50 protein-coding genes and 3 pseudogenes (2 of these 53 running past the window's edge) are annotated in these 56,993 nt (G+C 62.9%); 34 read left to right on the top strand and 19 right to left on the bottom strand.

Annotated features, from left to right (window positions below; all coding sequences use genetic code 11):
* The 8 genes from tssH to C2H86_RS26820 form a co-directional block, all read right to left on the bottom strand.
* A protein-coding gene (gene tssH / locus C2H86_RS26855) for a type VI secretion system ATPase TssH (protein WP_159410663.1) crosses the window boundary here: on the bottom strand, positions 1-2,009 show its 5' portion. It extends 589 nt beyond the left edge of the window; 2,009 of the gene's 2,598 nt are visible here — the first part of the coding sequence; its start codon is at positions 2,007-2,009; the stop codon falls past the left edge of the window.
* A complete protein-coding gene (gene tssG / locus C2H86_RS26850; RefSeq protein ID WP_159410662.1) occupies positions 2,006-3,076 on the bottom strand; it encodes a type VI secretion system baseplate subunit TssG in 1,071 nt (356 codons plus the stop codon). The genes tssH and tssG overlap by 4 nt, the downstream gene beginning before the upstream one ends.
* On the bottom strand, positions 3,040-4,860 hold the full coding sequence (tssF, locus tag C2H86_RS26845; RefSeq protein WP_159410661.1) for a type VI secretion system baseplate subunit TssF: 1,821 nt from the start codon (positions 4,858-4,860) through the stop codon (positions 3,040-3,042). The genes tssG and tssF overlap by 37 nt, the downstream gene beginning before the upstream one ends.
* Positions 4,860-5,342 (bottom strand): type VI secretion system baseplate subunit TssE, encoded by a 483-nt coding sequence (gene tssE, locus C2H86_RS26840; protein WP_159410660.1) that lies wholly within the window; start codon positions 5,340-5,342, stop codon positions 4,860-4,862. The genes tssF and tssE overlap by 1 nt, the downstream gene beginning before the upstream one ends.
* 26 nt (positions 5,343-5,368) lie before the next feature.
* The gene (gene tssC, locus C2H86_RS26835) at positions 5,369-6,871 is read right to left on the bottom strand and encodes a type VI secretion system contractile sheath large subunit (RefSeq protein ID WP_060511716.1); all 1,503 of its coding nucleotides are present in this window, start codon (positions 6,869-6,871) and stop codon (positions 5,369-5,371) included.
* Between the two features lie 14 nt (positions 6,872-6,885).
* The gene (gene tssB / locus C2H86_RS26830) at positions 6,886-7,425 is read right to left on the bottom strand and encodes a type VI secretion system contractile sheath small subunit (RefSeq protein ID WP_028697264.1); all 540 of its coding nucleotides are present in this window, start codon (positions 7,423-7,425) and stop codon (positions 6,886-6,888) included.
* 64 nt (positions 7,426-7,489) lie between these two features.
* Positions 7,490-8,239: a hypothetical protein gene (locus tag C2H86_RS26825; RefSeq protein WP_159410659.1), complete on the bottom strand. Its 750-nt coding sequence runs from the start codon at positions 8,237-8,239 to the stop codon at positions 7,490-7,492.
* Between the two features lie 438 nt (positions 8,240-8,677).
* Complete coding sequence (locus C2H86_RS26820; RefSeq protein ID WP_159410658.1) at positions 8,678-9,247, bottom strand: hypothetical protein; 570 nt, start codon at positions 9,245-9,247, stop codon at positions 8,678-8,680.
* A gap of 139 nt (positions 9,248-9,386) precedes the next feature.
* Between C2H86_RS26820 and tri1 the strand changes: the two genes are divergently transcribed.
* On the top strand, positions 9,387-10,502 hold the full coding sequence (tri1, locus tag C2H86_RS26815; protein WP_159413011.1) for an ADP-ribosylarginine hydrolase Tri1: 1,116 nt from the start codon (positions 9,387-9,389) through the stop codon (positions 10,500-10,502).
* Positions 10,503-10,655: 153 nt separating this feature from the next.
* Here tri1 and C2H86_RS26810 read toward each other — a convergent pair whose 3' ends face one another.
* The 4 genes from C2H86_RS26810 to C2H86_RS26795 all read right to left on the bottom strand — a co-directional run bounded on the left by C2H86_RS26810 (position 10,656) and on the right by C2H86_RS26795 (position 13,196).
* Entirely contained in the window at positions 10,656-10,973 is a 318-nt protein-coding gene (locus tag C2H86_RS26810) for a hypothetical protein (protein ID WP_205524577.1), read from the bottom strand.
* A 60-nt stretch (positions 10,974-11,033) separates the two neighbouring features.
* Complete coding sequence (locus C2H86_RS26805) at positions 11,034-11,543, bottom strand: hypothetical protein (RefSeq protein ID WP_159413010.1); 510 nt, start codon at positions 11,541-11,543, stop codon at positions 11,034-11,036.
* Between the two features lie 76 nt (positions 11,544-11,619).
* Entirely contained in the window at positions 11,620-12,177 is a 558-nt protein-coding gene (locus tag C2H86_RS26800; protein ID WP_159410657.1) for a hypothetical protein, read from the bottom strand.
* Positions 12,178-12,179: 2 nt separating this feature from the next.
* On the bottom strand, positions 12,180-13,196 hold the full coding sequence (locus tag C2H86_RS26795) for a hypothetical protein (RefSeq protein ID WP_159410656.1): 1,017 nt from the start codon (positions 13,194-13,196) through the stop codon (positions 12,180-12,182).
* 267 nt (positions 13,197-13,463) lie between these two features.
* Here C2H86_RS26795 and tssI point away from each other — a divergent pair, with 267 nt between their 5' ends.
* From tssI to C2H86_RS26720, 15 genes and pseudogenes are all read left to right on the top strand, one after another.
* On the top strand, positions 13,464-15,302 hold the full coding sequence (gene tssI, locus C2H86_RS26790) for a type VI secretion system tip protein VgrG (RefSeq protein WP_159410655.1): 1,839 nt from the start codon (positions 13,464-13,466) through the stop codon (positions 15,300-15,302).
* A gap of 21 nt (positions 15,303-15,323) precedes the next feature.
* Positions 15,324-15,926: a DcrB-related protein gene (locus tag C2H86_RS26785; protein ID WP_159410654.1), complete on the top strand. Its 603-nt coding sequence runs from the start codon at positions 15,324-15,326 to the stop codon at positions 15,924-15,926.
* Positions 15,923-17,155, top strand: coding sequence for a PAAR domain-containing protein (locus C2H86_RS26780; protein ID WP_159410653.1), 1,233 nt, complete (start codon positions 15,923-15,925; stop codon positions 17,153-17,155). Before C2H86_RS26785 ends, C2H86_RS26780 begins: the two co-directional genes overlap by 4 nt.
* 11 nt (positions 17,156-17,166) lie before the next feature.
* The gene (locus C2H86_RS26775) at positions 17,167-17,853 is read left to right on the top strand and encodes a hypothetical protein (RefSeq protein ID WP_159410652.1); all 687 of its coding nucleotides are present in this window, start codon (positions 17,167-17,169) and stop codon (positions 17,851-17,853) included.
* A gap of 470 nt (positions 17,854-18,323) precedes the next feature.
* Positions 18,324-18,632: pseudogene (locus C2H86_RS28510) on the top strand (hypothetical protein); the annotation flags it as partial.
* 1 nt (position 18,633) lies between these two features.
* A pseudogene (locus C2H86_RS26765) lies at positions 18,634-18,858 on the top strand (HNH/ENDO VII family nuclease); the annotation flags it as partial.
* Between the two features lie 35 nt (positions 18,859-18,893).
* A complete protein-coding gene (locus tag C2H86_RS26760) occupies positions 18,894-19,286 on the top strand; it encodes a hypothetical protein (protein WP_159410650.1) in 393 nt (130 codons plus the stop codon).
* A gap of 142 nt (positions 19,287-19,428) precedes the next feature.
* The gene (locus C2H86_RS26755; RefSeq protein ID WP_159410649.1) at positions 19,429-20,604 is read left to right on the top strand and encodes a M20 aminoacylase family protein; all 1,176 of its coding nucleotides are present in this window, start codon (positions 19,429-19,431) and stop codon (positions 20,602-20,604) included.
* 83 nt (positions 20,605-20,687) lie between these two features.
* Positions 20,688-21,998 (top strand): citrate-proton symporter, encoded by a 1,311-nt coding sequence (locus C2H86_RS26750; RefSeq protein WP_159410648.1) that lies wholly within the window; start codon positions 20,688-20,690, stop codon positions 21,996-21,998.
* Positions 21,995-23,452, top strand: a complete 1,458-nt coding sequence (locus C2H86_RS26745; RefSeq protein ID WP_159410647.1) for an amidase — start codon at positions 21,995-21,997, stop codon at positions 23,450-23,452. Before C2H86_RS26750 ends, C2H86_RS26745 begins: the two co-directional genes overlap by 4 nt.
* Before the next feature lie 69 nt (positions 23,453-23,521).
* Positions 23,522-24,295, top strand: coding sequence for an IclR family transcriptional regulator (locus C2H86_RS26740; RefSeq protein WP_159410646.1), 774 nt, complete (start codon positions 23,522-23,524; stop codon positions 24,293-24,295).
* 190 nt (positions 24,296-24,485) lie between these two features.
* Complete coding sequence (locus C2H86_RS26735; RefSeq protein ID WP_159410645.1) at positions 24,486-25,142, top strand: ABC transporter ATP-binding protein; 657 nt, start codon at positions 24,486-24,488, stop codon at positions 25,140-25,142.
* The gene (locus tag C2H86_RS26730; RefSeq protein WP_159413009.1) at positions 25,142-27,589 is read left to right on the top strand and encodes an ABC transporter permease; all 2,448 of its coding nucleotides are present in this window, start codon (positions 25,142-25,144) and stop codon (positions 27,587-27,589) included. Before C2H86_RS26735 ends, C2H86_RS26730 begins: the two co-directional genes overlap by 1 nt.
* Positions 27,579-28,643: a lipocalin-like domain-containing protein gene (locus C2H86_RS26725; protein WP_159410644.1), complete on the top strand. Its 1,065-nt coding sequence runs from the start codon at positions 27,579-27,581 to the stop codon at positions 28,641-28,643. The genes C2H86_RS26730 and C2H86_RS26725 overlap by 11 nt, the downstream gene beginning before the upstream one ends.
* 106 nt (positions 28,644-28,749) lie before the next feature.
* Positions 28,750-29,125 (top strand): annotated as a pseudogene (locus C2H86_RS26720) (aromatic acid/H+ symport family MFS transporter); the annotation flags it as partial.
* A gap of 40 nt (positions 29,126-29,165) precedes the next feature.
* Here the strand turns inward: C2H86_RS26720 and C2H86_RS26715 are convergent.
* Both C2H86_RS26715 and C2H86_RS26710 read right to left on the bottom strand, forming a co-directional pair.
* Positions 29,166-30,161: an aldo/keto reductase gene (locus tag C2H86_RS26715; protein ID WP_159410643.1), complete on the bottom strand. Its 996-nt coding sequence runs from the start codon at positions 30,159-30,161 to the stop codon at positions 29,166-29,168.
* Between the two features lie 99 nt (positions 30,162-30,260).
* Positions 30,261-31,112 carry a LysR family transcriptional regulator gene (locus C2H86_RS26710; protein WP_159410642.1) on the bottom strand — a complete coding sequence of 284 codons (852 nt, stop codon included), beginning with the start codon at positions 31,110-31,112 and terminating at the stop codon, positions 30,261-30,263.
* Between the two features lie 90 nt (positions 31,113-31,202).
* On the opposite strand from C2H86_RS26710, the gene C2H86_RS26705 reads away from it, so the two are divergent.
* From C2H86_RS26705 to C2H86_RS26640, 14 genes are all read left to right on the top strand, one after another.
* Entirely contained in the window at positions 31,203-32,114 is a 912-nt protein-coding gene (locus tag C2H86_RS26705; RefSeq protein WP_159413008.1) for a LysR family transcriptional regulator, read from the top strand.
* Between the two features lie 98 nt (positions 32,115-32,212).
* Positions 32,213-33,133, top strand: coding sequence for a hydroxymethylglutaryl-CoA lyase (locus C2H86_RS26700; RefSeq protein ID WP_159410641.1), 921 nt, complete (start codon positions 32,213-32,215; stop codon positions 33,131-33,133).
* Positions 33,133-34,335, top strand: a complete 1,203-nt coding sequence (locus C2H86_RS26695) for a CaiB/BaiF CoA transferase family protein (RefSeq protein WP_159410640.1) — start codon at positions 33,133-33,135, stop codon at positions 34,333-34,335. Before C2H86_RS26700 ends, C2H86_RS26695 begins: the two co-directional genes overlap by 1 nt.
* On the top strand, positions 34,336-34,860 hold the full coding sequence (locus C2H86_RS26690) for a gamma carbonic anhydrase family protein (protein ID WP_159410639.1): 525 nt from the start codon (positions 34,336-34,338) through the stop codon (positions 34,858-34,860).
* Between the two features lie 67 nt (positions 34,861-34,927).
* Positions 34,928-36,244, top strand: a complete 1,317-nt coding sequence (locus C2H86_RS26685) for an MFS transporter (RefSeq protein WP_159410638.1) — start codon at positions 34,928-34,930, stop codon at positions 36,242-36,244.
* 41 nt (positions 36,245-36,285) lie between these two features.
* Entirely contained in the window at positions 36,286-37,569 is a 1,284-nt protein-coding gene (locus tag C2H86_RS26680; protein ID WP_159410637.1) for an OprD family porin, read from the top strand.
* Between the two features lie 251 nt (positions 37,570-37,820).
* Positions 37,821-38,555, top strand: a complete 735-nt coding sequence (locus tag C2H86_RS26675; protein WP_159410636.1) for a gluconate 2-dehydrogenase subunit 3 family protein — start codon at positions 37,821-37,823, stop codon at positions 38,553-38,555.
* A gap of 3 nt (positions 38,556-38,558) precedes the next feature.
* Positions 38,559-40,343 (top strand): GMC family oxidoreductase, encoded by a 1,785-nt coding sequence (locus C2H86_RS26670; RefSeq protein ID WP_159410635.1) that lies wholly within the window; start codon positions 38,559-38,561, stop codon positions 40,341-40,343.
* A gap of 12 nt (positions 40,344-40,355) precedes the next feature.
* Positions 40,356-41,594 (top strand): cytochrome c, encoded by a 1,239-nt coding sequence (locus C2H86_RS26665; RefSeq protein WP_159410634.1) that lies wholly within the window; start codon positions 40,356-40,358, stop codon positions 41,592-41,594.
* A 245-nt stretch (positions 41,595-41,839) separates the two neighbouring features.
* On the top strand, positions 41,840-42,829 hold the full coding sequence (locus C2H86_RS26660; protein ID WP_430738567.1) for a LacI family DNA-binding transcriptional regulator: 990 nt from the start codon (positions 41,840-41,842) through the stop codon (positions 42,827-42,829).
* Positions 42,830-42,895: 66 nt separating this feature from the next.
* The gene (locus C2H86_RS26655) at positions 42,896-43,675 is read left to right on the top strand and encodes a sugar phosphate isomerase/epimerase family protein (RefSeq protein ID WP_159410632.1); all 780 of its coding nucleotides are present in this window, start codon (positions 42,896-42,898) and stop codon (positions 43,673-43,675) included.
* Positions 43,668-44,618, top strand: coding sequence for a sugar kinase (locus tag C2H86_RS26650; RefSeq protein ID WP_159410631.1), 951 nt, complete (start codon positions 43,668-43,670; stop codon positions 44,616-44,618). Before C2H86_RS26655 ends, C2H86_RS26650 begins: the two co-directional genes overlap by 8 nt.
* A 63-nt stretch (positions 44,619-44,681) precedes the next feature.
* Positions 44,682-45,974 (top strand): MFS transporter, encoded by a 1,293-nt coding sequence (locus tag C2H86_RS26645; protein ID WP_159410630.1) that lies wholly within the window; start codon positions 44,682-44,684, stop codon positions 45,972-45,974.
* A gap of 9 nt (positions 45,975-45,983) precedes the next feature.
* Positions 45,984-46,949, top strand: coding sequence for a 2-hydroxyacid dehydrogenase (locus C2H86_RS26640; RefSeq protein WP_159410629.1), 966 nt, complete (start codon positions 45,984-45,986; stop codon positions 46,947-46,949).
* An 88-nt stretch (positions 46,950-47,037) separates the two neighbouring features.
* Here the strand turns inward: C2H86_RS26640 and cprA are convergent, their stop codons facing one another.
* The 5 genes from cprA to C2H86_RS26615 all read right to left on the bottom strand — a co-directional run bounded on the left by cprA (position 47,038) and on the right by C2H86_RS26615 (position 53,626).
* Positions 47,038-48,186 (bottom strand): cationic peptide resistance protein CprA, encoded by a 1,149-nt coding sequence (gene cprA, locus C2H86_RS26635; protein ID WP_159410628.1) that lies wholly within the window; start codon positions 48,184-48,186, stop codon positions 47,038-47,040.
* A gap of 294 nt (positions 48,187-48,480) precedes the next feature.
* On the bottom strand, positions 48,481-50,100 hold the full coding sequence (locus C2H86_RS26630; protein WP_159410627.1) for a BCCT family transporter: 1,620 nt from the start codon (positions 50,098-50,100) through the stop codon (positions 48,481-48,483).
* Positions 50,101-50,183: 83 nt separating this feature from the next.
* Positions 50,184-51,320: a hybrid-cluster NAD(P)-dependent oxidoreductase gene (locus tag C2H86_RS26625; RefSeq protein ID WP_159410626.1), complete on the bottom strand. Its 1,137-nt coding sequence runs from the start codon at positions 51,318-51,320 to the stop codon at positions 50,184-50,186.
* A 4-nt stretch (positions 51,321-51,324) separates the two neighbouring features.
* Positions 51,325-52,581: an aromatic ring-hydroxylating oxygenase subunit alpha gene (locus C2H86_RS26620; protein WP_159410625.1), complete on the bottom strand. Its 1,257-nt coding sequence runs from the start codon at positions 52,579-52,581 to the stop codon at positions 51,325-51,327.
* A gap of 115 nt (positions 52,582-52,696) precedes the next feature.
* Positions 52,697-53,626, bottom strand: coding sequence for a LysR substrate-binding domain-containing protein (locus C2H86_RS26615; RefSeq protein WP_159410624.1), 930 nt, complete (start codon positions 53,624-53,626; stop codon positions 52,697-52,699).
* Between the two features lie 316 nt (positions 53,627-53,942).
* On the opposite strand from C2H86_RS26615, the gene C2H86_RS26610 reads away from it, so the two are divergent.
* The 4 genes in view from C2H86_RS26610 to C2H86_RS26595 are tightly spaced (at most 58 nt apart) and all read left to right on the top strand, a layout consistent with a single transcriptional unit that may run on beyond the window.
* Entirely contained in the window at positions 53,943-54,821 is an 879-nt protein-coding gene (locus C2H86_RS26610; RefSeq protein ID WP_275898220.1) for a quaternary amine ABC transporter ATP-binding protein, read from the top strand.
* Between the two features lie 21 nt (positions 54,822-54,842).
* Positions 54,843-55,796, top strand: coding sequence for a glycine betaine/L-proline ABC transporter permease ProW (gene proW / locus C2H86_RS26605; protein ID WP_159410623.1), 954 nt, complete (start codon positions 54,843-54,845; stop codon positions 55,794-55,796).
* 58 nt (positions 55,797-55,854) lie between these two features.
* Positions 55,855-56,883: a glycine betaine/L-proline ABC transporter substrate-binding protein ProX gene (gene proX / locus C2H86_RS26600; RefSeq protein ID WP_159410622.1), complete on the top strand. Its 1,029-nt coding sequence runs from the start codon at positions 55,855-55,857 to the stop codon at positions 56,881-56,883.
* Positions 56,884-56,905: 22 nt separating this feature from the next.
* Positions 56,906-56,993 carry the 5' portion of a GlxA family transcriptional regulator gene (locus C2H86_RS26595; RefSeq protein WP_159410621.1) on the top strand. It continues 947 nt past the right edge of the window, so the window shows 88 of its 1,035 coding nt (coding positions 1-88); its start codon is at positions 56,906-56,908; its stop codon lies off the right edge, out of view.

The following is a 56,993-nucleotide window of genomic DNA, read 5'->3' as shown; positions in this document are numbered from 1 at the left end:
GGTTTGCGGCGCACGGCTTCGGTCAGCACGCCGCCTTCGCCGTAGCCGACGTAGCCGGGTGGCGAGCCCTTGAGGCTCGACACGGTGTGTGCCTCCTGGTACTCGGACATGTTGATGGTGATCAGGTTGCGCTCGCCGCCGTACAGGGTGTCGGCCAGGGCCAGCGCGGTTTCGGTCTTGCCGACGCCGCTGGGGCCGAGCAGCAGGAACACGCCGATCGGCTTGTTCGGGTCCTCCATGCGCGCGCGGGAAATCTTGATGCGCTTGCCGATCTCGTGCAGGGCGTGATCCTGGCCCAGCACCCGCTCGCCGAGCAGGGCCGGCAGGCGCTGCACGGTGTCGATCTCGTCACGCAGCATCTTGCCCAGCGGGATACCGGTCCAGCCGCTGATGACCTGGGCGATGGCGCCACTGTCGACCAAGGCGTGCACCAGTGGCTGGTCGCCTTGCACGCTGGCCAGTTCGCTGCGCAGGGCGTTGAGCTGGGCGGCATCGGCGTCGTTGGCGGCGTCCAGCGCCTTCAGTTGCTCGACCAGCGCCAGCTCTTGCTGCCACTGCTCGTTCAGTTGCTGTTCCTGTTGCTGCTCGGCCTGGAGGGCCGCCTGCAACTCACCAAGGCGGCGGGCGTGGTCGTGACCTTTGCCGGCTTCGTGGCCAAGCACGGTGATTTCTGCCTGCAGGTTGTCGATCTGCCGGCGGCAGTCTTCCAGGGCACCCGGCTGCGACGATTGCGCCAGGGCGATGCGTGCGCACGCGGTGTCGAGCACGCTGACGGCCTTGTCAGGCAGCTGGCGGCCGGTGATGTAGCGGTTGGACAGGCGCACTGCCTGTACCAGCGCTTCGTCCATCACCGCCACCTTGTGGTGCTCGCGCATCTTGCCGAGCAGGCCACGGAGCATGTGGATGGCCTTGTCTTCGTCAGGTTCTTCGACCTTGACCACCTGGAAGCGACGGGCGAGGGCGGCGTCCTTCTCGAAGTACTTCTTGTACTCGGCCCAGGTGGTGGCGGCTATGGTGCGCAGCTCGCCGCGGGCCAGGGCCGGCTTGAGCAGGTTGGCGGCATCGTTCTGCCCGGCCTGGCCGCCGGAGCCGATCAGGGTGTGGGCTTCGTCGATGAACAGGATGATCGGGTGCAGGCTGCGCTTGACCTCTTCGATCACGGCCTTGAGACGGTTCTCGAACTCGCCCTTGACCCCGGCACCGGCCTGCAGCAGGCCCAGGTCGAGGGTGTGCAGGGCAACGTCCTTGAGCACTGCAGGCACATCGCCCTGGGCGATGCGCAGGGCCAGGCCTTCGACCACGGCGGTCTTGCCGACGCCGGCTTCGCCGGTGAGGATCGGGTTGTTCTGGCGGCGACGGGTGAGGATGTCGACCATCTGCCGCACCTCGAACTCGCGGCCCAGCACCGGGTCGATGCGGCCTTCGCGGGCGCTCTGGGTGAGGTTGACGGTGTACTGGTCCAGCGCCGGTGTCTTGCCACCGGCCTTGGCATTGCCGGCCACCGGCGCTGCCGGGCTGGCCAGGGCGCTGGCCTGTTTCGACTCGGCGCTGCCTTCGACCAGCGCGGCGAGGTTCAGGCGCAGGTCGTCGGCGTTGATCTTCTCCAGCTCCGGTGCTGAAGCGACCACCACGCGGCGCAGTTCGGCATCGTCGAGCAGGGCCTGCAGCAGGTGGGCGCTGCGTACCTGGCCAACGCCGTATTCGATCGAGGCCAGCAGCCAGGCCTGTTCGATCATGCGGGTGATGTGCGGCGACAGTGCCGGGGTGCGGGTGTTGCCTTTCTTGAAGGTGCCCAGGGCGGTCACCAGCTGCGCCTGCAGGCGCTCGGCGACCACGTCGTAGTGGCGCAGGATCGGCGCGAGGTCGCTGTCGCTGTTGTCGAGCAGCTGCAGCAGCAGGTGCTCCACCTCGACGTCGTAGTGGTGCTCCGACAGGCACAGGGCCGCCGCGCTTTCAGTGGCCGTGCGGCTGGTTTCGTTGAGCTTGGCGAACAGAGACTTCAGGTTCACAAGGCGACCCCATCGTAAGGAATGTGGAAGACGGCGCAACGCGAAGGCTCCGCGTCACGGCCAGGGCGTTTGAGCCAGCCCAGCCAGCCCAGGGCGACATTGCCGCTGCGGCCCAGCTGGGCACGTGGTACCGCCTCGCGCTTGAGGCGTGGGGCAATTTCGAAATCCATCTCGGCACCTATATAGAAGCGCACCAGTTCGACCAGCTTGCGGTAGCACACGGTGCCCGGCTGGAAGCGCTGGTAATCGGCCAGGCTCAGCGGGCCCAGTTCGATGCGGATGCACGACTGATAGTCCCAGACCCGGTTGCCGGCGACCGCGCTTTGGCCCAGTTGCGCGTTCTTGCGCCCCAGCTGAGTGCATTGCTCGGGTTCCAGGTTGAGCCAGCGCCCGGCGAACTGCTTGACCTTGATCGGCAGCGAGAAATAGAAGCCGAGCATCACTTCAAGGTTGAGCGCGTTGCGCGGCTTCTGGCTGAGCAGCCCGGCGAAGTAGCTGAACAGCTCGCGGCGCAGCGCCGACGGGTGCTCTTCGAACCTGAGCTTTTGCGCACGCGGGCCCAGGCCGACCAGGTTGAGCAGGTAGCCATCGAAGCCCGAAGTGCCATTGCGCTCGTGCTCGATATGGAATTTGTACTTCTGCCAGGCCTCGTAGAACAGCGTGGTCATGCGGTGCGAGAAGATGTCGAGAAACGCATGGGCGGCATCGTCGCGGTACTGCACGTGGCGTTCGAGCAGCAGCTCGGTGTACGGGCGCGGCAGCACGCCCGACGGCCCGACCAGGCCCATGAAGGTGACTTGGACCTCCGACAGCGGCAAGCCGGCCGTGGAGACCTTGCCCTCGCGCTCGAAGTGCAGGTCACTGACCTCGCTGGCCGGAAACGCCAGCGACAGCTGAGTGCGAAAACGCAGCGGGTCTTCGTGCGGCCGGGTCGCCAGGTCCATGCGCCCGGTACGGCTGTAGTGCAGGCGGAGCAGGCGCACCAATTGGAAGAACTCGAATCGGTGCGGCTCGGCTCGGGCCTGATCGATCAGACCAGGGGCTGATCGCCAGTGCGTGCTGGCCATTGGACGATTCTCTTTTCTCGTTGTTGGGAGCGCAGGCTCAGTCGGGTGAAGCTGTTCATCGAGCAGTACTGGCCGAAGAAGTGGTCCAGCACCATGCCGAACAGGAACACGCCGCTGCCGGTGAACTGGCTTTCGTCGAGGGTCAGGGTGATGCCTACCCCGCGGACGAAGTTCGGCCGTGGGTGGCCAATGCGTGCCACCACCGGCTCGCTGCTGATGGCCTTGATGCCGTTGATCTGTTTGCGAATGGCCGAGACGTTGCGGTAGTTGTACAGCGACAGCAGTTCGAGCAGCACTTCGCGGCCCTGGCTGACCAGTGACAGGTGGTTCAGCGACAGGTGCGCGATCAGCCGCCAGATCAGGCCCTTGCCCAGTGGCACGCGCACGGTGGCGGTGGGCTTGCGCAGGCAGCGGATGTCCTTGATCACCGAGTTGGCCGGGATGTTGAACTCGCCGCGGTCGCCACCGAACGGCAGCATCAGCGGTACGTCGCGGTTGCTGCAGGTCAGGCCGATGCTGAGGGTGTCGCTGCTGCCGTCGATCAGTTCCAGGTCGCGGTCGACCACACGGATGCTCATGGCCGTGGCATCGCCCTGGTTGCGCCGGCGGGCGATCCAGAAGCTGGTGCGCGGGTCCTGCTCGCCACGCGGTTCGAAGAACGGCTGGCAAGTGGCGACCTGGTCGATGCCGCCGAGCTTGCGCACCCGCCGCACGCGGTCGATCGACACCACTTCGGCGGCATTGTGCAGCCGGGTGTCGGGGGTTACCGGGTATTCGTGCTGGGTGTGGGTCAGCTTGATCGGCTCGGCCTGTTGGCGGAACAGGTTGATGATTGGGGTGCAGTTGAGCTTGAAATTGTTGCGCCCGATGTTCTGGGTCAGCCGCGCCAGGCGCTCGCTGAGGTCGTAGCCGGAGAAGTAGAAGTTGATCTCGACCTGCTCGACGGCCTTGCCTTGCAGAATGCGCGCAAAGCCACTCAGGTCGAAGAACATGAATTTGTCGGGGAAGGTGAAGTACTCGTGCAGCAGGCGATAGCCCAGGAACGAGCGCTCGGAGTAGTCCACCAAACCTTCGTCGCGGGCATAGCCCACGGCTTTCAGGGCGGTGGTCGGCAGGGCGACTTCGCGGCTGCGGCCTTCGTCCTGGAAACTCAGGGTGGCTTTGGCCAGGTTGTTGAACAGCAGCTCGTACAGCTGCAGCATCAGCGTCGCTTCACCGTCGAGGAAGAACCGCAGGCTATCGATTTCCATCTGGCCGAACAGCACATCGTGTGTGGCTTGCAGGCGGATGCGCAGGCGTGCGACCAGGTCGGCGCTGTGGCCGTTGAAGGCCGAACGTTCCATTTCCGCGAACGACGCCTGTTGCACACTGATCGGCCACAGCTCCACCGGGTAGCAGGTGCGGAACTTGCACACTACACCTTCGACGGCATTGGCATGCATTTCGGTGTGGCGCGCCACGCGGTAGGCTTCGGTGACCTTCTCGTGCTTGCCCAGGCTCAGCTCGGCGATCGACATCGACGGGGTAGGGCGCAGGTAGTGCGGGTACAGCACCTCAAGGAAGGATTCGACGATTTCCGGAAACTCGTCATCGAGCTTCTTGTGCACCCGCGCAGACAGGAACGAGAACGCCTCGATCAGGCGCTCGGTGTGCGGGTCTTCGCAGTTATCGCCCTCGATCAGCAGCCGCGAAGCAATCTTCGGGTACTGCGCGGCAAACTCCTGGCCGAGGAAGCGCAGGTGCGACAGTTCCTTTTCGTAGTAGGGCAGCAGTTCGTCGAGCATCAGTTGAGGTTCTGCACTTTGTATTCCTGGGTGTTGACCTGCAGCACGGCGTCGAACGACACCTGGCGGCTGATGTCCTGCAGACGCAGCACGGCGTCCACGCGGAAGGTCAACATGCGGTGGCCGTTTTCCTGGGCCAGCAGTTGCACCCGCACCCGGCGAAAACGCCGGTCGCCGGTGCTGATCGCCCGCTCCAGCTGTTGCTGGATGAGCCGGCGATCATGGGGGTCGAGCACGCTGCGGCTGATGAAGTCGGGCATGCCGTATTCAAGGATGGAACCACCGAGCTGGCTGAAACCGCCGAGCTCCTCCGCAACCAGGGACTGGCGAGTGTTCACCAGCACCTCGAGGTCGCGGACAATGCTCGCCTTGTACTCGGCCAGCGAACAGGTGCGCTGGTCAGCCGCTTCGGCCGACTGGTACGGACGGTCGTCCAGCAGTCGGTCGAGCAGCGAGGGCAGCAGGCGGGCCTGGTTACTCATGTGTCATCCCTGTACACAGCGGCCGGTCAGCCGCGAGCGCCTTGCGGCAGTTCGGCGACCAGGCGCAGCGAGGCGGTCAGTTCGTCGAGCTGATAGTGCGGGCGCAGGTAGGTCACGGCCTTGTACACGCCTGGCTTGCCGGGCACTTCGAACACCTCGGCACGGGCTTCGCGCAGCGGGAACTTGGCCTTGGCCTCCTGGCTGGCGGTGTCGTCGAGCAGCACGTAGCTGGCCAGCCACTGGTTGAGGAAGCGCTCCACATCCATGCGCGAGGCGAAGCTGCCGATCTTGTCGCGCATGATCGCCTTCATGTAATGGGCGATACGCGAGGTGGCGAAGATGTACTGCAGCTGCGCCGACAGGCGTGCGTTGGCATTGGCGATGTCGGTGTTGTACTGCTTCTGCTTCTGCGCCGACTGGGTGCCGAAGAAGGCGGCGTAGTCGGTGCCCTTGCAGTGCACCAGAGGGATGAAGCCGAGGTCCGACAGCTCTTTTTCGCGGCGGTCGGTGATGGCGATTTCGGTCGGGCACTTGAGGGCGATTTCGCCGTCGTCGGTCTTGAAGGTGTGGGTCGGCAGGCCTTCGACCAGTCCGCCACCTTCGACGCCACGAATAGCCACACACCAGCCGTAGCGCGAGAAGGCATCGGTGACGCGAGTGCCGAGGGCGTAGGCGGCGTTCATCCACAGATACTTGTTGTGGTCGCGGCCGTCGACGCTTTCGACGAAGTTGAATTCTTCCACCGGGGTGGTATCCGGGCCATAGGGCAGGCGGCCGAGCACATGGGGCAGGGTGAGGCCGACGTAGCGCGAATCTTCCGAGGCGCGGAACGACTTCCACTTGGCGTATTCGACGGTGTCGAAGATCTTCGCCAGGTCACGCGGGCCGGACATCTCTGTGAACGAGTCCCAGCCGAACAGCTCTGGCGAGGCTGCCGAAATGAACGGCGCGTGCGCCGCGGCGGCGACGTGCGAGATCTCTTCGAGCAGGTACATGTCTTCGGGGCTGCGCTTGAACTCGTAGTCGCCGATCAGCATGCCGAACGGGGCGCCACCGAAGGTGCCGTACTCTTCTTCGTAGACCTTCTTGAACAGTGCGCTCTGGTCGAATTCGCTGGCGGCCTTGAGGTCGCGCACCAGGTCTTTCTTCGAGGCGTTGAGCAGGTGGATCTTCAGCGTGGTGCTGGTCTCGGTCTGGTCGACCTGGTACTTCAGGCCGCGCCAGGAGGCTTCCAGCTGCTGGAATTCACGGGCGTGCATGATCTCGTTCATCTGCTCGGAGAGCATCGAATCGATTTCGGCGATGCGTGCGTCGAGCACGGCGATCAGGTCCTTGCTCGGGGTCATCTCGCCCTCGAGCACCTGGTTCACCAGTTCGCCGATCAGGTCGCGGGTGCGGTTGCGCTCGGTGTCGGAGCGGGCCACGCGGCTTTGCGAAATGATGCTGTCGAGCAGCGAAGGCTGCGGGGCGAAGTTTTCCACTTCGACCAGGTCGCCGGCCTGTTGCGGTGCGGTTTGCTTGTCGGTCATGTTCGGGCTCCTGCTCAGGCGCGATCGTCGCTGGACGGGTCTTTCACTTCGGCTTCACGGCCGAATTCCTTGCCCAGGGTCTTGAGCTTTTCGGTGTTCTGCAGCACGTCCATCAGCAGCTCTTCGAGCTTGTCGTTGCCGCCCATCTTGTTGCGCAGGTCGGCCAGCTTGTTGCGCACTTCCAGCAGCTTGCGCAGCGGCTCGACCTGCTTGACCACGTTCTGTGGCTCGAAGTCTTCGAGGCTGTTGAAGTTCAGCTCGACGCCGAGCTGGGTGCCGTTCTTGGCCAGGGTGTTGTCGACGCGATAGGTCAGGCGCGGCTTGATGCCCTTGAGCACGCCGTTGAAGTTGTCGCGGTCGATGAACACGAACTTGCGGTCCTTGAGCTTGGGCAGCGGCTCCAGCGGATTGCCGGAGAAATCGCCCAGCACGCCAACGACAAAGGGCAGCTCCTTTTTCTCGATGGCATCACCGATGTCCACGTCGTAGGTGATATGGACCCGAGGCGCGCGAACGCGGTCGAGTTTGTGCTGGGTGCTTTCCTTCTTCGCCATCGTGTTCTCCAGTGCGAGCAATTCGCTGCGAATCATTGCGCGGCCCGTGACCGGGCCCTGCGCGTTACAGTCCTTCGATCGTCAGCAGCAGGCGCTGACGGATGTCGTCGTTCATTTCCAGGATGTTGTCGCGCCCCACCAGTTCTTCGAAGCTGGTGTTGCCGGCAATTTGCGTGCTGCTACGGATAACCGAATCGTCGGGAAGTTCCGAGCGTACCGGCGAGCTGATGACGCAGAACGGCAGGTCGCCAAAGCCCTTCAGGCGCTCGAAGCTCAGCCCGTAGCGCAGGCCTTCGAACAGCCGGCCCAGGCCCGGCGACTTGCTCAGGCAGTAGAACAGCACCAGGTAGTGCACCACGAAGCGGTACAGCTCGGCGCTACTGCGGTTGGGGTCTTTGATGACGTTGCGAAACTGCGCCAGGTCGAACGCGTGGAAGCCCACCACCCAGCGCGTCGGGCTGGTGATGCGGATGACCTGGCCGCTCTGCTCGAGGACCTTGTCGTATTCCAGCGGGAATAGTCCGGGGGTGGTGCTGATCAGGTTCAGCGGCACTTCCAGCTCGCTGACCAGTTGGAACGGCGCGGCCGAGCCGATGCGCTCGTAGAGTTCGATCAACGACTGGAAGTGGCCCTGGGTTTCGCGCCCGCTGCTGCGCTGGGCGCCTTGCAGGTACTCGCCGAACAGGGTTTGCGGACGGATCAGCGGTGCCACGGTGGCAAGGTAATCCGCCGCCTGCGCCTTCAGCGCATCGGAGATCGCCCGCGTCTGGCTACGCAGCTTGATCAGTGCTTCGACATCAAAAGTCTGTGTCATCGGTACATCGTCCATGAGCCTGCTTGATCGTCCTGAAACGCCAATGGCGTGGACCTGAAAATCGCGCCTCTCGGCTGCGGCAATTTGAGTGCTGGCACATGAATATCGTGTTGCCAGCAATGCCGAGTAGGGCACCCCGCTGGGGAAGAAGTTCCGGCGAGGGGCGCGATTTTTTCCCTGTTTTGTGATGCGGCGCAATGATGGCGCCATGCCATTGGCGGTGGGTTTCGAGTGCGGGAAATGGGGGTTTGGCCCCTAAAGTCAGGGGGCTGAAGTGCTAAGAGAACAGTAAAAACTGGCGTAAAAAGTTTTTTTAAAAAAGTGAAGTGGGTCTCATTTTTTTGCGTCATGCCGTTGGCATTCGACTTCCATCGCGGCGCGTTTCAATGATGGCAATGCGACGGAATATGGCGTGCCGAAGCGGTTTCGTGAGGGGTGTCAGAGCGGCTTTGCACCCACCATGCGACCCTCGATTCCCCACTCCCGCAGCCACCCTAGCAAGGCGTGCAATTCATCGGTGGCCTCGATCGACAGCGTGCCGTTTTCATACAGCACGGCATCGCTGAGCGTGCCCATGCCACAGGGCATTGCGAACACGCTCAAGCGAACCTGTTCGGGGTCGCTGTGCAGCCGTGAGTGGTAGCCCAGGAGCGTGTTGGCCCAGCTTGAGTAACCGCCATCGCGCAGCAGCAAGGTTGCTGCACGCGCCAGTACTGCGGAGATTTCCGTCAGATCCCAAGTGCACGGGTCAGCCGTGCCTCGCTGGGTGCCAGGTTGCATCATCAGGGCATGGTCCAGTTCGCGGCGGCGGCATCGGACGACCATGGGCAGTGCTGCCGATGGATCTTGTAGCCAGGCCGTGTATCGGGCCTTGTCGATACGGTAATACTCTTCGTAATCGGCCATTGCGTTGCTGACCGGGATCGACAGGTAGCACTGCTGTGAAGTCACTTCTATCCCTAGCGAAAAGCGGTGCTCGCGGCTGGTGTAGGTGTCGTTGAATTTCATGCTGGGAAGCGCCTTGGAGATGGACTCTAGCGGCCATCCAGGTGGCCTCGGCTTTGCGCCGGTACGAGTCGTTGCCAGTGAGCAGCAGGTTCAGCAGAATGTTCGCACGGATGAGCGCAACCCACAGCAAGGAATCAGCATGATCGACCTGAGAAGCCCGGATGCATCCCTGAGCGAATACGCCCAGCGCTACGTCAACCTGCTGCCTGAGTGGTCGCCGCAGTTGCAGCAGCGCATGGACTACACGTTGAAGTCCGATGCCCCCAGGCTGCCGCGTATCAAGCCAGCCTGGTTGGACGACAGGCCCTGCACGTTGTCACCGGAGCAAGCGTTGGACCGTGCGCAAGGCGCACTGTTGGGACTGGCGATTGGTGATGCGGTAGGCACGACCCCGGAGTTTCAGCGGCGCGATCACGGGCATGTCAGCGATATGGTCGGCGGTGGTCCTTTCCGCCTGGCGCCGGGTGAGTGGACCGACGATACCAGCATGGCGCTGTGCCTGGCGGACACCTACGCAAGCCAAGGCAAGTTCGATTTTGCGACCTTTGCTGACGCCATGGTGCGCTGGTACAGGCAGGGCGAAAACAGCGTCAATGGCCGCTGCTTCGACATCGGTAATGTCACCCGCCGAGCCCTGGAAGGCTGGGAGGCCCAAGGGCTTGAATGGATGGGCAATCTCGAGGCCTCGACAGCGGGCAATGGTTCGTTGATACGGCTCGCGCCTACGGCCATTTTCCGCCGCCACTCGCTGTCGGCGACCTGGTGGGAAAGCGTGACGCAGAGCAGCGTGACCCATGGCGCGATCGAGGTCTTGGAGTGCTGCAAGTTGTTCGGCGCGCAGTTGCATTTGGCGCTCAATGGCGCGGACAAGGAAGAGGCGCTGTCGCCGAAGGTGCGCCCCCTGCAGCCCCGGGCTTTGATCATCAATGCCGGCGAGTACAAGCACAAATCCCGTGAACAGATTCGCTCGTCCGGGTATGTGGTCGATACCCTGGAAGCAGCGCTCTGGGCTGTTTGGAATACGGACAATTTCCGGGATGCGATTCTGTTGGCGGCCAACCTTGCCGATGATGCCGACAGCGTGGCGGCGACGGCGGGGCAGATTGCGGGGGCCCTGTATGGGGTATCGGGCATGCCGACGGAGTGGGTGGCCAGGGTCGCCTGGTCGCAACGCATTCGTGATTTGGCCAGTCGAATTTTCGAACTTGCGCCACCGGGCGATGAGTTGGATGAACTCACTTACGATCAGGTGTAAAAGTTTCGGTTCATTGGCTGCGTGCTTTTAGGCTCTGTACGAAAACCGAGGGGGGCGCGTGCCTTTGGTCCAGGAATAACTGGCCTTTGGTGCGCGTACCCCTTGAGTGTCAGACGTTGCATCGAGGCGTGGGAGGACAAGGTTGCCCGCCTATCACCCCTGTGAAGGCTTTTCCCCCATGCGCGCCTTGAGCTTGCGCAGGGTAGGGGACTCGCCCCCTGTCAGCTCGATGCGGAACTCGGCGAAGGCGTGCTCGAGATCGGCATACTGCTGCAGCCCTTCTTCGGTGAACAGGTAGCGCCCGGGGATGTCGCGCCATTCCATCGGAGTGCGGATGCATTCCTGATCTGCTGCATTCAGCAGTGGCTCCAGTTCGACGCTCAGCTTCATCGCGGCAGGGTCTTGCGCCTTCAGGCTGTCAATGATCAGGCGAAGCTTCAGAGACTTCTGTTTGAGGGTTTCGGTGTTCATGTTCAACCCTGGTTGGGCGGTTTCAACGGATGAGTGCAGCATCCGCTCATCAGGTCAAGTTCAGCGGCCATCGACCTGTACGCAAACGTCCTTGCCGTCGATGACCTTGCATGGCCAGTTATCGTTGATGTAATGGTCCGGCTTGAAGCACACGCGCTCATCGTTGACCCAGAACAGCTGCGAGGCAGAACCCGATATCAGCAGCTTCGAGCAGGGTGAATAGCCTCTGCCAAGCAGAGCAAGGGTCGTCAGAATCATCACGGCAGGGACGACGTAGAGCAGCGTCTTCAGAGAAAGCCCGAACATCAGTGTCTGGAAGCGGTGCAGTCGTGAGCCTGCGGGTGGGTCGAATTTTTTCCCGGTCCAGGTACATATCGCACAGCCAACCAGCAGAATTGCCAGCGCAGGCGGTGCCATGAGCAGGCCGAATGCGAGGTAAGGCGTTTCCACGACAGGCGCGCCACGCAGCAGCCTGGCGTACAACGGGAACAGGTAGTTGATGTAGGCGTAGACCGAGAAGGCCGCGACCAACAGCATGGCGATGATCATGCCGACAGCCAGCAGTCTGATCTTGAGGGGCGATGATACAGGTGAAGTTTGTGAGTATGGATTATTCATCTGTAGTGCCCTGCTGTACTAGTAATTCTCACTGCTGTCCATCAGCTTGCGTGCAAATAGCTCGATTGCCGACACGCTTGCAGGGTTGCTCGTCGCTGTTGTAAAAGTCAGGTTTGAAGCAGTACCGCACATCATTAACCCAGTACACTTTCCAGGCTGAACCTGAAATCAGGAGTTTCTGGCACGGGGTGTACCCCTTCGCCCACAGGCCAAAAGTCACGAGTAATGCCAGCGTCGGCGCTATATAAATCATTGACCAAAGTGTCAATTTGTATGAATTATGTTGAAAGCGGAACATCCGGGATTGGGGGGCTGGGTCGAATTTTTTTGCACGCCAACAGGCATGCAATGATGTAACAACTATGATTGGGGTGACCGTACACATGGCGATGAGCATAAAGACCAGATAGGGCGTCACCACGATTGGGGCATTCGTTAACAATCTTCCGAATAAGGGTAGTAGATAGCTCCCAAGCCAATAAGCTGACAGAATGCCCAAAATCAAAGTTGCTAGGCCAGTCGCGAAGGCCATGAGGCGAAACAGGTGGGGAGAGCGCGCGTGGAACTCATGAGGTTGAATAGTCATGGTTAAAACTTTGGAATGTTGAACGTCGGGAGTGAGGGCATAGATGGAAGCTCGGGCACACTGGGCCATCCAGGCAGATTGAGGTCTCCAGGCTGAAGTTTTTGCAGTGCCCAGCGCTTGGCCTCGTTATAGAGAGTGTCTGCAACCTCGCTAGCAATATTTGTGATTTTTTCCTCTGCGTATTTTTGCATCTCCTTGGTAGTAATCTCTATGGCCTGCTGGCGCAAATATTCAATGTGGTCCACGGCATACCGAAGACCCGCTTTAACCGAGTTTTTTATTCCATAACGGACATCAAGTTCGTTAAGCCCAACGCCAATTACGAACGCAACTGCAGCCCCCAGGATGACGGGTGCGGCGGCGAAAGTGGCCATTGAGCCAATGGCCAGTCCGAAAGCATACCCGATCGCCGAAGCTATACCGGCTTTGATCAGCTCAACGCCAATACCGCCAAACAGGTCGCTCATCACATGCTCGTCGGCAAATACCCATTCTGCGACTTCGATGGCTACCGCCACATAACAGGACAGTTTGAAGCCTTTGATGGACGAACCGCGCACACCGTATTTGCCGATGCCCATGCTGACCAGTTTGGCGTTCTGGATGCCATAACGGGGCGCATTGAGCGTCTTGCGCAGGCCTGGGTAGCCGGTGAGGATCACGTACTGCTTGCCGTTGCGCACGGTGTAGCGCACTTTCGTGCCTAGCCCGTTCATATCGCGAATGAAAACGGCAGTGTTTTTTAAATCCCAGCCGGCCATGAGCGTGGGCACGCCCCAGGTCGTATTAACGAAAGTGTGGGGCAGGCCGTTGTAGGTGGATTTCACGCTCTGCCAGGTGCCGGTCAGCATGTCGCCCTGGGTGCGAGTGCACACCTGTGGAGCCTGCGTTGCACCGTGAGCTCTCTGGGCGTACTGGGCTTGTGCCTGGAAGTCCTCGATCGACATGATCACCATCTCACGGTGATTCTGGTCCATCTCCCGGTCCAGTTGGCTGAGTTGGTTTTCACTCACGCTCATGGCGATTCTCCCTGAAATTCGCAGTGTATTGCCTCTCGGCTGAGCGCAAGGAGCGTACACCTCCGATGTCCGACAGATCAAACCGACGGACACAATACGATGTAATTAACCAAGAAACCGTCTACTGCTCCACAGCCCGCGATGCTGCTTCCCGTAGAGGCTTTTTGACGTCAGCTTGATGGCATCTGGCGTATCGCCATCATTTGACAGCCTCTGTTAAGCGCGTTTTCATTGGAAGATTTCCAGCTTGGTGCAGGATGCATTGACATGATTACGGACGCCCTCGAATCGATCCTTACGCAGCATCAACGTCTGTTTACCTTCGACTCGCCGCTGCCTCCCGAACAAGAGCTGCAGCTGCTGAGCTTCAGCGGCCGCGAGGCGATTTCGGAGCTGTTCAGTTTCCAGGTGCAGCTTATCTCCCAGGATGCGCGCATCGAACTCAAGAAACTCATCGGCAAGAAGGTGACGGTAGGGATCGCGCTGGCTGATGGCAGCACCCGCTACATCAGCGCGCACGTGTCGGACTTCGTACATGCTGGTGCCGACGGTGGCATTGCCAATTACACTGCCGAGCTCGTGCCGTGGATATGGATCCTCAGCCGTCGCCGCGATTCGCGGATATTTCAGGACAAGACCACCGAGCAGATCGTCAAGGATGTCTTTGCGTACTACCTGACCCTGGCCGAGTACGAGTTCCGCCTGAGCCAACCGCTTAAACCGATAAGCTACTGCACCCAGTATCAGGAGTCGGACCTGAACTTCGTGTTGCGTCTGCTCGAGCAAGAAGGGCTGTTTTTCACCTTCGAGCACACCCAGGAAGGCCATCGCATGATCATCAGCGATGACAGCAGCATGCTTCCGCAGCTCGAGCGCCAACCGTTGATTCGTTACCACAGTGCTTCTGTCACCGAAACCGCAGACTCGATCACCAAATGGTCTTCGGCGCGGCGGATGCAACCGACGCGCCTGGCTTTGAAATCGTTCGACTATAAGCAACCGGGCAACCCGCACCTGGTGCAGTTGAATTCCGTCAACCAGCAGGGCGAGGTCGGCCAGTATGAAGTCTTCGAATACGAAGGCCTCTACGGCTACGCCGACGCCGATGAAGGCGTGCGCAAGGCGCGGCGTCGGCTGGAGGCGATGGAAGTGGACGGCAAGACCTTCCATGGCGAGAGCAACTGTCGCGCCATGGAGCCTGGCCACTACTTTGAACTGAGTCAGCATTACGATCATGATAATGACGCCCCGGATGACCGGCAGTTTCTGTTGCTTTCGGTTACGCACTGGGGGCAGAACAACTACACCAACGACGGTGAGGCGGGCTACCGCAACAGCTTCAGCTGCATTCGCCGGAAAATTCCCTTCCGCCCTGCATTGAACACGCCTAGGGCGGGCATCAGCGGGCCGCAGACAGCCATCGTCGTTGGCCCTCCCGGCGAAGAGATCTACACCGATGAACTGGGGCGGGTGAAATTGCAGTTCCACTGGGACCGCAATGGCGAGTTCAACGACCAGAGTTCCTGCTGGGTACGCGTGGCCCAGTCCGGTGCCAGCGGCGGCTTCGGCAGCATCCAGATCCCGCGTGTGGGCGACGAAGTGGTGGTGGTGTTCCTCGACGGCAACCCGGACCGCCCGCTGATCATGGGCAGCCTGTACAACAGCAGCAACACCCCGCCATGGTCGCTGCCGGCGAACAAGACTCAGAGTGGTTTCCTGACGCGCTCTACCAAAGGTAAAGGTTCAAACGCGAATTTCTTCCGCTTTGAAGATAAGGCTGGCGCCGAGCAAATAATTATGCACGCCGAGCGTAACCTTGATATCGAGGTCGAGGCAGATGACAGCCTAAAGGTGGGTGGCAACAGAACCATCAAGGTCGACGGCAAGCACTCCGAAACCATCAAGCTGGAAACTAGCATTGCGGTGGAGGAAGGTTCGTATTTTGTGACCGTGGATCAGGGGGATGTGAAAATCAAGGCGGCGAAATCTATTACCTTGGAGGTGGGGAGTAGCACGTTGGTAATGAATTCAGATGGCACGATTACTCTATCAGGTGTCACCGTCGATGTTGCCGGAAGCAAAATAATTAATTTGAACAAGTCTTGATTTGCGACAAGGAAAAGTTCTATGCGTGGCAATATCTATGATCGTCTTTCGGAGCGGCGTGAACGTGAAGAACGTCTTGAGCGTGAACGTCTGGAAAAGGAGGCTTTGGACGCACTCCCTCCACCACCCAAGTTCTTTCTAACGAATGAATTGAGTTTTACGCGGCCAGAAAATCTGAAAGATAAAACTTTTCATGTTTTTACTCTGACGGATATTGGACCCAGTCCGTTTTCTTTGGTGGTGGGTCGCTCGCCGGCTGAGCCAGACGCTGATCTGGAAACAGTGGCTCAACAGCTGCTCGACGAGGTGCAAAAATCACTATCACATTTGCAGTGGATTGAGCCCATTTCGCCGCTAGAAATCGCGGGAGTGGACGCTCGTCGCGTTGAGTTTCGCTGGCGGCAACAAGGAAAGCCGGTTCATCAGGTTCAGTTGATCTTCCTGCACCAGGATGAGTTTGGACGACCATTGCTATTGCAAATAACGGGTACTAGCAATAATCCTAAAGGAATGACCTCGGAAGAGCGCAGCGCTTTCGATGAGATAGTCAGCAGCCTGGAGTTACGCAAGTCTGAGGGGGGCTCAAAAAGTGAAAGCGAGGCTGAGCGGGATCAGCGCGTATGAGCGCGGCAGCTGCACGCCTAGGTGATCCGATTGAGCATTCCAGCGCTCTGGGAGGATTGCTTGCAGGCCTTGCAATAGGAGCAGGAGCGGTTCTAATCGGTATTGCTGTGGTCGGTACCGGCGGCTTTGGGGCGGTTGCGCTGGCTGCGATGGTTGGAGCAGGTGCCGCTACCGGTGCTGGCATCGGGCAGCTTATTGGAAGTTTGTCTTTTGCCTGTAGTGAAGCGGGTCAAATCCGGTCGGGTTCAAGTAACGTCTCAATAAATGGTAAATCAGCGGCAAGAGCACATCTCGACAACGCAGAATGCTCGAAGCATCCGGGCGGGCCTAGAATACTGGCACAGGGAAGTGACACAGTCTACATAAATGGTCAGCCTGCCGCGCGAGTAGGAGATCGCACGGTCTGCGATGGGAAAGTTAGCTCCGGATCGCCAGACGTATTTATTGGAGGTGGGACTGAAACTACAGATGCCATAGATCCTGAGGTTCCCGTAATACTTGAAAGGGCTGTGATGGCATTGGGTATTGCAAGTGCTTTGGTATTTGCGAGTCCAATTTTGGTTTTTGCTGGACTGGTGGGTGGCGTCGCGGGTGGGATGGCTGGTCATTGGGCAGGTGGAGAGTTATTTGGCGAAGGTTCGGACGGGCAAAAGCTGTTGGCTTTTGGCGGCGCCCTGCTTGGCGGAGGGCTAGGAGCGAAAGGAGGGAAGTGGTTTGATGCTCGTTATGAATTCAAATCTCAGGGATTTGGCTCTAATCTCGCTAACGTTAAAATTGTTAAAAAGCCAATATTGCCTGTAAAGTCGGATAAGATTTCCCCGGAGCTGTATGGAAAGCTCAGAAGTAAAACGCCAAGTGCGGCAATTCGAAAAGCCGTAAACGAAGATGTCACTCTTCCTATGAAAGATCCGGCGTTGCCAGGCCTTGAGGTGACAAAGGCGCTGCATGCAGATCATATTGTTCCCATGAAGAAAATTACTGAAATGGAAGGTTTTTCGCGACTGACTTTCGAAGATCAAGTAAAAGTGCTAAACTACGAGCCAAACTTCCAGGGGTTGAGTGAAGTGGCGAACACCTCAAAGGGTGCTAAATCGTTTGCGGAATGGGAACTCTATAAGAAGGGCGATATTCCAGTTGATCCTGCGTTCCGGTCTGCAATGATGGAAAAAGCAGTTAAGCTGGAGCCAGAAATACAACAGTACATACATGGGCTGTTATCGGGTTATTGAGGTGAGATGAAATGAATTGGTCTGACTCCTTGAAAGTGCGTATTGTAAACGAGCTCAAAGGTTATGATGTTTATTTTTCAGCTGATGAGGTTCCCTCAGAGGTAAACCTTCCCGAGCAGTGGCGCGACTTTGGGTTTTCAAATGGTGGGAGGGAGGGCATTCCGGCAGAGTGGGCGAATTTTGCTGAGCTTTTGCCTTGGGTAAGTGCATGGCTCGATAAATGTGTATTGGGAACGGTGTTGGCGGTCAGCGATCGGCCATATCTCATGTATGTGTATAGCGAGAATGGCGACTTGTACTTTTACATGGGGGGGGTGCCGCTGGGGCTTGAGCAATCAGTCAATAATAGAATTCAGTGGCTCCCGGGAAGGCTCAAGGCGTTCTATACGAACTTGCACAATGGTTTTGGATTCTACATTGGATGTAGCATGGGGCCATCCAGAGTAGAGGACTTTGTTTCGATCAAAGAACTGTGCGATGAAGAATATGTAGCGCTTCCTGATATGACAGGCGTTTTTTCCAGTGGTGCGGGTGATTACTTGTCTTTGACCAAGCCTCCGGCTGAGGCTGAGGCTTTGATATGGTGGCATGAGGAACCGGACACGCCGACACGAAATATCGACTTGTGGGATGTGATGGATTCCTGGATGTCGATATTCTTAGAGAACTCGGATTCTAATGAATCTGTCCTTGATTAGCAGCAGGGCTCTGAATTGAAGTTTTGTTGAATGCATCCAGCAATCTCTTGTGGTGGTCGCGAGCAGATTTGTGATAAGTGATGCCTACTTCCTGTAGCTTGAGATTTCTTTGTTAAATAGACGGTAGCTCTGCGGCGTTGGAGGCATTGGGTGGCGTTCAACGAGTAACTTTTGATTGAGCTTCCCGAGCCTTATGTTTGGGGGTCTTAATGCCATTAACAAAAGCCTTGGGGGATCAGCTTTCTTGTCGCCTTGGAAGGCGATTGCTATGAAAGGGCAGCAGTTTAACTTTTTCTTCCGTTTAGGGCGGGCGTGGATTTTACTGGTCTGCATGGTTTGCCTTTAGAGCCTGATCTTTAAAAATAAACTCTAGGGGTGATCGCGCAACTGGCATGATCACCTGCGATTTAATGATTATTTGTTACTGGCGAAAATACTGTCAGCGTTAGATCAGCCTCCTCCTGTACTTCACTCCGCTCCGTGTCACCGGTGGTATCCGCGTACATCTGCACTACGACAAGCCGCTGGGCCGCCTGACCGACATCAAGCGCGTAGTCGACAACCAGGCCGTCGAAACGCTGACCCAGTACCGCTACGATGAACCCGGCCAGCTGACCACGGTGATCAACCGTAACGGCGACACCGTGCGCAGCTTCAGTTAAGCCGAAGGCCTGATGGTGACCCACAGCAACGCCCTGGGCCTGGGCTGCCACTACCGCTGGGAAACCCTGGGCGATAAACCACTGGTGGTCGAGCACTGGACCAGCGTAGCGCGCCATGAACCCCACCACACTGACCCTTCCGGATGGCCACAAGCTCAACCACCTGTACTACGGCAGCGGCCATTTGCACCAACTGAACATGGACGGCCAGGTGATCAGTGACCTGGAGCGTGACGACCTGCACCGCGAGGTCTACCGCACCCAGGGCAAGCTCACCAGTTGCTACGGCTACGACGCCATGGGGCGCAAGGCCTGGCAGTTTGCCTCGAGCTTGCCGGCCGAGAGTTTCGATGGCGAATGATTTGCCATGGAGGCAGCATGATCAAAGCGCAAATGGCCTCAATTCAAACGGAGTTTCAAATGCCCGCAAGGACGACCAAACGCAAGAAAAAGCCACCGCACCCCGGTGGTGAAGTGCACGAGCATCTCGTAGAGATGGATTTCTGGGTAAAGTGCGCCTACCTCTTAACACCAGCGTTCCTGGCGCTTTTTGCCGGCCTCAATGCCGTATTGATAGCCGTCTACATCTACCCGGTCATCAGCATCCTCTACTTCATCATCCGCCACCGTTACCTGAAAAGCGTACCGCCAGAGAAGCTGGTCCATGTGGTGCCCTGGAGTCATATCTATGAAGGGTGCAGCCTCTCCATGATCATTCTGAATCTCTGGGTGCTGGCATGTGGGTACGCGCTCTACAATCACTTTTTCTAAGGTGGTTCCACTACGCGGAACCACATTCGTTTGTACTCCCTCGCCACTCGCGCTTATCTGTCGCCAAGCACGACCTGCCTTTCCCGTCGTGATCTCAAAGCGAACAACAAGAACGGGACCCACCCGCGCGAGGAGATTCCCCATGCAGCAACACCAGCACATCCTGGCCTGGCTCAACGACGTGGCCAGCGACCTGCACGCCATCCGCCACGATATCCACGCTCACCCTGAACTCGGTTTCGAAGAAAGCCGCACCTCGGCCCTGGTCGCCACGCTGCTGCAGCAGTGGGGCTATGAGGTGCATACCGGTATCGGCAAGACCGGTGTGGTCGGGGTACTGCGCAATGGCAGCAGCCCGCGCAAGCTGGGCCTGCGCGCCGACATGGACGCGTTGCCGATCCACGAGGCCACCGGCGCCGCCTACAGCAGCCGCCACCAGGGCTGCATGCACGCCTGCGGCCACGACGGCCACACCACCATGCTGCTGGGTGCGGCGCGTTACCTGGCGGCGACGCGGCAGTTCGATGGCACGCTGACGCTGATCTTCCAGCCGGCCGAGGAAGGCCAGGGCGGGGCCGAGGCGATGCTCGCCGATGGGCTGCTGGAGCGCTTCCCTTGTGATGCGCTGTTCGGTATGCACAACATGCCGGGGTTGCCGACAGGGCATTTGGGCTTCCGTGAGGGGCCGATGATGGCTTCGCAGGACCTTTTGACCGTGACCATCGAGGGCGTCGGCGGGCATGGTTCGATGCCGCACCTGACAGTCGACCCGTTGGTGGCAGCGGCCAGCGTGGTGATGGCGCTGCAGACCGTGGTGGCGCGCAACATCGATGCCCAGGAGGCGGCGGTGGTCACGGTTGGCGCGCTGCAGGCGGGTGAGGCGGCCAACGTGATTCCGCAGCAGGCGCTGCTGCGCCTGAGCCTGCGGGCACTGGATGCCCAGGTGCGGGCGCAGACCCTGGAGCGGGTGCGGGCGATCATCGTCAGCCAGGCCGAAAGCTTTGGCTGCAAGGCCAGCATCGAGCATCGGCCGGCGTATCCGGTGCTGGTCAACCATGCGGCGGAAAACGCCTTTGCCCAGCAGGTCGGCGAAGCGCTGCTGGGCGCCGACAAGGTCGACGGCAACACCCGCAAGCTGATGGGCAGCGAGGACTTCGCCTGGATGCTGCAGCGCTGCCCGGGCGCCTACCTGTTCATCGGCAACGGGTTGCAGCGGCCGATGGTGCACAACCCGGCCTACGACTTCAACGACGACATCCTGCTGACTGGCGCCGCCTATTGGGGCGCCATGGCCGAGAGCTGGCTCAAGCCGGCCTGATTCCCCTGTATTGACGACTGCCGCTGGAACCCGGGCGCAGCTGCGCCTGGGCGATCACTTGAACAGAAGATGGAGTGTTCCGCATGCAGATTTCCAATACAGGCGCGTCGCGTACCCGGCAAGTGGTGGCGGCGGTCATCGGCAATGCGCTGGAGTGGTACGACTTTATCGTGTACGGCTTTCTGGCGAGCATCATCGCCCGCCAGTTCTTCCCTTCGGACGACGAATACGCCTCGCTGCTGATGGCCCTGGCCACCTTTGGCGTGGGCTTTTTCATGCGCCCGGTGGGTGGGGTGCTGTTGGGTGTGTATTCCGACCGCAAGGGGCGCAAGGCGGCGATGCAGCTGATCATCCGCCTGATGACGGTGTCGATCGCCATGATCGCCTTCGCCCCCAACTACCTGGCCATCGGCATGGGCGCGCCGCTGCTGATCGTGGTCGCACGCATGCTGCAGGGCTTTGCCACCGGCGGCGAGTATGCCAGCGCCACGGCGTTCCTGGTGGAGAGCGCGCCGGCCAACCGCAAGGGCCTGTATGGCTCGTGGCAGTTGGTGGGGCAGTGCCTGGCGGTGTTTTCCGGGGCTGCTATGGTCGCGCTGGTGACCCACCTGTGCACGCCCGAGGCGCTGGACAGCTGGGGCTGGCGGATCCCGTTCGTGCTCGGCTTGCTGATCGGCCCGGTGGGGCTGTGGATTCGCAAGCACATGGAAGAGCCCGAGGAGTTTCTGGAAGCACGCAAGCAGGCCAAGGGCCAGGCGCCGAGCCTGGGCCAGGTGCTGCGTGAGCACCGCCGCGCCCTGTTGGTATCGATGGGCCTGGCCTGCGGGGCAACGGTGTCGTTCTACGTGGTGCTGGTGAACATGCCGACCTTCGCCCACAAGAACCTTGGTCTGCCGCTGGACGAGGTGCTGCTGGTGCAGATGCTCGCCGTGGGCCTGATGACCGTGGTCATTCCTCTGGCCGGCGCGCTGTCGGACCGTCTCGGACGGCGGCCGGTGCTGATGGCCTTCACCCTGGCGTTCTTCGTCATGGTCTACCCGCTGTATGTGTGGGTGGCTGCGGCGCCGTCGATCGAACGCCTGCTGGTGATGCAGCTGCTGCTGTGCAGCGCCATTGGCGGTTTCTTCGGCCCGGCGCCGACCGTCCTGGCCGAGCAGTTCCCAGTCGAGGTGCGTTCCACTGGGGTGTCGGTGGCCTATAACGTGGCGGTGATGGTATTCGGCGGCTTTGCGCCGCTGATCGTCACCTGGCTGAGCAACGTGCTCGGCACCCCGGTGGCGCCGTCGTTCTATGTGCTGTTCGCCTGCCTGCTGACCCTGCTCGGCACCTACTGCCTGAAAGAAGCACCGCGCGCCGGTAAGGCCGTCGCCTACAACCTTGGAGTGAAACCGTGAACGCGTTAGCTATCGACCCGATCGTCGCCCTCGACGCCGAAGCCCTGTCCCGGGCCATTCATGCCCGCCAGGTGGCGTGCCGCGAGGTGATGCAGGCTTACCTGGGCCATATCGAGCGCTACAACCCACAGGTCAATGCGCTGGTGTCGCTGCGCGCCGGTGAAGATCTGTTAGCCGAGGCCGATGCGTGCGACGCCGAACTGGCGCGAGGCCAGTCCCGTGGCTGGATGCACGGCATGCCCCAGGCGATCAAGGACCTGGCCGCCACCGCCGGGCTGCGCACCACCCTGGGCTCGCCGCTGTTCGCCGAGCAGGTGCCGGCACACGACGCCATCAGCGTGGCGCGGGTGCGGGCGAGCGGGGCGATCATCGTCGGCAAGAGCAACGTGCCGGAGTTTGGCCTGGGCTCGCAGAGCTACAACACGCTGTTCGGCACCACCACCAATGCCTACGACCCCACCCGCGTGGCCGGTGGCAGCAGCGGTGGCGCGGCGGCGGCGCTGGCCATGCGGCTGCTGCCGGTGGCCGATGGCAGCGACATGATGGGCTCGTTGCGCAACCCGGCGGCGTTCAACAATGTGTTCGGCCTGCGCCCATCACTGGGGCGGGTGCCCTATGGGCCGACACCTGAGCTGTTCGTGCAGCAGCTGGCCACCGAGGGGCCGATGGGGCGCAGTGTCACCGATGTCGCCCGCTTGCTGACGGTGCAGGCCGGGCATGATCCGCGGGTGCCGTTGTCGCTCAATGACGGCGGGCGGGATTACGCGGCCGGGCTGCGACGTGACTTCAAGGGCGCGCGGATCGGCTGGCTGGGTGACTACGACGGCTACCTGCCGATGGAAGACGGCGTGCTGGGCCTGTGCGAAGCGGCCTTGGCCGATTTCGCCGAGCTTGGCTGTGAAGTCGAAGCCTGCCAGCCCGCGTTCGATCAGGCGCGGTTGTGGCAATGCTGGTTGACTCACCGCCACTTCCTGGTGCACGGCAACCTGGCGGCGGCTTATGCCGACCCAGACAAGCGGGCGCTGCTCAAGCCCGAGGCACAATGGGAAGTGGAGGGCGGCTTGCAGCTCAGCGCCGCCGCTGTCTATCAGGCGTCAGTGGACCGCAGCGCGTGGTACCAGGCACTGCAAAAACTGTTCGAACGTTACGATTTCCTGCTGTTGCCCTCGGCCCAGGTGTTCCCTTTCGACGCAGCCGAGGCGTGGCCGAAGCAGGTCGGGGGACGGACCATGGACACCTACCACCGCTGGATGGAGGTGGTGATCGGGCCGACCCTGGCCGGCCTGCCGAGCATGAGCGTGCCGGTCGGCTTCAATGCCGCCGGGTTGCCGACGGGCCTGCAGATCATAGGCCCGGCTCAGGCCGACCATGCCGTGCTGCAGCTGGCCTACGCCCATGAACAGCTGACCCGTTGGGTGGAACGGCGCCCGCCGCCGAGCCTGTTGGCACGCTGAAAGGGCTGGCCCGGCCCGTATCTTGCTGGGCATGATGACCATCCACGCACAGACAGGGAGGTCGGAGACATGGGCACAGCGACAGACAGCGGTGGCGTGCGCTCGGTGGAGCGCGCGCTGGCCATCGTCGAACTGCTTGGCGAGCATCAGGCCCTGGGCCTTGAAGAGTTGCATTACCTCACTGGCCTGCCCAAGGCCACGGCCTCGCGCATGCTGGCCACCTTGCAGGAACAGGGCTGGGTCTACCGCGGCTTGAGCGACCGGCGTTACCGACTGTGCGCCCGCCGCCTGTTCGGCGACCGCCAGCAGCGTTTCAAGCGCCAGCTGGTGGAAAGCGCCGCGCCGCTGTTGCTGGAACTGAGCGAGCGCACCGGGCTGGTGGTCGACCTGTCGTGCTTCGACGGTGAGCGGCTGGAGGTGATGGAAAGCGCGATTCCGCAGGTGTTGCGCAAGCGTTATCCGAACAACTGCCAGATCGTCGGGCAGCATGCCAGCCTGTTCCATTCGGCGATGGGCCGGGCGTGCCTGAAGGAGCTGGCGGTGGACGAGGTGCGGCGCCTGGCTGGGCATGAGCGGGTGGGTGGTGATGAGCTGTTGCGTGACCTGGAAGGGGATGCGCACAAGGGCTTTGGGCAACGTACCGAGGGCTATTGGGAGTATCCGGTGCGCTTGCCGTTCCTGATCCGGGCGATCGCCTTGCCGGTGCGGGTGCAGGGGCAGCTGGCCGGGAGCATTGCCTTGCACTGGCCGCTGGATCAGGCGCCGGTGGAGCGGGTGTTGAGTTTGCACCTGAATAGTTTGGCGGCGACTGTTGGCGAAGTGCAGCATGCGTTGGTGAACTAGTTCTTCTGGTCCGGCCCTTTCGCGGGGCAAGCCCGCTCCTACAGGATCACCTCAGTCCAAGGTGCTGGTGGTGCTTGTGGGAGCGGGCTTGTCCCGCGAAAAGGCCCTTGAATGTGGCACATTCATTTGCCAGCAAGCGCTTCAAGCAGCTAGACCTAAAGTCTGACAATTGCCCAAAAGGCATCCTCCAATGCTGGTCATCGAGCACCTGCACAAATCCTTCCCCACCGCCCAAGGCCCACTCCAGGTCCTGCGCGGTGTCGACCTGTCCCTATCCCGCGGCAGCAGCCTGGCCTTGATGGGCGAATCCGGCAGCGGTAAAAGCACCTTGCTGCACCTGGTCGCCGGCCTCGACCGTGCCGACAGCGGGCGCATCCTCATCGACGGCGACCCCCTGCACGGCCATGGCGAATCCGCCCTGGCCCGCTGGCGTCGGGAGGGCATCGGCCTGGTGTTCCAGCAATACAACCTGATCAGCAGCCTCGACGTGGCCGCCAACCTGGCCTTCCAAGCGCGCCTGGCCAATCGCCACGACCCGCAATGGCTGGCCTACCTGGCCGATCGCCTTGGTTTGTCAGCTTTGCTGGACCGCTATCCAGAGCAGTTGTCGGGCGGCCAACAGCAACGGGTCGCCATCGGCAGGGCACTGGCCAGCCGGCCGGTGCTGTTGCTCGCCGACGAACCCACCGGCAGCCTCGACGAAGCCAGCAGCGAAGAGGTGTTGGCCTTGCTCCTGCAACTGGTCGGCGAAGCCGGCAGCAGCGTGCTGATGGTGACCCACAGCCCGCGCCTGGCCGCCTGCCTGCAGCACCGCTGCGTGCTGCACCAGGGCCGGGTGCAAGGATGATGCGCCACCTGCTGATCGCCCTGCAGGCGCTGGGCAGCCATTGGTGGCGCCATCGCTTGCAGTGCCTCAGCATCTTCACCGGCCTGTGGCTGGCCACGGCCTTGTGGACCGGTGTGCAGGCCCTCAACGCCCAGGCGCGCAGCGACTATGCCCAGGCCAGCGCCGTGCTGAGCGGGGCGGCGCACCGGCAGATCGTCGCCCGCGATGGGCAACGTTTTGACCAAGTGCTTTACGTGCAACTGCGCAGGCAAGGCTGGCAGGTGACACCCGTGCTGGAGGGGCGTTTGCGTCTGGCCGGCGAGCCAGCGGTTGCCGTCAGGCTGATCGGCATCGAGCCGCTGAGCCTGCTGCCCGGCATGGCCGTCGCCGGTGCCGACCCGGCGAGCTTCGATCTGCAGGCCTTCATCGGCACACCCGGGCAAGCCTGGGTCGGGCCGGATACCTTGCGCCAATTGGCAGGCAAACTACGTACGGTCGATGGACAGGCGTTGCCACCACTGATTCTCGATGAACAGCTGGCCCCCGGTGTGATGCTGGTCGATATCGGCGTGGCCCAGGCCTTGCTGGATGCGCCAGAGCAGCTGTCACGCCTGATCAGCGACACCGCCCAGCCTCTGCCGCCGGCCTTCGCCGAACGTTTGCAGGTACAGCCAGCGGACGATGACACCGACTTGCAACGCCTGACCGCGAGCTTTCACCTCAACCTGACGGCCCTCGGCCTGCTGGCCTTCGTGGTCGGGCTGTTCATCGCCCATGCGGCGATCGGCCTGGCGCTGGAGCAACGACGAGGCCTGATGCGCACGTTGCGTGCGTGTGGTGTCAGCCTGAAGCTGTTGCTGACAGCTTTGGCCCTGGAGCTTGGGGTGTTCGCCGTGGTGGGCGGCCTGGCAGGTGTGGCCGCGGGCTACCTGCTGGCAGCGCTGTTGCTGCCCGATTTTGCTTCCAGCCTGCGCGGCCTGTATGGCGCCCAGGTCTCCGGGCACCTGCACCTGCCGCTGTACTGGTGGCTGCTGGGCATTGCCGTGAGCCTGTTCGGCGCCTTGCTGGCCGGCATCGACAGCGTGTTGCGCGCAGCGCGGTTGCCTTTGCTGGCACTGGCTCAACCTCAGGCGTGGCGCCTGGCCCAGGTGCCCTGGCTGAAGCGCCAGGCACTGGCCGCGGCAGGGTTGGCGCTGATTGCCCTGGGCTGCGGCGCTTTCGGCAACAGCCTGCCCAGTGCCTTCACCTTGCTTGCCGCACTGTTGCTGGCGGCCGCCTTGTTGTTGCCGGGCGCGCTGGCTCTGTTGCTCGCTGGCCTGGCGCGGCATGCCCGGCGGCCGCTGGCGCAGTGGTTCGTCGCCGACAGCCGCCAGCAGTTACCGGCGCTAAGCCTGGCGCTGATGGCATTGCTACTGGCATTGGCCGCCAGTGTTGGTGTGGGCGGCATGACCGAAGGCTTTCGCCGCACGTTCGTTGGCTGGCTCGACCAGCGCCTGGCCGCGGACCTGTATGTCACGCCACGCGACAGCACTCAGGCGCTGCAGATCTATCAGCAGCTGCAGCATGATCCTGACGTCAACGCGGTGTTGCCAAGCTGGCGAGTGGAGTGGCGCCTGCAACAGTGGCCGGTGCAGGTGCAAGGGGTGAACGATCATCCGTTTTACCGCAGCCACTGGCCGCTGCTGGAGCAGGCTGCGGACGCCTGGGAACAGGTGGCCAAAGGGCAGGGCGCCCTGCTCAGCGAACAATTGGCGCGGCGCCTTGGCGTTGGGATCGGAGATGAAGTGCAGCTGCCGGGCGACCCGCCACAGGGCATGCGGGTGGTGGGCATTCACGCCGACTATGGCAACCCGAAAGGGCATGTACTGGTCAATGCCGACTGGCTGCGCCAGCATGCGGCGACAGCCAGCCTGAGCGGCCTTAGCCTGCTGATCCGGCCCGGGGAGATAGCGTCGGTCAAGGGCACCTTGCAGCAGCACTTCGGCCTGGACGAATCGCAAGTGGTCGAGCAGGCCAGCCTGAAAGCCTGGTCTACGCAGATATTCAGCCGTACCTTCGCCGTTACCGCAGCCCTGAACAGCCTCACTCTCGGCGTCGCTGGCGTGGCGCTGTTCATCAGTCAGCTGACCCTGGGCCAGCAGCGCCTTGGGCAGCTCGCACCGTTGTGGGCGCTGGGTGTGCCACGCCGCTGGCTGGCCTGGCTGAGCCTGGGCCAGACGCTGATGCTCAGCGGTTTCACCGTGCTGCTGGCGATCCCCCTCGGGCTGCTGCTGGCCTGGTGCCTGGTGGCGGTGGTGAACGTGCAGGCATTCGGTTGGCGGTTACCCTGGCATGTGTTTGCCAGCCAGCTCGCGCAACTGGCCGTGCTTGGCCTGTTGACCAGCCTCCTGGCCAGCGCCTGGCCGCTGTGGCAATTGGCGCGGCGCCAGCCGGGCGAGCTGTTGCGGCGGTTCGCCGATGAAGGTTGAAGCCTGGCTGTTGCTGGCCTGCCTGCTGCTGGCCGGGTGTGACGCGCCTGCGCCGCCGGCCAGGAGCTATGCCGGCCTCGGCGCCGAGGCGGCGGCGTTCAAGCAGGTCACACGTAATGCCGCGCTGGTGTTCCCCCGCGACCACGGTGCCCATGACGGCTATCGCATCGAATGGTGGTACGTCACCGCCAACCTGCACGATGTTCAAGGCCGTGACTGGGGCGTGCAATGGACGCTGTTCCGCTCGGCCCTGCGCCCCGGCCCCGAAACCCATGGCTGGAACAGCCCCAACCTGTGGATGGGCCACGCCGCCCTGACCGACCCAGGCGGCCACCAGGTCAGTGAAACGATGGCGCGTGGCGGCATTGGCCAGGCCGGGGTCGAAACCGGGCCGTTCCGGGCGTGGATCAACGACTGGTCGCTGCAAGGCGACGACAGCATCCACCGTTTGCAGATGCGTGCCAGCGGCCAGGGTTTTAGCTATGACCTGACCCTGGCCAGCGACAAGCCGCTGGTGCTGCACGGCGACCGGGGTTACAGCGAGAAGTCCGGCAAAGGCCAGGCTTCGTACTATTACAGCCAGCCGTTCTACCAGGTCAGCGGCGAGGTCGAGCGAGACGGGCAGCGAATTGCGGTGACCGGGCAGGCCTGGCTTGACCGGGAGTGGAGCAGCCAGCCGTTGGCGGCCGGGCAAAGTGGCTGGGACTGGTTTTCGCTGCACCTGGACAGTGGCGCCAAGCTGATGCTGTTTCAGGTGCGTGAAGACCAGGGGCAGCCCTACCGCGCCGGCACCTGGGTTGGACCTGACGGGCAGGTGCGTGCGTTGCAGGGGGCAGAGGTCGAACTGACGCCGCTGGCCTGGACCGACCAGGCCAACGGTAAGCGCTTGCCGACCCGCTGGCGGGTTCAAATGCCCGCCGTGCAACTGGATGTGCAAGTCGAGGCGGAGCAAGCCAAGGCCTGGATGGGCACGCGGTTCCCATATTGGGAGGGACCGGTGCGGGTAAGTGGCAGCGCACAAGGGCGGGGGTATCTAGAGATGACGGGGTATTAGCTCAGTCATGCACAGGTGCCAAGGGCCTCTTCGCGGCTAACGCCGCGAAGAGGCCGCCACAGGCAGTACATCAACCTGGCATGTCACCGCGAAACGCACTCGGGCGCTGTGCGCCATCGCCTGGGCCGTGGGCTTTGGCCTGAACGGCGCGAGCGTGGGCATAAATGCGCTGGCGGCGGCGTTCTACCCGACAGAGGCGCGCGCCACCGGGGCCAGGTGGATGAGTGGCATCGGCCGTTTCGGTGCCATCCTCAGCGCCTTTGCCGGTGCACAGATGCTGGCGCTGGGCTGGAGTTTTGCCCAGGTATTCGCCTCGCTGCTGGTACCGGCGGGGTTGGCGGCACTGGCGGTGTTGCTGCAAGGTTGGCACGCCAATGCCAGAAGGAGTACAGATGTGCTCCGCACGGTGTAAACCTGCGCAGGCCTCTTCGCGGGACAAGCCCGCTCCTACAGGTACCGCACAACGCTCAGGCTTGTGGTGATCCTGTAGCGGGCTTGTCCCGCGAAGAGGCCGGTACAGGCTTACTTGAAGCCTGTCACTGCATGCGGCACGTAGGGCGCTTCCAGCCGGGTAATTTCCTCTTCACTCAGCTGGAACGCCAACGCCGCAATCGCATCGTCCAGCTGCGGCACTTTCGAGGCCCCGACAATCGGCGCCGACACCCCGCGCTTGCCCAGCACCCAGGCCAGTGCCACCTGCGCCATCGGCACACCCCGCTCGCTGGCAATCTGCTCGACCACATCGATCACCCGACCATCTTCCACCTCGGTCTTCTCATAGAACGACTGCCCGGAAATGTCCGTCCGGGTACGCTCGGTCTGCTGCCCATGGGGCCGGGTCAGCCGGCCGCGGGCCATCGGGCTCCATGGCATCAGGCCGACGCCTTGGTCGAGGCACAGCGGGATCATCTCTCGCTCCTCCTCGCGGTAGATCAGGTTGAGGTAGTTCTGCATCGACACGAAGCGGCTCCAGCCATTGCTGGTTGCGACCTGCTGGGCCTTGGCGAACTGCCAGGCGTACATCGAAGAAGCGCCGATGTAACGCGCCTTGCCGGCCTTGACCACATCGTGCAGGGCTTCCATGGTCTCTTCGATGGGCGTGTGGTAGTCCCAACGGTGAATCTGGTACAGGTCGACGTAATCGGTGCCCAGGCGGGTCAGGCTGGCGTCGATGTTGGCCATGATCGCCTTGCGTGACAGGCCCTGTTCGTTGGGGCGGGTACTGCCTTCCCACATGTTGGCGGGGAAGAACACCTTGGTGGCGATCACTGTCTCGTCGCGACGGGTGAATTCCTTGAGCAACTTGCCGAGGATGATTTCCGATGTGCCGGCCGAGTAGCTGTTGGCGGTGTCGAAGAAGTTGATGCCTTGCTCGACGGCGTGGCGGATGATCGGGCGGCTGTCGGCTTCGCCGAGGGTCCATGGGTGAGTGCCGGCGTCCGGCTCGCCGAAGGTCATGCAGCCCAGGCACAGTTTCGAAATGTCCAGGCCGGTGTTGCCCAGTTTGACGTATTGCATCCGCTGCTCCTCAGTGATCGGTTGTGCGACGCAGGGAAGCTTAGCGTTGATGGCTGGATGCGAAAATCCCGAATCCGTGCAGGCGCAATCCGCATAAATTCACAACCGCAGCAACGGCTTCACCTGTTGCTGCAGGAAGTCGGTGACGGCTTTGATGCGCGGCGTGTTGCGCACATCCTCATGCACGGCCAACCAGATTTCGATGCTCATGGTCTGCTCGTCCTTGCCGGCAACCTCAAGGCCATGCTCCTGCGCCATGAATGCCGGCAGGCAGGCGATACCGACCCCGCCGGCCGCCGCCTGGGCCTGGATGCGCAGGTCGTTGCTCTGCAACACGAAGGGTTGGTTGCTGGTCTGGCTGAGCAGCCACTGCTGTTGAGGCGATTTGGCCTGGGATTCGTCGTAGCCGATGTAGCGCCGTGTGCCAGTGCTGCGCAGGTAGGCGGGCGCGGCGTACAAACGGTAATCCAGATAACCCAGCAGGCTGGCGACCAGTGTCGGCTCCGTGGGCCTGGCCAGGGTGATACTGATATCGGCCTCGCGGCGGGCCAGCGAGGCCCGCGACTTGCTGCCGACCAGCTTCAGTTGCAGTTGCGGGTAGCGCTGCAGCAGCGCACCCAGGCGCCGGGCGATGATGCTGCCGAGCAGCGCGGGCGGGGCGGCCAGCACCACTTCGCCTTCCACCTGCTGCTGGCCGGCATTGGCAAAGTGCTCCAGGGCGAACGACGACTGGGTCATCTGTTCGGCGTAATCGCCAACCCGGCGGCCTTCCTCGGTCAGCGCGTAGGCCCTGGGGCGGCGGTCGACCAGCTTGAGGTTCAAGGCGGCCTCCAGCGCGGCGATGCGCCGAGCCACGGTGGCGTGATCGACACCCAGCTGCCTGGCCGCAGCCGACAGTGAGCCGGTGCTGATGAAGGCGGAGAAATGGCGCAGATCTTCCCAATCGAACATGGCGGGCCTCTGAAATAGAGGGGCCATGATACGGCCTTATGCGGCCTGGCAGGTGCTAGGATGGCTGCCATTTCCTGGCCGGGTACCGCCATGCACCCCCTCGATCACCTGTCGTTGCACCTGTTCATCGTGGTCTGCGAAGCCGGCACCATTGCCCGTGCCAGCGAGCGGGCGTTCATGGCGCCGTCGGCGGTCAGCAAGCGGATTTCGGATATCGAAGCGCGCTTTGGCACGGCGCTGCTCAAGCGCAGCAAGCGCGGCGTCGAGCCGACCCCGGCGGGCCTTGCGCTGCTGCGCCATGCACGCGGCCTGACCCGGGCCATGGAGCGCCTGGACAGTGAATTGAGCGAGTACGCCGAAGGCGCGCGCGGGCATGTGCGAGTGCTGGCCAACGTGTCGTCGATCATGGAGTTCCTGCCTGAAGAGCTGTCGGCGTTCATGCTCGACAACCCGCTGATCCAGGCCGATATCGAGGAGCGTTTCAGCCCGGACGTGGTACGCGGGGTGGCGGAGGGCAGTGCCGACCTGGGTATCTGCCGCCAATCCATGGCCGTTGGCGACCTGGAGTTCGTGCCGTACCGGCAGGATCACCTGGCCGTGGTGGTCGGCGCCGATCACCCGTTGGCCGGGCGTGGCAGCATCGCCTTCGAGGAGACGCTGGATTACGAGCACCTGGGCCTGTCGGCCTTCGCCACGCTCAATACCTTCATGCGCAACAGCGCCGAGGCGGCAGGCAAGGAGCTGCGTTTTCGCTCCTACGTGTCGTCGTTCGACGCCGCCTATCGCCTGGTGCAGTTCGGCCTGGGCCTGGCGGTTTTCCCGCAGGAGGCGGTGGCGCGCTATGCGCAGCTGTTCGACCTGCGGGTGATCCCGCTGACCGATGACTGGGCACTGGGCGAGTTCGTCATCTGCATGCGCGACCGCCATGCCTTGAGCCTGTCTGCGCGCCGCCTGCTCGACCATTTGCTGTTGCGCGCGCCGGCCTGGCAAACCCGGGATTGATCCATCGCGGCTGACGATGGATCAGCCCGTGAAACACGTCTTTTCTGCCTGTCGCGCTGCTCTTAGTCTGGCCCCACGCTTCAGACAGAGAGACCGTGATGACAACAATAACCATCAATGAAGTCGGCATGCGCGATGGGCTGCAAAGCCTGCACACGGTAATGCCGACCGCCGCCAAGCTGCGCTGGATCGACAGCGCCTATGCAGCCGGCGTGCGCCATATGGAAGTCGCCTCGTTCGTGCCGGCCCGGCTGCTGCCGCAGATGGCCGATGCCAAACAGGTGGTGGCCCATGCCCTGACGTATCCCGACCTGCTGGTGACGGTGCTGGCACCCAATCTGCGCGGTGCGCAGGATGCACTGGAGTCCGGCGCCCAACGGATTGTCGCGCCGGTATCGGTCAGCACGGCCCACAGCCTGGCCAACGTGCGCCGCACGCCACAGCAGATGGTCGAGGAGCTGGGGCGCATGTGCCAGCTGCGCAGCGAGCTGGGGAGGCATGAGGTGCAAATGATCGCCGGCATGTCGGTGGCCTTTGGCTGTACCCGCCAGGGTGAGGTGCCACTGGGCGACCTGTGCGAGTTGACCCGACAGGTGATCGAGGCGGGCTGCGACCTGGTCTCGCTGGGCGACACCACGGGTTACGCCAACCCCGGCCAGGTGGCGACGGTGATCCAGGCCGTGCGCGCGATTGCCGGCGAGCGCCTGCGTGCCGCGCACTTCCACGACACCCGTGGCCTGGCCCTGGCCAACAGCCTGGTGGCGGTGCAGCAGGGCATCCGCGAGCTGGACGCCTCGATCGCCGGCCTTGGCGGTTGCCCGTTCGCACCGGGTGCGTCGGGCAACACCGTGACCGAGGACCTGGTGTTCATGCTGCAGAGCATGGGCTTCGACACCGGCATCGACCTGCCAGCGCTGATCGCCTCGCGCCAGCTGCTGCGCGAAGCGCTGCCGGATGAGCCACTTTACGGCGCCATCGCCCGCGCCGGCCTGCCACTCAACTACCCAGGAAACGCGTAATGTCCAGACTCCCTTTGGACGGCATTCGTGTCGTCGAGATTTCGCACATGGTCATGGGCCCCACCTGCGGCATGATCCTGGGCGACCTGGGTGCCGAAGTGATCAAGATCGAGCCCACCCGCGGTGACGGCACACGCCGGTTGCTCGGGGCAGGGGCGGGGTTCTTCCGCACCTTCAACCGCAACAAGCAGTGCATCGCCGTCGACCTCGACACGCCCCAGGGCCGTGAGGCAGTGCTGGCGCTGATCGACAGTGCTGACGTGTTCATCGAGAACTTCAAGCCTGGGCGCATGCACACGCTGGGCTTCGACTACGCCACGCTGCGCCAGCGCAACCCCAGGCTGATCTATGCCTCCCACAAAGGCTTCCTCAGCGGCCCATACGACAACCGCCTGGCGCTGGACGAAGTGGTGCAGATGATGGCCGGCCTGGCCTACATGACCGGGCCGGTGGGCCGCCCCCTGCGCGCTGGCAGTTCGGTGAACGACATCATGGGCGGCATGTTCGGCGCCATTGGCGTGCTGGCCGCGCTCAACGAGCGCCACACCACGGGTGTCGGCCGCGAAGTGCAGAGCGCGTTGTACGAGAACTGCGTGCTGCTCGCGGCCCAGCACATGCAGCAGTACGTGGTGACCGGCCAGGCAGCGGCGCCGATGCCCAACCGCATCAGCGCCTGGGCCATCTATGACGTGTTCACCTTCGCCGGCGGCGAGCAGATGTTCGTCGCTGCCACGGGTGAAGGCCAGTGGCAGGCCCTGTGCCAGCTGTTGGGCCAGACGGCCTTGCTCGATGACCCGACGTTGGCGACCAACAATGACCGGGTAGTGCAGCGGCCGCGGCTGCTGGCGCACCTGGCCGAAGTGTTCGCCAACCTCGATGCCCGGCAATTGGCGGTGGAACTGGAGGCCAACGGCATTCCTTTCGCGCCGATTCGCCGCCCGGAAGAGCTGTTCGACGACCCACACCTGACCCAGAGTGGCGGCATGGCGGACCTGCAACTGGAAGACGGCAGCAGTACGCCGATGCCCTTGCTGCCGCTGTCGCTGGACGGCCAGCGCCTGCAGCCGCGCCTGCCGATCCCACGGATTGGCGAACACACGCACAAGGTCATGCGCGAGCTGGGCTACAGCGACGAACACATTGCCGAGCTGTGCGCGGCGGGTGTGCTGAAAACCGACGACCAGGCCCAGGGAGCGCACTGAATGGCGATCTATCGATACGACACGCTGACTCCGACCCTTCACCCGGAAACCTTCGTTGCCGAGGACGCCACGGTGATTGGCGACGTCACCCTGGAGCAAGGCGCAAGCGTGTGGCCGCAGGCGGTGCTGCGCGGTGACAACGAGCCGATCCGCATCGGCCAGCACAGCAATGTGCAGGAAGGGGCGGTGCTGCATGCCGACCCAGGCTTTGCCCTGACCGTGGGCCGCAACGTCACCATCGGCCACCAGGCCATGCTGCACGGCTGCAGCATCGGCGATGGCGCGCTGGTCGGGATCCAGGCCGTGGTGCTCAATGGCGCGGTGATCGGCCGCAACTGCCTGGTCGGTGCCGGCGCCATCGTCACCGAGGGCAAGGTGTTCCCCGACAACTCGCTGATCCTCGGCGCGCCGGCCAAGGTGGTGCGAGAACTGAGCCCCGAAGCCATCGCCGGCATGCACGCCAATGCCGCCGAGTATGTGCGCAAGGGCCGGGCCTTCAAGGACAAGCTCGTGCGCATTGGCTGACCCGTTGCACACGGTGCCCACAACGGGCGCCGTCGCTCTCCAATAACTACAAGAATGGAGATCCACCATGGTTGCCTTGACCGGCGAAGTGGCGCGCGAGCGCGCCGACAGCCACATCGATGAACTGCTGCTGTACCGTCGCGTGGCCTGGCGCATCATGCCGCTGGCCATCATCTGCTTCCTGTTTTCCTACTTCGACCGCATCAACATCAGCTTTGCCAAGACCCAGATGCAGGCTGAGTTGGGCCTGAGCGACGCGGCCTATGGCCTGGCCGCGAGCATGTTCTTCATCGGTTACGTGCTGTTCGAAGTGCCGAGCAGCCTGGGCCTCAAGCGCTACGGGGCGCCGGCCTGGATCTGCCGGATCATGGTGTCCTGGGGGCTGGCCACGGCGGCACTGGTGTTTGCCTACACCCAGTACACGCTGTATTTCCTGCGCTTCCTGATCGGGGTGATGGAGGCCGGTTTCGGCCCGGCGATCCTGTTCTACCTGGCCTGTTGGTTCCCCCGCAAGCACCTGGCTAAGATGAATGGCCTGTGGTTCCTCGCCGTGCCCCTGGCCGGCGCGGTGGGCGGGCCGGCAGCGGGCTTCCTGCTGGGGACAATGGACGGCGTGCTGGGCCTGGCAGGGTGGCACTGGCTGTTCCTGATGTCGGGGTTGCCGTGCGTGCTGCTGGGCGTGCTGGTGCTGTGGAAGCTGGACCGCGATATCGAGTCGGCCCGCTGGCTGAGCCGCCAGGAAAAAGACCTGCTGGCGGAGAACCTGGCCCGGGACCTGCGCGTGCAGAAGCCGGTGCTGGGGTCGATCTGGCGGGTGCTGCTGACCCGTGAAGTGGCGATCATGGCGTTCATCTACTACGTGGTGAAAACCGCTTCCTACGGCCTGAACTTCTGGATGCCGCACCTGATCAAGTCGTCCGGCGTGCAGGACATGCTCTGGGTCGGCGTGTTGTCGGCACTGCCCTATGCGGTGGCCTGCATCGGCATGGTGCTGCTGACCCGGCGCTCCGACCGCACCGGCGAGCGCAAGCGTTATCTGGTGTATTGCCTGCTGGCGTCGGCGCTGGGTTACCTGCTGGCCTGCCTGTACGCGGACTCGTCCTGGGCGATGATGGCAGCGCTGGTGCTGGCCACGGCGGGCACCTTCATCGCCATCCCGATCTTCTGGACCATCCCGCAATCGACCTTCTCGGGCCTGGCCATCGCCACCGGCACGGCGGCAATCAACTCGGTCGGCCAGCTAAGCGGCATCGTCGCACCGGTGATGGTCGGCAAGATCAACGACCTTACTGGCAGCAGCTACATGGGCATGCTGTCGATTGCCCCGCTGATCCTGATCGCCTGCCTGGTGGTGATGCGCTACGTCAGAAATCCCAAAGCCTGAGCTGTAACGCTTTCCAACAAGAACAAAAACAAGGCGTAACCATGAACATTTCCCTCTCCCGGCGGGCATCGCTGATGCTCGCGGCGCTTGGCTGCGCGTGCCAGGCGGCCCAGGCAAGCTTTGTCGACGATGGCAAGGGCAGCCTGGAACTGCGCAACTTCTACTTCGACCGCGATTTTCATGGCGATACCGCCAGCCAGTCGCGGCGCGGCGAATGGGCCCAGGGCTTCATGCTCAAGTGGCAGTCCGGCTATACCGACGGGGTTGTCGGCCTTGGCCTGGATGCGGCGGGCATGCTGGGCATCAAGCTCGACTCTTCGCCCGACCGCAGCGGCACCGGGCTGTTGCCGCGAGGCAGTGACAAGCGCGCAGCGGACGATTATGGCAAGGCGGTTGCCACGTTCAAGGCGAAGCTGTCGCGGACCGAGTTGCAGGTCGGCGGGCTGAGCCCGCAGTTGCCGCTGCTGGCATCGAACTACAGCCGCCTGTTCCCTCAGTGGTTCAACGGAGCGCAGCTGGTCAGCAAGGACCTGGATGACTTCACCTTCACCTTGCTGCAGGTGGATGCAACCAAGCTGCGCGATTCCACCGATTTCGAAGACCTGACGGCGATGGCGCAACAGGGTGCCTACTCAGCGACGGTGAGCAGTGACCGGTTGTATTACGCCGGGGTCGATTACCAGCCGCTGAAGAACCTGACCGTGAGCCTGCACACCAGTGAGCTGGAAGACCTGTTTCGCCGTGATTTCGCGGGTTTCAAGTACCGCGTCGCCGCAGGGCTGGGTGAGGCGTTCACCGAGTGGCGCTGGTTCAACGCCAGGGAACAGGGCAGGGCGTTGCTGGGCGAGGTGGACAACCGCACCTTGAGCACCAACTTTGGCTACAGCCTGCACGGTCATACCTTCAGTGGTGGCTACCAGAAGGTCAGCGGCGATACCGCCTATGCCTATGTGGGCGGCACCGATACCTATCTGTTCAGCGAGCAGCAGGTCAGTACCTTTGCATTGGCCAACGAGCGTGCCTGGATGCTGCGCTATGACTACAACTTTGCCGCTTTGGGCATCCCTGGGTTGACGTTCAACGTGCGCTACGTGAAAGGTGACCAGGTCGACCCGCAGCGCATCGCCACGAGCAAGGGCAGGGCGCTTGAGGCAAGGGGCGGTGAGGGCGAGGAATGGGAGCGGACCACGGACATCACCTATGTGGTGCAGTCGGGGCCGTTCAGGAACGTGTCGCTACGCTGGCGCAATGCGAGCATGCGCTCGAATTTTGCCGATGCGGCGGACGAGAACCGGGTGATTGTGGGCTACAACCTCGATTTTTAACGCGCTGCAGGTCTCCAGTGGGAGCGGGCTTGCCCGCGAAGAAGGCAACTCGGTGTATGGCACCGGCTTTGCCGGTGTTCGCGGGGCAAGCCCGCTCCTACAAGGGAGGTGTGTCAAGGCTCAGGATGTCGCAGGCTTTGAAACCGGTTTCAAAAGATTTCCAAACCAGCTAGATTACGCGGCTTTGCCGGCCCTGACCGGACACCAGATGGCGCAACCCAAGGCCGCCCCAATGCTGATGAGGACCCGAAATGCCTGAGCATGCCCCCGACAACCCGCGCCGGGACTTCCTGCGCAAGACCTTGACCCTGATCCCGGTGGTCACCGTGGCCAGCACCGGCCTGGGTGCCAGCCAGCTGCTGGCCGAGCCCGTGCGCGAACCCAAGGTGCCGGCCACACCCCCTGCGGGCAACTATCAGCCAACCTTCTTCACCGCCGAAGAATGGGCCTTCGTGCAAGCGGCCGTGTCGCGCATCATCCCCGCCGACGAACTCGGCCCCGGTGCGCTGGAGGCGGGCGCCGCCGAGTTCATCGACCGCCAGATGAACACCCCTTACGCCACTGGCGCCCAGTGGTACATGCAAGGCCCGTTCAAGGCCGATGCCGCCGCGGAGCTCGGCTACCAGCTGCAACTCAGCCCGCAACAGATCTACCGCCTGGGCATCGCTGCCACGGAGGCGTGGATCAAGAACGCCAGCGGTAAAACCTTTGCCGAGCAAGATAGCGCTACCCGAGACAAGATTCTCGGCAAGATCGAAGCCGGTGAGATCGTTTTCGAGCAGTTGCCGGCCAAGCTGTTCTTCAGCCTGCTGGTGCAGAACACCCGCGAAGGCTTCTTCTGCGACCCGATTCACGGCGGCAACAAAGGCATGGTCGGCTGGACGCAGATCGGCTTCCCGGGTGCCCGGGCAGATTTCATGGACTGGGTCGAGCGCAACGAGCCTTACCCGTTCCCGGCAGTTTCGATTCGCGGTGAGAGGGCGTAAAGCATGGCCAATGCAATGAAGAAGGCTGACGTGGTGATCGTCGGTTTCGGCTGGGCCGGCGCGATCATGGCCAAGGAGCTCACCGAAGCCGGCCTGCAGGTGGTGGCGCTGGAGCGCGGGCCGATGCAGGACACTTACCCGGATGGCAGCTATCCGCAGGTGATCGACGAACTGACCTACAGCGTGCGCAAGAAGCTATTCGTCGATGTGTCGAAAGAGACCGTCACCATCCGCCACAGCGTGAACGATGTCGCGCTGCCTAACCGCCAGCTCGGCGCCTTCCTGCCGGGCAAGGGCGTCGGCGGCGCAGGGCTGCACTGGTCAGGCGTGCACTTTCGGGTCGACCCGATGGAGCTGCGCATGCGTAGCCACTACGAGGAACGCTACGGCAAGCGCTTCATCCCCGAAGACATGACTATTCAGGACTTCGGCGTCAGCTACGAGGAACTCGAGCCGCATTTCGACTTTGCCGAGAAGGTCTTCGGCACCTCCGGCCAGGCCTGGACGGTAAACGGCAAGCGGGTTGGCGAAGGGAAGGGCGGCAACCCCTACGCGCCTGACCGCTCCAACCCGTTCCCGCTGGAATCGCAGAAGAACGTGGTCTCGGCCAAGCTGTTCGAAAAGGCCGCGGCCAGCCTCGGCTACAAGCCTTACAACCTGCCGTCGGCCAACACCTCCGGGCCGTACACCAACCCGTACGGCGCGCAGATGGGGCCGTGCAACTTCTGCGGCTTCTGCAGCGGCTACGTCTGCTACATGTACTCCAAGGCCTCGCCGAACGTGAACATCCTGCCGGCGTTGCGCCAGGTGCCGAACTTCGAGCTGCGCGCCAACGCCCATGTGCTGCGGGTGAACCTGGACGACAGCAAGCGCAAGGCCACCGGCGTGACCTACATCGACGCCCAGGGCCGCGAAGTGGAACAGCCGGCGGACATCGTCATCCTCGCCGCGTTCCAGTTCAACAACGTGCGCCTGATGCTGCTGTCCGGCATCGGCAAGCCTTATGACCCGGTCAAGAACGAAGGCGTGGTCGGGCGCAACTTCGCCTACCAGAACATGGGTACGGTCAAGGCGTTCTTCGACAAGGACACCTACACCAACAACTTCATCGGTGCCGGCGGCAACGGCGTGGCCATCGACGATTTCAACGCCGACAACTTCGACCACGGCCCCCACGGTTTCGTCGGCGGCTCGCCGATGTGGGTCAACCAGGCCGGCAGCCGGCCGATCGCCGGGGTCGCCAACCCGCCCGGCACACCGGCCTGGGGCAGCGCCTGGAAGAAGGCCACCGCCGACTACTACACCCATCAGGTGTCGATGGACGCCCACGGCGCGCACCAGTCGTACCGCGGCAACTACCTCGACCTCGACCCGACCTACCGCGATGCCTACGGCCAGCCGCTGCTGCGCATGACCTTCGACTGGCAGGAAAACGACATCAGGATGAACCAGTTCATGGTCGACAAGCTGAGCAAGATCGCCCAGGCGATGAACCCCAAGTCCATCGCCATCCTCGGCAAGAAGGTCAAGGAACACTTCAATACCGCCAGCTACCAGACCACCCACCTCAACGGTGGCGCGATCATGGGCAGCGACCCCAAGACCAGCGCGCTGAACCGCTACCTGCAGAGCTGGGACGTGCACAACGTGTTCGTTCCCGGTGCTTCGGCATTCCCCCAGGGCCTGGGCTACAACCCCACCGGCCTGGTGGCGGCGCTGACCTATTGGTCGGCCCGGGCGATCCGCGAGCAGTACCTGAAGAACCCCGGCCCGCTGGTCCAGGCTTGAGGAGCGATGAACATGAAGAACCTGTTGATCGCAACCTTGCTGCTGGGCGCCACGGCGGCGGCCCAGGCCGATGATGCCCTGGTGAAGAAGGGCGAATACCTGGCCCGCGCGGGTGACTGCGTGGCCTGCCATACCGCCAAGGGCGGCAAGCCCTTTGCCGGCGGGCTGCCGATGGAAACCCCGATCGGTACGGTGTACTCCACCAACATCACCCCGCACGCCAGCGGCATCGGCCAGTACAGCTTCGCCGACTTCGACCAGGCGGTGCGCAAAGGCATCGCCCGGGATGGCAGCACCTTGTACCCGGCGATGCCATACCCGTCCTACGCGCGGGTCAGCGACGACGACATGCAGGCGTTGTATGCGTACTTCATGCAAGGCGTCGAGCCGGTCGCCCAGCCCAACAAACCGACCGATATCCCGTGGCCGTTGAGCATGCGCTGGCCACTGTCGATCTGGCGCGGGCTGTTCGCCCCCGAAGTGCAGGCCTGGCAGGCACCCGCCGGTGCAGACCCGGTGGTCAGCCGTGGCGCCTACCTGGTCGAGGGCCTGGGGCATTGTGGCGCCTGCCACACCCCGCGTGCCCTGACCATGCAGGAAAAGGCCCTGAGCCCGGCCGATGGCGAGCAGTTCCTGGCCGGCAGTGCGCCGCTCGAAGGCTGGATCGCCAAGAACCTGCGCGGCGACCACAAGGACGGCCTGGGCAGCTGGAGCGAAGAGCAGCTGGTGCAGTTCCTCAAGACCGGCCGCAGTGACCGTAGCGCGGTGTTCGGTGGCATGAGCGATGTGGTCGAGCACAGCCTGCAGCACCTGAGCGATGCCGACCTGACCGCCATCGCCCGCTACCTGAAGACCTTGCCGCCGAGCGACCCGAACGATCAGCCGCACGTGTATGACAAGCAAGTGGCCGATGCCTTGTGGCAGGGCAACGACAGCAAGCCGGGGGCGTCGGTGTACATCGACAACTGCGCGGCCTGCCACCGTACCGATGGCCACGGCTATACCCGGGTGTTCCCGGCGCTGGCGGGCAACCCGGTGGTGCAGACGGCGGATGCCAGCTCGCTGATCCATGTGGTGCTGGCGGGCGGGACCGTGCCGGCGACGCACACGGCGCCGTCGAACTTCACCATGCCGGCGTTCGGCTGGCGCCTGAGTGACCAGGAAGTGGCGGATGTAGTCAATTTCATTCGCAGCAGCTGGGGTAACCAGGGCAGCGCGGTCAGCGCCGCGGAGGTGAAACACCTCCGTTAGGGCTGACACTTCACCCTGTGGGAGCGGCCTCGTGTCGCGAAAGGGCTGCAAAGCAGCCCCAGGATCTCGGCGACAAAGCAGAGATTGCCGGGGCCGCTATGCGGCCCTTTCGCGACACAAGGCGGCTCCCACAGGTTGACGAGCGCTTGAAGTTCTGCTGTATTGAAACCGGTTTCATTCGCCGTCACCGACAACAATCACAAGGGGCCCGCAATGACCGATTCACCCTCCACCCCCGCGAGCGGGTGACCATCAGCGAAGTGGCACGTGTGGCCGGTGTGTCCAAGGCCACGGTCTCGCGCTACATCGGCGGTGATCGCCAGCTATTGGCCGACACCACTGCCAAGCGCCTGGAAGAAGTCATCGAGCGCCTGGGTTACCGGCCCAACCAGATGGCCCGCGGCCTCAAGCGTGGCCAGACACGCCTGATCGGCATGCTCGTGGCCGACATTCTCAACCCCTATTCAGTGGCCGTGATGCACGGCGTGGAAACCGCCTGCCGCCAGCACGGCTACAGCCTGGTGGTGTGCAACACCAACCGCGACGACGAGCAGGAACGCCACCACCTGACGGCCCTGCAGTCCTACAACGTCGAAGGGCTGATCGTGAACACCCTCGGCCGCCACCCCGGCGAACTGCTCAACCTGCAGCGCGACATCCCCATGGTGCTGGTCGACCGGCAACTGCCGGAGCTCAAGGTCGACCTGGTCGGCCTGGACAATGCCGATGCCATCGAGCAGGCGCTGGACCACCTGCAGGCGCAAGGTTACCGCGACATTCTCGCGGTCACCGAACCGCTGGATGGCACCAGCTCGCGCCTGGAGCGGGTGCAGGCCTTTACCGCGTCGATCAGCAACCGCAACGGCATGCGCCAGCAACTGCTGGAAGTCGATGCGGGTCTGCCGGCCAAGCTCGGCGCCTTCCTGGCCAGCAAGGGCCATGGCCCGCAGGCAATCTTCACCTTCAACGGCGTGGCCACCCTGGCGGTTACCCGCGTGTTGCACGATTCGGGCTGCAAACTGTTCAGCGAAGTGGGCCTGATCGCCCTCGACGAACTGGACTGGTACCCCCTGGTCGGCAGCGGCATCACCGCACTGGCCCAGCCCACAGAGCGCATCGGCGTGGCCGCGTTCGAGTGCCTGCTCGAACGCCTGCGCGGTAGCAACGACGCACCTCGACGCATCGATTTCAAGGCACAGCTGATCACCCGAGGTTCCACTCAAGCACAGGAATAACCTGCGGGCAGCAAGGTCGCCCGCATGCAATCAAAAAATGAAACCGGTTTCATAAGGACAAGAACAATGCACGCGAACCCCGTTTCCATCAGCCTCTCCAGCTACGGCGCCAGCCTTGTGCGGCAACGTGGCCAGGGGAGTTTTGTCGAACTGCTGGCGGCAGCCGGCGTCAGTCGAATCGAGCTGCGCGAAGAGTTGTTCGACGAAGCGCCCGACACTGTCGCGCTTTGCGCAGCGATCGCAGCCTCAGGCCTGGAGTGCCTGTATTCCTCGCCGCTGGAGCTGTGGACGGCGCAAGGCGAGCCAGACCCGCAGCTGTCTGCGAAGCTCTCGCTGGCCAAGGCCCTTGGCGCCGTGGCGCTGAAGGTTTCACTTGGGCATTACCATGAGCAATGCGATGTCGCTGCCTTGCAGGCACTGCTGCGCGAGGGTGATCCTGTGCTGTTGGTGGAGAATGACCAGACCCCACAAGGTGGGCGCATCGAGCCACTGCTGCGGTTCTTCCAGCATGCCCAGGGCTGGGCGCTGCCGCTGGGCATGACCTTCGACATTGGCAACTGGCAATGGCAGAGCGAATCCGCGTTGCAGGCCGCTCGCCAGCTCGGCCGCTGGGTGCGCTACGTGCACTGCAAGGCCGTGCAGCAAGGTGCAGATGGCCGCTTGCACGCCGTACCGCCGAAAGCTGGCGACCTGTTGGCCTGGGAAGCGCTGTTCGACGAATTCAGCCCCGGGCTGGTACGTGCAGTCGAATACCCGTTGGTAAGCGATGACTTGTTGGCGCTGACCCGTGCCCAGGTGCACAACCTGGCGCGGCTGGGTCTGGGCGAGGAGGTGAGCCATGCTTGAGCATGACGTGCTGTGTTTCGGCGAAACCATGGCCATGTTTGTCGCCGAGCACAGCGGTGACCTGGCCAGCGTCGGCACCTTCGGCAAACGTATCGCCGGCGCCGACAGCAATGTGGCCATCGGCCTGGCCCGGCTGGGCTTTCGCGTGCGCTGGCTGAGCCGGGTGGGCGATGACTCGCTGGGGCGTTTCGTGCTCGCCAGCCTGCGCCAGGAAGGCCTGGATTGCAGCCGTGTCGAAGTCGATGGCAGTCGCCCGACCGGCTTTCAGCTGAAAAGCCGCTGCGATGATGGCAGCGACCCGGTGGTGGAGTACTTCCGCAGCGACTCCGCCGCCAGCCGCCTTTCCACCGCGATGCTCGAGCCGACGCTGCTGCAGGCCCGCCACCTGCATGCCACGGGCATTCCGCCGGCGCTGTCGGCCAGCTGCCGGGCATTGTCCCATGCCCTGATCGATGGCATGCGCGAGGCCGGGCGCAGTATTTCCTTCGACCCGAACCTGCGCCCGTCGCTGTGGCCCGACCGTGCGACCATGGTCCGTGAAATCAACGCTCTGGCCGTGAAGGCCCACTGGGTCCTGCCCGGCCTGGAGGAAGGCCGTTTGCTCACTGGGCAGCACACCCCCGCCGACATCGCCGCCTTCTACCTCGACCAGGGGGTGGAGCACGTGGTGATCAAGCTGGGCGATGCGGGTGCCTACTACCGCAATGGCCATGGTGCGGGGCAGGTCGCTCCGGTGCCGGTGGCCCAGGTGGTGGACACCGTGGGTGCCGGCGATGCCTTTGCCGTCGGTGTGGTCAGCGCGCTGCTCGAAGGCTGCCCGCTGGCCGACGCGGTGGCGCGCGGCAACTGGTGCGGCAGCCGCGCCGTGCAATCGCGTGGCGACATGGAAGGCCTGCCACACCGTCACCAACTCCACGCGCACGAACTGCGCAGAAGTGCCTGAACCGCTGAACGCCGGCTTGCCGGCCCTGTTGCGACAAAAACAACAAGCTCAGGAGAACGTTTCATGCAATCAACCCGCCTCGCACCACGCCGCTGGTGGTACATCATCCCGATCGTCTTCATCACTTACAGCCTGGCCTACCTGGACCGCGCCAACTATGGCTTTGCCGCGGCCTCGGGGATGGCCGACGACTTGAAGATCACGCCCGTGCTGTCCTCGCTGCTGGGGGCGTTGTTCTTCCTCGGTTACTTCTTCTTCCAGGTGCCCGGGGCGATCTACGCCGAAAAGCGCAGCGTGAAGAAGTTGATCTTCGTCAGCCTGATCCTCTGGGGTGGCCTGGCGACCCTGACCGGGATGATCAGTAACGTCTACCTGCTGATCGCCATCCGCTTCCTGCTCGGCGTGGTGGAAGCCGCGGTGATGCCGGCCATGCTGGTGTACCTGTGCCACTGGTTCACCCGCGCCGAGCGCTCGCGGGCCAACACCTTCCTGATGCTTGGCAACCCGGTGACCATCCTGTGGATGTCGGTGGTGTCGGGTTACCTGATCAAGCACTTCGACTGGCGCTGGATGTTCATCATCGAAGGCCTGCCGGCGGTGCTCTGGGCCTTCATCTGGTGGCGCCTGGTGGATGACCGGCCGGCCCAGGTGAAATGGCTCAGCGAACAGGAAAAGGCCAGCCTGCAGCAGGCCCTGGCGGCCGAACAGCAAGGCATCAAGCCGGTGAAGAACTACCGCGAGGCGTTCCGCTCGCCACAAGTGATCGTGCTGTCGCTGCAGTACTTCTGCTGGAGCATCGGTGTGTACGGCTTCGTGCTGTGGCTGCCGTCGATCCTCAAGCAGGCGGCCAATGTCGATATCGTCGAGGCCGGCTGGCTGGCGTCGGTGCCGTACATGGCGGCGGTGCTGGGCATGGTCGGGGTGTCCTGGGCGTCGGACCGGCTGCAGAAGCGCAAGCGCTTCGTCTGGCCACCGTTGTTGATCGCCGCCGTGGCGTTCTATGGCTCCTACGCACTGGGTACCGAGCATTTCTGGCTGTCCTACACGCTGCTGGTGATTGCCGGTGCGTGCATGTATGCACCTTATGGCCCGTTCTTCGCCATCGTGCCGGAGATCTTGCCGAGCAACGTGGCCGGTGGCGCCATGGCGCTGATCAACAGCATGGGCGCGCTGGGTTCGTTCGGGGGCTCGTGGCTGGTGGGCTATCTGAACGGCGCCACGGGCGGCCCGGGTGCCTCATACCTGTTCATGTCGGGGGCGCTGCTGACCGCAGTGGCGCTGACCGCCGTACTGAAAACCTCTCAGACCTCAGGCCGTGCCAAGCGCGGCGGCCCACGCCTGGCCATGAGCCAATAGGAAGCAGCCATGAAGAAACGCATTGTCTTGTACAAACGCCTGTCCGACGCCTTGCTGGCCAGGCTGGAAGAACAGGTAGAGGTGACTTGGGTGGACACCGGAGCCACGGATGGCCTGGCGCGTTTGCGCGACGCCTTGCCAGGCGCCCATGGCCTGCTGGGCGCCAGCCTGCGCCTGGACAGCGAGCTGCTTGACCTGGCACCGCAGCTGGAGGTGATTTCCAGCGTCTCGGTGGGGGTCGACAACTACGACATTGCCGACCTGACACGACGCGGGGTAATGCTGACCAACACCCCTGACGTACTCACCGAGACCACCGCCGATACCGGCTTCGCCCTGATCCTGGCCACCGCGCGACGGGTGGTGGAGCTGGCCGGCTGGGTGCGTGAGGGGCAATGGCAGGCGAGCCTTGGGCCGGCGCATTTCGGTACCGATGTGCATGGCAAGACCTTGGGCATCGTCGGCATGGGGCGTATTGGCGAAGCGTTGGCCCGGCGCGGCTCGGCCGGGTTCGGCATGCGTGTGCTGTACCACAGTTCGCGGGCCAAGCCCGAGGTGGAGGCGCGTTATGCAGCGCGTTACTGCAGCCTGGAGGCGTTGCTGGCCGAGGCGGACTACGTATGCCTGACAGTGCCGCTCAGTGCCAGCACCGAGGGGCTGATCGGCGCCCGCGAGTTGGGGTTGATGAAGCCCGAGGCGATACTGGTGAACATTGCCCGTGGACGGGTGGTGGATGAAGCCGCGTTGATCGAGGCGCTGCAGCAGAAGCGGATTCGCGGGGCAGGGCTGGATGTGTTCGTGCAGGAGCCGCTGGCTGCCGATTCGCCGCTGTTGCAGCTGGACAATGTGGTGGCGACGCCGCATATCGGCTCTGCAACCCATGAAACGCGGGAGGCCATGGCGCGTTGTGCAGTGGACAATCTGCTAAGCGCCCTGGTAGGCCAACGTCCGCCGAACCTGGTCAACCCGATATAACAGCAAACTAGGACCCTGTGGGAGCCGCGCTTGCCGGCGATGGGCTGCAAGCGCGGCTCCCACAGGGTTATGTGCGAACCTCAAGCGCTTACTTGAAATCCCACTGCATCTGGGTCGCAATGCTCACCCCGCTGGACGACTTCACACACACATCCAGGTAATCGGTAAAGCGCGGCGGCACGGCGATGCCTTCCTCAAGCAGGCGGCTGTTATCGAACAGGTAGTTGAGATCGGCAAAGCCGCTGTACAGGCGCAGGGCGCGCAGCACAAGGCGCGGGTTGGCCGGGCCGATGCGCGCTTCGAAATCCTGCGCCAGGCTTTTCAGGTCATCGACATCGACCCTGCGGTAGCGCTCGCCAACCGGCTGCGCGCCATTGGCATGGGCGAAGGCCTGGTCGATCTCGCCAAAGGTGCAGGCGGCCTGATGGCCAGCCGAGATGTGGTACAGGTTGTGCTCCAGGCGCGGCTTGAGGGTGAGGCCGATCAGCGCTTCGGCGCAGTAGTCGACCGGGATAACGTCGATCTGCTCATCCAGCTCGCAGGTGAAGCTCTCCAGCGCGAAGCCCATGCGGAACACCCAGAAGATGCTGGCCGATGCCTGGCAACCGAGGGTGCGGTGGCCCACCACGATGGACGGGCGCGCCACCACCAGCGGCAGTTGCGGCAGCTGCTCGCTCATCCGCCGCTCGATCTCGGCCTTGGATGCGGTGTAGTCGACCAGCTGCTGCTCGGCCGCCGGGAACTCCCACGATTCGCTGATCGGCGATTCGCGCTGCGGGCCGCAGCTCATCGCCGTGCCCACGTGCAGGAAGCGCTTGAGGCGCGTCGAGCGGCTCATCACCTCGGCGAAGGCGTAGGTACCTTCGACGTTGACCGGCCAGATGTTCGGGTTCTTCGAGAACGAGGCCACCGCCGCACAGTTGATCACCCGGTCGATCTGCATCAGCCGTGGCGTCGCGTCGGCCAACCAACGAGTATCGAGGAAGTCGCCGCACAGGATCTGCTCGGCGCGCAACGCCAGGCAGTCCTGCTCGTCAACGCCGTGTTGGCGCAGGTTGTCGCGCAGGCGTTCGAGGCCTTGCTGCTGGCTGTCGGCGCGCACCAGGAAACATAGGTTGGCGCTGCGGCCTCTGGCAATCAATTGGGCAGTTACCGAGCCACCGAGAAAACCGGTGGCGCCAGTCAGCAGCATATGTTCGTGCAGATCGAAGTTGATGTGTGGGGCAGGCGCGTTCATAAACTTCCTCTGAAAAGTTTATTGGCGTGGATCGAGGTTTTAGCTCGTGCCTGGAGCGCGCAGGGACTGGCGTTCAGCTCGGAGCGGGGCGATTGTCAGGGCGTTGGGAGGGAAGTTGCAATTAACGAAATGCGGGTTTCATATGAAACAAAAGTTAATGAAAGTTTCAGCTTTCATTAATTAAATGATGCGCACCGCAAAGATGCCAGAGTGTTTGTTGTCAGCAAGTGAGATGAATGTGAAAAATACCTTCGGCCTCTGAGGGGGCAGGTAGACCTGCCCCTCGAGAGACCATTATCCAGTGGTCAGTTCGCTGGCCAAGGGCTCAGGCGCGATAGCTGGCGCAAACACCTGCTCATTGCTGCGCAAGCTGCGCATCAGGCTGTACCCGGTCAGCAGCATGTAGAGGGCAATCGGCAGGCCGACCACGATGCTGGCCATCTGGATTGCCAGCAAGCCCCCGGCAATCACCAGGCTGGCCGCAATCGCGCCTTCCAGCACGCACCACAGCACGCGTATCCAGTTGGGCGGGTCGATGCTGCCCAGCGAGTTGAGCATGCACAGCACCTGGGTACCGGCATCGGCTGCGGTCACGAAGTGCACCGCCAGCAGCAAGCAGATGATCACGCTTAGCACTGCGCCCAGGGTCGGGCCGTCGAGGCGGTCGAGCAGGGTGAACATCGCCGTGGTGGTTTCCTTGCGCGTGGCTTCGAGAATCGGCCCGCCCTGGAAGGCACCGGCAGCGGTCTGTTCGGCGACCGGCAGCTTCTCGTAGGCGTGGCGCACCTGTTGTTCATCCTTCAACGCAGTGCCGCCGAACACCGCCATCCACAGGATGGTCACCACAGTTGGCACCAACAGCGCGCCGAACACCAGTTCGCGAATGGTCCGGCCACGGGAAATACGCGCGATGAACAGGCCCACGAACGGCCCCCAGGTCATCCACCACGGCCAGTAGAAGGCGGTCCAGCTCTTCTGCCAGGCACTGTCGGCCTGGGCATCGGTCCAGAAGCTCATGCCGATGATGTTCTGCGCGTAGTCGCCGGCCGATTCGAACAGCAGGTTCATGATGTAGTTGGTCGGGCCCAGGCCCAGCACCACCAGCATCAGGCCCAGGGAAATCCACATGTTCAGGGTCGACAGGCGCTTCATGCCCTTGGACACCCCGGCCAGCAGCGAGATCGAGGCAATCACCGTGACCACGGCGATGATGCTCAGCTTGAACGACAGGCTGACCGGGGTGCCGAACACCTGGTGCATGCCCATGTTGATCTGCTCGACGCCCAGCCCCAGCGACTGCGAAACCCCGAACGCGGTCACCGCGCCACCGATGATGTCGACGGCATGGCCGATCGGCCCGTAGATGCGGTTGCCGATGATCGGGTAGAGGATCGAGCGCAGCGCCAGCGGCAGGCCTTCGCGGTAGGCGAAGTAGGCCAGGCCCAGGCCGATCACGGTAAAGATCGCCCACGGGTGCAGGCCCCAGTGCAGCAAGGTGATGCGCATGGCCATCGACGCCGCCTGGTCGGTCAGGCCTGGGGTGAACGGGTTGCTGGCATAGTGCAGGACGGGTTCGGCAACCGACCAGAAGATCAGCCCCACGCCCATGCCGGCACTGAACAGCATGGCGATCCAGGCGGCGAAGCTGAATTCCGGCTTTTCGTCGGGGCGGCCGAGTTTCAAGGTGCCGTGGCGGCTGAAGGCGATGTACACCAGCACCCCGAGGATGCCGCTGACCAGCGCCAGGTAGAACCATTTGAGGTGGTCGAGGATGGCGTCGGAGGCGCCCTTGAACACCCCCGCGGCCTGGTCGCCGTGGGCGGCGCAGAGCACCACGAAGGCCACGACAATCGAGAGGGACCCTACCGTCACGGTAGGGTTGAGGCCTTTGAAAAGGCCTTGTTTTGCACGCATCGGCTCTATCCTTTTTATTGTTGCAGGCGGGCGCTCGAGCGGCCCGCCTGGCTGCGTTGCTGGTGTTGCAGTGTGCTAGCTGTTCAGAGGTCGATCACCAGGTCTGAAGTGGGGCGGCTGCAGCACAGCAGGCGCAGGCCTTTGTCGATCTCGCGCTGGCGGATGCCGCCGTTGTGGTTCATCTCGACGCTGCCTTCGAGCACGGCGGTCTTGCAGGTGCCGCAGACGCCTTGACTGCAGGAGGAGGGGACCACCGCACCGGCCTTCTTGGCGGCGGCCAGGACCGTCTGGTCGGCGCCCATGGTGAAGGTCCTGCCGGAACGGGCCAGGCGCACGGTGAAGGTATCCAGGGCCTGGCCGGGAGTAGCGGGTTCGGGCTCCGCTTGCACCTCGGCGCTGATGTCGAAGCTTTCCTGGTGATAGCGCGCCAGGTCGAAGCCGGCGTCGGTTAGCAGGCCTTTGGCCGCATCCATGTAGCCTTTGGGCCCGCAGGTGAACACCGCGCGTTCCATGAAGTCGGGGATCTGCTGCTGCAGCACCTCCAGCGACAGGCGCCCGAGCGGCCCGGCCCAGTCCGGCTCGTCACCCAGGCTTTCGCAGAAGAACAGCGTGCGCAGGCGCGGCATGCTGCGCTCAAGGCGTGCCAGTTCGTCGCGGAAGATGATGTCCTTGGGGGTGCGCGCGCTGTGCACGAAGACGATGTCGAGGTCCGCGTGCAGGTCGGCGGCGGCGCGGGTCATGGCCATCAGCGGAGTGATGCCGGAGCCGGCCGACAGGTACAGCAGTTTGCGCGCCGGGCCGGCCACCGGGGTGAAGATGCCCGCCGGGCCGGAGGCCGCGAGGGCGCTGCCCGGCTGCAGGTTGTCGTGCAGCCAGTTGGATACCACGCCGCCCGGCACCCGCTTGACCGTGATCGAGAAGGTGAACGGCCGGGTTGGCGTCGACGACAAGGTGTAACAGCGCGACACGCTGCTGCCGTCGATCACCGGCGACACGGTGAGGAACTGCCCGGGCTCGTAGGCCAGGGCGTGGTAATTCGGGCTGTGGAAGGTGAAGGTCTTGACGTCGTGCGTCTCGCTGACGACGTTCAGGCACTCGATGCGCTGGCTTTCGCCGCTGGCCCACTGGGCACCGTGGGCGGCCCAGTGGTCGGTGTCGGCGAAGCGCTGGTCAGCGCGCAGGCTGGCGATGTTCGCGGTGATGGTCTGCAGCACGCTCATGGCCTCACACTCCGTGCGCGGCGAGGCGCGAGGTGTACCAGCGGGCAAACTGGTCGACGTAGGGTTCGGTGAAGGTGGAGTAGGGACCGGGGACGAAGGCCGGGTCCTGGGTGCCGCTGTGGGTGATGGCGACCAGCGCGGCGTCCTGCTGGGTGGTGGCGACCCAGACTTCGGTCAGGCGCTGCAGATCGTAGTCGACCCCCTCCACGGCGTCGCGGTGCACCAACCACTTGGTGCGCACCAGGGTGCGGTCTGGCGATAGCGGGATGATCCAGCTGATCATGGCGTGGTCGCTCATCACGTGGGCCCAGGCGTTGTTGCCCCACAGGTGGGTATCGCCGAGGTCGCGACGGGTCAGGTTGCCCAGCAGCTTGCTGCAGGCGACCTTGGTGTCGAGGGTCTGCGATTCGCCGCTACCGGCAATGATCATGCGCTGGGTGCGGAACTGGGTGGGTGAGCTGTCCTGCAGATGCTCGACGGTTTCATACAGCAGGCCGTCGCTGGCCCAGTTGGCCTCGATGCCGGCCTTGCGGATCTGGTAGGCGTCGTAGGAGGCGCGGGCTTCCTCGCTCATTTCTTCGAGGCTGACGCCGAGGTCTTCGGACTGGTACGAGACGATCAGCTCCGGGTGGGTGCCGGCGCAGTGGTAGCACTCGCGGTTGTTTTCCATCACCAGCTTCCAGTTGCCGTTCTCGATGTAGTCGAGCTCAAAGGCAATGCGGGTGTTGGTCAGGTCGAAGGGGGCGAAGCGCGGGCCCATGACTTCTTCGAGGTCGCTGATATCGTCCGGCGGGTTGTCGGCCAGGCAGATCAGCACATGGCTGCCGATCACCTTGCAGTGCACCGGGATCAGGCTGCGGCACTTGGGGTCGAAGCCCTTGCCCATGTGGCTGGCGTGCTTGAGGCTGCCGTCCAGGTCGTAGGTCCACTGGTGGTAGGGGCAGACCAGCATGCCGACGGTGGACTTGCCCGGTTCCTTGAGGCGCGCACCGCGGTGGCGGCACACGTTGCGGTAGGCGCGGATCTGCTCGTCATCGTCGCGCAGGATCAGCACCGAGGCCTTGCCGATGTCCACGGTGAATACATCGCCCGGCTCATCGACATCTGCAGTAACGGCAACCTGGATCCAGTGCTTGTTGAAGAAGATATCCATATCCGTTTCGAAGATATCCTGGCGGCTGTACAACTCGCCATTCATGCCAAAACCGGGTTGGCGTGATTCAACAAGTTCGCGATGGGATTTGATTATCGGGCGGCTCATAGTTGACCTCGGGCACTCTTATTCTTTAATGACCAAACTGCTGGCGGCGATTATCGAAGTGCCCCGCTAGAGCGTCAATGCGCTTAATTTTCCACTTTGCATTACTTCAGGTTATTCAAAAACTGCCACTTTGCAGCCATTGCACCAATGCCGTCATGTGCGGGTTTTTCGGCCGGCCATGGGGCGCTACCAGGTAGTAGGCCTGCTCTGGGCGCACCGAGAAGGGCTGCAGGCGCACCAGCGCGCCGCTGGCCAGCAGGTGCTCGACCAGCCGGCCCCAGCCCAGGGCGATGCCATAACCCTGCAGTGCGGCGTTGATGGCATCGGTGTACAGGCTGCAGCGCAGGTTGTATTGCAGTGCGCCAGGGGCGCCGCCTTTTTCGCGGAACCAGCTCGGCCAGGCAACCCAGCCCTCGGAGGTGGAGTCTGCATCCAGCAGCCCTGCGACAGCCAGTTCTTCCAGGCTGGTGGGCATGGGGTTGCGCGCCAGCCAGGCGGGCGAGCACACCGGGAAGACTTCTTCGTCGAACAGCAAGGTGGCCTCGCCATCGTCCCATTGGCCATCGCCAAAACGCACGTCGAGGTCGCAGTTGCGGGTGCGCAGGTCGCCGGTGAACATCTGCGTGGCCAGGCGCAGCTGCACCTGCGGCAGGGTGCTGGCCAGCTGATTCAGCCGCGGCATGATGCGCAGCTGGGAAAACGGCGCGGTCGAGCCCAGCACGATTTCCTGGCGGTTGCAGCCCTGGTTGATCTGGTCAAAGGCACTGGCCACCCGTTGCAACGACTCGGAAATGCTGGCGAACAAGATGTCGCCAGCATCGGTCAGGCTGATGTTGCGGTGCGCACGGTGGAACAGCAGCGCGCCGAGGTTCTCTTCGAGCACCTTGACCTGCTTGCTGACCGCCGCCTGGGTCACGCCCAGCTCGGTGGCGGCCAGGGTGAAGCTGTTGAGCCGGGCCACGGCCTCGAACTGCAGCAACGCTGTCATCGACGGGATGATGCGGCGGTAGCCCTTGTGTTTCTGGGCGCCTGATGGGTTGTTCATGGTCGTCCGAATCTTGTTGTTGTATGCAGCGCACGGGCAGGGCGCCCCTGAGCCAGATGATGAGCAGGGCCAAGGGCTGCGGATATTACGGTTATGACAATAAATAGGATGCCGTGGCGCGACGGGCTGCCAGGGGCGGGGCTTTATAATACAAATTGACACAGATATACAATGCACCTACCGAGGGGCGCGTTACATTGGCAAAAAACAAGTTTGCCTCGCTCGCCATTGCGGGCCGCCTGCCAATCCAGGTACGCATCTAACTGACGATGCGCTGCCGCTCATAATTGGTCATAAATATAATAATGAGGGTCATATGTACCAAGGCGATGAAATACTCTCGGTAAATAATATCTACAAAGTGTTCGGCAATAACCCGGACATGGCCATGGAGATGCTGCGCAACGGTGCCGACAAGCACGAAATCTTCAGCAAGACCGGCCATGTCGTCGGCGTGTTCGATGCAAGCTTTTCCGTCAAGCGTGGCGAGATCTTCGTCATCATGGGCCTGTCCGGTTCGGGCAAGTCGACCATGGTGCGGCTGTTCAACCGCCTGATCGAACCCACCTCCGGCAGCATCCACCTCAACGGCAAGGAAATCACCGGGCTCTCCGACAAAGCCCTGCTCGATGTGCGCCGCAAGGAAATGGGCATGGTGTTCCAGTCCTTCGCCCTGATGCCGCACATGAGCGTGCTGGAAAACACCGCCTTTGGCCTCGAAATCGCAGGTGTGCCCGAAGCCGAGCGCCACAGCCGTGCCCGGGAAGCACTGAGCCAGGTGGGCCTGGCCGGCCACGAGCACAGCTACCCGCACCAGCTCTCCGGCGGCATGCAGCAGCGCGTGGGCCTGGCCCGGGCGTTGGCCAACGACCCGACGATCCTGCTGATGGACGAGGCGTTTTCCGCCCTCGATCCACTGATCCGCAGCGAAATGCAAGGCGAACTGATGCGCCTGCAGGCCGAGCAGCAGCGCACCATCATCTTCATTTCCCACGACATCGAAGAAGCCATCCGCATCGGCCATCGCATCGCGATCATGGAAGGCGGGCGGGTGGTGCAGATCGGCACCCCGCAGGAGCTGATCAACCAGCCGGCGAACGACTACGTGCGCAGCTTCTTCAAGAGCTTCAACAGCCGCTGCCAATGTTCGGTGCTGGCGAAGAACGCGCCGTTGCAGTCCGTGAGCCGCCATTAAAAGAACAAGAGGCAAGCCCCCGTGTCCGAATTCAGTCTGCTCGACCCGTTCCAGGCGGCCGTAATCCCCTTGGGGGATTGGGTTACCGCAACACTCAACTTTCTCGTCCAGCATTTTCGCGAGGTGTTCCGCGCCATCCGCTGGCCGATCGACCAGGTGCTCAATGGCATCGAGTTCACCTTGCAGAGCATTCCGCCGACCCTTGGCATCCTCCTTTCGTCGCTGCTCGGCTGGCAGCTGGCGGGCAAGCGCATGGCGCTGCTGTGCTTCGTCACCCTGACCCTGCTGGGGTTGATCGGGGTCTGGGCAGAGTCGATGACCACCCTGGCGCTGGTGCTGACCTCGGTGTTCTTCTGTGCGGTGATCGGCATCCCGCTGGGCATCGTCTGCGCACGCAGCAACCGCCTGGAAAGCATCATCCGGCCGTTGCTCGACGCCATGCAGACCCTGCCGGCGTTCGTCTACCTGGTACCGGTGGTGATGCTGTTCGGCATCGGTAACGTACCGGGCGTGCTGGTGACCATCGTCTTCGCGCTGCCACCGCTGGTGCGCCTGACCAACCTTGGCATCCGCCAGGTGCCTGAGGACAAGATCGAAGCCGCCCGCGCCTTTGGCTGCACGCCGCGGCAGATGCTGACCCGCGTGCAGCTGCCGCTGGCCACCTCGACCATCATGGCCGGCCTCAACCAGACCCTGATGCTGTCGCTGTCGATGGTGGTGATCGCCTCGATGATCTCGGTGGGCGGCCTGGGCCAGATGGTGCTGCGCGGCATCGGCCGCCTGGACATGGGCCTGGCCACCGTCGGCGGCGTCGGCCTGGTGCTGCTGGCGATCTTCCTCGACCGCCTGACCCAGGCCATGGGCGCCCGCACCAGCGCCGACCCCAGCCTGCGCTGGTACCACACCGGGCCAGTGGGCGTGATACTGCTCCTGTGCGGCGCGGCGCAACCGCAAGGGCGGCGCAAGACCGCCTGACTTAACCCCGTTCTATCTGCCGCATCCCGAAACAACAACCAGAAGAAGGTACGCGAAGATGTCCGAGTTCAAGTTCCCCCGCCGTTTCCTGCAAGCCACCTGCGCCGTGGCGCTGGGCCTGGCCTGCCTGCATGCCGGCGCCTCGACCGACAAACCGGGTGAAGGGGTGAAGATCACCCCGGCATTCCCCACCGTGGACGAAGAGCGCTTCCGCGGCGAAGTGGCCATCGAGGGCCTGCGCGAGCTGGGCTACAACGTGCAGAAACCCAAGGAAACCGAATACGCCACGATGATCCTGGCGGTCGGCTACGGCGATGCAGATTTCAGCGTCAACCTGTGGGACAAGCTGCACGCCAGCTTCTACCAGAAGGCCGGCGGCGACCAGAACATGGTCAAGGTCGGTGACATCCTGCCTGGTGTGCTGCAGGGCTACCTGATCGACAAGAAAACCGCCGACCAGTACCACATCAAGTACATCACCGACCTGAAGAAACCCGAGATCGCCAAGCTGTTCGACACCGATGGCGACGGCAAGGCCGACATGACCGGCTGCAACCCGGGCTGGGGCTGCGAGCTGGTGATCGCCCACCAGATGAAAGCCTACGACCTGGAAAACAGCATCCACGTCAATCAGGGCTCGTACTTCGCGCTGATGGCCGACACCATCACCCGCTTCAAGGAAGGCAAGCCGGTGTTCTATTACACCTGGATGCCGCAGTGGGTGGCCGGCGTGCTGGTCGAGGGGCGCGACGTGGTCTGGCTGGAGGTGCCGAAAACCGACCTGCCGGGCGGCGACAACAGCGTCGATACGCTGTACCAGGGCAAGAACCTCGGTTTCGCACTGGACAAGATCGAGGCGGTGATCAACCGCGACTTCGCCGAAAAGAACCCGGCAGCCGTGAAGTTCCTGTCGCTGATGCAGATCCCGGCGGCCGACGAGAGCGCGCAGAACCTGAAGATGCAGCACGGCGAGAAGTCCTACGCCGACATCCAGCGCCACACCCAGGAATGGATCGCCGCCCACCGCCAGGCCTTCGATGGCTGGTTGCAGGCAGCACGCGCTGCGGCGATGCAGGCCAGCAACTAACCCACCCAAGCAGAGCAGAACCATGAACCAGCCAGTCGTCAGTCCTCTCAAAAGCCGCAGCTTCGCCCACCTGGCGCCGGATCACCGCCTCGCCACCGGCGCGGCCTTGC

The sequence above is a fragment of the Pseudomonas putida genome, from assembly GCF_009883635.2.
GTDB lineage: Bacteria > Pseudomonadota > Gammaproteobacteria > Pseudomonadales > Pseudomonadaceae > Aquipseudomonas > Aquipseudomonas putida_W.
The sequence above is the reverse complement of the archived record's forward strand: the minus strand, read 5'-3'. Positions and strand labels throughout refer to the sequence as shown.

What these genes read in the sequence shown, in the direction of transcription:
- tssG (WP_159410662.1), bottom strand. Translation starts at nt 3,076, where the DNA reads ATGGCCAGCACGCACTGGCGATCAGCCCCTGGTCTGATCGATCAGGCC.
- tssF (WP_159410661.1), bottom strand. Translation starts at nt 4,860, where the DNA reads ATGCTCGACGAACTGCTGCCCTACTACGAAAAGGAACTGTCGCACCTG.
- tssE (WP_159410660.1), bottom strand. Translation starts at nt 5,342, where the DNA reads ATGAGTAACCAGGCCCGCCTGCTGCCCTCGCTGCTCGACCGACTGCTG.
- tssC (WP_060511716.1), bottom strand. Translation starts at nt 6,871, where the DNA reads ATGACCGACAAGCAAACCGCACCGCAACAGGCCGGCGACCTGGTCGAA.
- tssB (WP_028697264.1), bottom strand. Translation starts at nt 7,425, where the DNA reads ATGGCGAAGAAGGAAAGCACCCAGCACAAACTCGACCGCGTTCGCGCG.
- C2H86_RS26825 (WP_159410659.1), bottom strand. Translation starts at nt 8,239, where the DNA reads ATGACACAGACTTTTGATGTCGAAGCACTGATCAAGCTGCGTAGCCAG.
- C2H86_RS26820 (WP_159410658.1), bottom strand. Translation starts at nt 9,247, where the DNA reads ATGAAATTCAACGACACCTACACCAGCCGCGAGCACCGCTTTTCGCTA.
- tri1 (WP_159413011.1), top strand. Translation starts at nt 9,387, where the DNA reads ATGATCGACCTGAGAAGCCCGGATGCATCCCTGAGCGAATACGCCCAG.
- C2H86_RS26810 (WP_205524577.1), bottom strand. Translation starts at nt 10,973, where the DNA reads ATGAACACCGAAACCCTCAAACAGAAGTCTCTGAAGCTTCGCCTGATC.
- C2H86_RS26800 (WP_159410657.1), bottom strand. Translation starts at nt 12,177, where the DNA reads ATGACTATTCAACCTCATGAGTTCCACGCGCGCTCTCCCCACCTGTTT.
- C2H86_RS26795 (WP_159410656.1), bottom strand. Translation starts at nt 13,196, where the DNA reads ATGAGCGTGAGTGAAAACCAACTCAGCCAACTGGACCGGGAGATGGAC.
- tssI (WP_159410655.1), top strand. Translation starts at nt 13,464, where the DNA reads ATGATTACGGACGCCCTCGAATCGATCCTTACGCAGCATCAACGTCTG.
- C2H86_RS26785 (WP_159410654.1), top strand. Translation starts at nt 15,324, where the DNA reads ATGCGTGGCAATATCTATGATCGTCTTTCGGAGCGGCGTGAACGTGAA.
- C2H86_RS26780 (WP_159410653.1), top strand. Translation starts at nt 15,923, where the DNA reads ATGAGCGCGGCAGCTGCACGCCTAGGTGATCCGATTGAGCATTCCAGC.
- C2H86_RS26775 (WP_159410652.1), top strand. Translation starts at nt 17,167, where the DNA reads ATGAATTGGTCTGACTCCTTGAAAGTGCGTATTGTAAACGAGCTCAAA.
- C2H86_RS26760 (WP_159410650.1), top strand. Translation starts at nt 18,894, where the DNA reads ATGATCAAAGCGCAAATGGCCTCAATTCAAACGGAGTTTCAAATGCCC.
- C2H86_RS26755 (WP_159410649.1), top strand. Translation starts at nt 19,429, where the DNA reads ATGCAGCAACACCAGCACATCCTGGCCTGGCTCAACGACGTGGCCAGC.
- C2H86_RS26750 (WP_159410648.1), top strand. Translation starts at nt 20,688, where the DNA reads ATGCAGATTTCCAATACAGGCGCGTCGCGTACCCGGCAAGTGGTGGCG.
- C2H86_RS26740 (WP_159410646.1), top strand. Translation starts at nt 23,522, where the DNA reads ATGGGCACAGCGACAGACAGCGGTGGCGTGCGCTCGGTGGAGCGCGCG.
- C2H86_RS26735 (WP_159410645.1), top strand. Translation starts at nt 24,486, where the DNA reads ATGCTGGTCATCGAGCACCTGCACAAATCCTTCCCCACCGCCCAAGGC.
- C2H86_RS26730 (WP_159413009.1), top strand. Translation starts at nt 25,142, where the DNA reads ATGCGCCACCTGCTGATCGCCCTGCAGGCGCTGGGCAGCCATTGGTGG.
- C2H86_RS26725 (WP_159410644.1), top strand. Translation starts at nt 27,579, where the DNA reads ATGAAGGTTGAAGCCTGGCTGTTGCTGGCCTGCCTGCTGCTGGCCGGG.
- C2H86_RS26715 (WP_159410643.1), bottom strand. Translation starts at nt 30,161, where the DNA reads ATGCAATACGTCAAACTGGGCAACACCGGCCTGGACATTTCGAAACTG.
- C2H86_RS26710 (WP_159410642.1), bottom strand. Translation starts at nt 31,112, where the DNA reads ATGTTCGATTGGGAAGATCTGCGCCATTTCTCCGCCTTCATCAGCACC.
- C2H86_RS26705 (WP_159413008.1), top strand. Translation starts at nt 31,203, where the DNA reads ATGCACCCCCTCGATCACCTGTCGTTGCACCTGTTCATCGTGGTCTGC.
- C2H86_RS26700 (WP_159410641.1), top strand. Translation starts at nt 32,213, where the DNA reads ATGACAACAATAACCATCAATGAAGTCGGCATGCGCGATGGGCTGCAA.
- C2H86_RS26695 (WP_159410640.1), top strand. Translation starts at nt 33,133, where the DNA reads ATGTCCAGACTCCCTTTGGACGGCATTCGTGTCGTCGAGATTTCGCAC.
- C2H86_RS26690 (WP_159410639.1), top strand. Translation starts at nt 34,336, where the DNA reads ATGGCGATCTATCGATACGACACGCTGACTCCGACCCTTCACCCGGAA.
- C2H86_RS26685 (WP_159410638.1), top strand. Translation starts at nt 34,928, where the DNA reads ATGGTTGCCTTGACCGGCGAAGTGGCGCGCGAGCGCGCCGACAGCCAC.
- C2H86_RS26680 (WP_159410637.1), top strand. Translation starts at nt 36,286, where the DNA reads ATGAACATTTCCCTCTCCCGGCGGGCATCGCTGATGCTCGCGGCGCTT.
- C2H86_RS26675 (WP_159410636.1), top strand. Translation starts at nt 37,821, where the DNA reads ATGCCTGAGCATGCCCCCGACAACCCGCGCCGGGACTTCCTGCGCAAG.
- C2H86_RS26670 (WP_159410635.1), top strand. Translation starts at nt 38,559, where the DNA reads ATGGCCAATGCAATGAAGAAGGCTGACGTGGTGATCGTCGGTTTCGGC.
- C2H86_RS26665 (WP_159410634.1), top strand. Translation starts at nt 40,356, where the DNA reads ATGAAGAACCTGTTGATCGCAACCTTGCTGCTGGGCGCCACGGCGGCG.
- C2H86_RS26655 (WP_159410632.1), top strand. Translation starts at nt 42,896, where the DNA reads ATGCACGCGAACCCCGTTTCCATCAGCCTCTCCAGCTACGGCGCCAGC.
- C2H86_RS26650 (WP_159410631.1), top strand. Translation starts at nt 43,668, where the DNA reads ATGCTTGAGCATGACGTGCTGTGTTTCGGCGAAACCATGGCCATGTTT.
- C2H86_RS26645 (WP_159410630.1), top strand. Translation starts at nt 44,682, where the DNA reads ATGCAATCAACCCGCCTCGCACCACGCCGCTGGTGGTACATCATCCCG.
- C2H86_RS26640 (WP_159410629.1), top strand. Translation starts at nt 45,984, where the DNA reads ATGAAGAAACGCATTGTCTTGTACAAACGCCTGTCCGACGCCTTGCTG.
- cprA (WP_159410628.1), bottom strand. Translation starts at nt 48,186, where the DNA reads ATGAACGCGCCTGCCCCACACATCAACTTCGATCTGCACGAACATATG.
- C2H86_RS26630 (WP_159410627.1), bottom strand. Translation starts at nt 50,100, where the DNA reads ATGCGTGCAAAACAAGGCCTTTTCAAAGGCCTCAACCCTACCGTGACG.
- C2H86_RS26625 (WP_159410626.1), bottom strand. Translation starts at nt 51,320, where the DNA reads ATGAGCGTGCTGCAGACCATCACCGCGAACATCGCCAGCCTGCGCGCT.
- C2H86_RS26620 (WP_159410625.1), bottom strand. Translation starts at nt 52,581, where the DNA reads ATGAGCCGCCCGATAATCAAATCCCATCGCGAACTTGTTGAATCACGC.
- C2H86_RS26615 (WP_159410624.1), bottom strand. Translation starts at nt 53,626, where the DNA reads ATGAACAACCCATCAGGCGCCCAGAAACACAAGGGCTACCGCCGCATC.
- C2H86_RS26610 (WP_275898220.1), top strand. Translation starts at nt 53,943, where the DNA reads ATGTACCAAGGCGATGAAATACTCTCGGTAAATAATATCTACAAAGTG.
- proX (WP_159410622.1), top strand. Translation starts at nt 55,855, where the DNA reads ATGTCCGAGTTCAAGTTCCCCCGCCGTTTCCTGCAAGCCACCTGCGCC.